This window comes from Methylobacter sp. BlB1, assembly GCF_015476545.1.
Lineage (GTDB): Bacteria > Pseudomonadota > Gammaproteobacteria > Methylococcales > Methylomonadaceae > Methylobacter.
In genome coordinates, this window is sequence record NZ_JADMKV010000012.1 from 1 (window position 1) to 57,671 (window position 57,671).

55 protein-coding genes and 3 tRNA genes (1 of these 58 running past the window's edge) are annotated in these 57,671 nt (G+C 50.2%); 34 read left to right on the top strand and 24 right to left on the bottom strand.

The genetic code is table 11. The annotated features are described in order from the left end of the window. Positions 1–287 precede the first annotated feature (287 nt). The 10 genes from accA to IT781_RS06620 all read left to right on the top strand — a co-directional run bounded on the left by accA (position 288) and on the right by IT781_RS06620 (position 10,015). On the top strand, positions 288–1,256 hold the full coding sequence (gene accA / locus IT781_RS06575) for an acetyl-CoA carboxylase carboxyl transferase subunit alpha (protein ID WP_194969346.1): 969 nt from the start codon (positions 288–290) through the stop codon (positions 1,254–1,256). Between the two features lie 68 nt (positions 1,257–1,324). After that, entirely contained in the window at positions 1,325–2,644 is a 1,320-nt protein-coding gene (tilS, locus tag IT781_RS06580; RefSeq protein WP_194969347.1) for a tRNA lysidine(34) synthetase TilS, read from the top strand. A gap of 136 nt (positions 2,645–2,780) precedes the next feature. Then, positions 2,781–4,412 (top strand): CTP synthase, encoded by a 1,632-nt coding sequence (locus tag IT781_RS06585; protein WP_194969348.1) that lies wholly within the window; start codon positions 2,781–2,783, stop codon positions 4,410–4,412. Next, on the top strand, positions 4,412–5,245 hold the full coding sequence (kdsA, locus tag IT781_RS06590; protein WP_194969349.1) for a 3-deoxy-8-phosphooctulonate synthase: 834 nt from the start codon (positions 4,412–4,414) through the stop codon (positions 5,243–5,245). The genes IT781_RS06585 and kdsA overlap by 1 nt, the downstream gene beginning before the upstream one ends. Before the next feature lie 19 nt (positions 5,246–5,264). Then, a complete protein-coding gene (gene eno / locus IT781_RS06595) occupies positions 5,265–6,545 on the top strand; it encodes a phosphopyruvate hydratase (RefSeq protein WP_194969350.1) in 1,281 nt (426 codons plus the stop codon). Positions 6,546–6,613: 68 nt separating this feature from the next. Beyond that, positions 6,614–6,883 carry a cell division protein FtsB gene (ftsB, locus tag IT781_RS06600; protein WP_194969420.1) on the top strand — a complete coding sequence of 90 codons (270 nt, stop codon included), beginning with the start codon at positions 6,614–6,616 and terminating at the stop codon, positions 6,881–6,883. A gap of 71 nt (positions 6,884–6,954) precedes the next feature. Then, a complete protein-coding gene (gene ispD / locus IT781_RS06605) occupies positions 6,955–7,647 on the top strand; it encodes a 2-C-methyl-D-erythritol 4-phosphate cytidylyltransferase (protein WP_194969351.1) in 693 nt (230 codons plus the stop codon). Further along, a complete protein-coding gene (gene ispF, locus IT781_RS06610; protein WP_194969352.1) occupies positions 7,644–8,117 on the top strand; it encodes a 2-C-methyl-D-erythritol 2,4-cyclodiphosphate synthase in 474 nt (157 codons plus the stop codon). The genes ispD and ispF overlap by 4 nt, the downstream gene beginning before the upstream one ends. 27 nt (positions 8,118–8,144) lie before the next feature. Further along, the gene (gene truD / locus IT781_RS06615; RefSeq protein ID WP_194969353.1) at positions 8,145–9,173 is read left to right on the top strand and encodes a tRNA pseudouridine(13) synthase TruD; all 1,029 of its coding nucleotides are present in this window, start codon (positions 8,145–8,147) and stop codon (positions 9,171–9,173) included. A gap of 14 nt (positions 9,174–9,187) precedes the next feature. Continuing rightward, positions 9,188–10,015: an undecaprenyl-diphosphate phosphatase gene (locus tag IT781_RS06620; RefSeq protein WP_194969354.1), complete on the top strand. Its 828-nt coding sequence runs from the start codon at positions 9,188–9,190 to the stop codon at positions 10,013–10,015. Here IT781_RS06620 and IT781_RS06625 read toward each other — a convergent pair. Continuing rightward, positions 10,012–10,578: a Smr/MutS family protein gene (locus IT781_RS06625; protein WP_194969355.1), complete on the bottom strand. Its 567-nt coding sequence runs from the start codon at positions 10,576–10,578 to the stop codon at positions 10,012–10,014. The genes IT781_RS06620 and IT781_RS06625 overlap by 4 nt on opposite strands. 74 nt (positions 10,579–10,652) lie before the next feature. Between IT781_RS06625 and surE the strand changes: the two genes are divergently transcribed. Together surE and IT781_RS06635 are read left to right on the top strand one after the other, a co-directional pair. Next, a complete protein-coding gene (surE, locus tag IT781_RS06630; RefSeq protein ID WP_194969356.1) occupies positions 10,653–11,408 on the top strand; it encodes a 5'/3'-nucleotidase SurE in 756 nt (251 codons plus the stop codon). Next, positions 11,405–12,067 carry a protein-L-isoaspartate(D-aspartate) O-methyltransferase gene (locus tag IT781_RS06635; protein ID WP_194969357.1) on the top strand — a complete coding sequence of 221 codons (663 nt, stop codon included), beginning with the start codon at positions 11,405–11,407 and terminating at the stop codon, positions 12,065–12,067. Before surE ends, IT781_RS06635 begins: the two co-directional genes overlap by 4 nt. A 35-nt stretch (positions 12,068–12,102) precedes the next feature. Here IT781_RS06635 and IT781_RS06640 read toward each other — a convergent pair whose 3' ends face one another. The 4 genes from IT781_RS06640 to IT781_RS06655 all read right to left on the bottom strand — a co-directional run bounded on the left by IT781_RS06640 (position 12,103) and on the right by IT781_RS06655 (position 18,127). Continuing rightward, positions 12,103–12,243: a hypothetical protein gene (locus tag IT781_RS06640; RefSeq protein ID WP_194969358.1), complete on the bottom strand. Its 141-nt coding sequence runs from the start codon at positions 12,241–12,243 to the stop codon at positions 12,103–12,105. 105 nt (positions 12,244–12,348) lie between these two features. Next, positions 12,349–15,471 carry an efflux RND transporter permease subunit gene (locus IT781_RS06645; RefSeq protein WP_194969359.1) on the bottom strand — a complete coding sequence of 1,041 codons (3,123 nt, stop codon included), beginning with the start codon at positions 15,469–15,471 and terminating at the stop codon, positions 12,349–12,351. Next, complete coding sequence (locus IT781_RS06650; protein ID WP_194969360.1) at positions 15,468–16,583, bottom strand: efflux RND transporter periplasmic adaptor subunit; 1,116 nt, start codon at positions 16,581–16,583, stop codon at positions 15,468–15,470. Before IT781_RS06650 ends, IT781_RS06645 begins: the two co-directional genes overlap by 4 nt. A 68-nt stretch (positions 16,584–16,651) precedes the next feature. Continuing rightward, on the bottom strand, positions 16,652–18,127 hold the full coding sequence (locus tag IT781_RS06655) for a TolC family protein (RefSeq protein ID WP_194969361.1): 1,476 nt from the start codon (positions 18,125–18,127) through the stop codon (positions 16,652–16,654). Between the two features lie 400 nt (positions 18,128–18,527). Between IT781_RS06655 and IT781_RS06660 the strand changes: the two genes are divergently transcribed. Together IT781_RS06660 and IT781_RS06665 are read left to right on the top strand one after the other, a co-directional pair. After that, the gene (locus IT781_RS06660) at positions 18,528–18,839 is read left to right on the top strand and encodes a hypothetical protein (RefSeq protein ID WP_194969362.1); all 312 of its coding nucleotides are present in this window, start codon (positions 18,528–18,530) and stop codon (positions 18,837–18,839) included. Positions 18,840–19,196: 357 nt separating this feature from the next. After that, positions 19,197–19,496 carry a hypothetical protein gene (locus IT781_RS06665; RefSeq protein WP_194969363.1) on the top strand — a complete coding sequence of 100 codons (300 nt, stop codon included), beginning with the start codon at positions 19,197–19,199 and terminating at the stop codon, positions 19,494–19,496. Positions 19,497–19,773: 277 nt separating this feature from the next. On the opposite strand, the gene IT781_RS06670 is transcribed toward IT781_RS06665, so the two are convergent. The 3 genes from IT781_RS06670 to glgB are packed head-to-tail and all read right to left on the bottom strand — an operon-like array spanning position 19,774 to position 24,279. Further along, the gene (locus IT781_RS06670) at positions 19,774–20,583 is read right to left on the bottom strand and encodes a hypothetical protein (RefSeq protein ID WP_228778978.1); all 810 of its coding nucleotides are present in this window, start codon (positions 20,581–20,583) and stop codon (positions 19,774–19,776) included. Positions 20,584–20,636: 53 nt separating this feature from the next. Next, positions 20,637–22,082 (bottom strand): glycogen synthase GlgA, encoded by a 1,446-nt coding sequence (gene glgA / locus IT781_RS06675; RefSeq protein ID WP_194969365.1) that lies wholly within the window; start codon positions 22,080–22,082, stop codon positions 20,637–20,639. Positions 22,083–22,101: 19 nt separating this feature from the next. Beyond that, positions 22,102–24,279, bottom strand: coding sequence for a 1,4-alpha-glucan branching protein GlgB (gene glgB / locus IT781_RS06680; protein ID WP_194969366.1), 2,178 nt, complete (start codon positions 24,277–24,279; stop codon positions 22,102–22,104). A 107-nt stretch (positions 24,280–24,386) separates the two neighbouring features. Between glgB and glgC the strand changes: the two genes are divergently transcribed. From glgC to malQ, 3 genes are all read left to right on the top strand, one after another. Then, positions 24,387–25,667 carry a glucose-1-phosphate adenylyltransferase gene (gene glgC, locus IT781_RS06685; protein WP_194969367.1) on the top strand — a complete coding sequence of 427 codons (1,281 nt, stop codon included), beginning with the start codon at positions 24,387–24,389 and terminating at the stop codon, positions 25,665–25,667. A gap of 96 nt (positions 25,668–25,763) precedes the next feature. Beyond that, positions 25,764–27,455 carry a glycoside hydrolase family 57 protein gene (locus IT781_RS06690; RefSeq protein ID WP_194969368.1) on the top strand — a complete coding sequence of 564 codons (1,692 nt, stop codon included), beginning with the start codon at positions 25,764–25,766 and terminating at the stop codon, positions 27,453–27,455. Positions 27,456–27,476: 21 nt separating this feature from the next. Continuing rightward, positions 27,477–28,937, top strand: a complete 1,461-nt coding sequence (gene malQ / locus IT781_RS06695) for a 4-alpha-glucanotransferase (RefSeq protein WP_194969369.1) — start codon at positions 27,477–27,479, stop codon at positions 28,935–28,937. Between the two features lie 45 nt (positions 28,938–28,982). Here malQ and IT781_RS06700 read toward each other — a convergent pair whose 3' ends face one another. From IT781_RS06700 to IT781_RS06720, 5 genes are all read right to left on the bottom strand, one after another. Continuing rightward, positions 28,983–29,852 carry a quinoprotein dehydrogenase-associated putative ABC transporter substrate-binding protein gene (locus IT781_RS06700; protein ID WP_194969370.1) on the bottom strand — a complete coding sequence of 290 codons (870 nt, stop codon included), beginning with the start codon at positions 29,850–29,852 and terminating at the stop codon, positions 28,983–28,985. 93 nt (positions 29,853–29,945) lie between these two features. Continuing rightward, entirely contained in the window at positions 29,946–30,422 is a 477-nt protein-coding gene (locus IT781_RS06705) for a hypothetical protein (RefSeq protein WP_194969371.1), read from the bottom strand. Between the two features lie 145 nt (positions 30,423–30,567). Beyond that, a complete protein-coding gene (locus IT781_RS06710) occupies positions 30,568–32,421 on the bottom strand; it encodes a methanol/ethanol family PQQ-dependent dehydrogenase (RefSeq protein ID WP_194969372.1) in 1,854 nt (617 codons plus the stop codon). A gap of 458 nt (positions 32,422–32,879) precedes the next feature. After that, on the bottom strand, positions 32,880–33,605 hold the full coding sequence (gene lpxH / locus IT781_RS06715; protein ID WP_194969373.1) for a UDP-2,3-diacylglucosamine diphosphatase: 726 nt from the start codon (positions 33,603–33,605) through the stop codon (positions 32,880–32,882). Positions 33,606–33,681: 76 nt separating this feature from the next. Beyond that, entirely contained in the window at positions 33,682–34,260 is a 579-nt protein-coding gene (locus tag IT781_RS06720; RefSeq protein WP_194969374.1) for a peptidylprolyl isomerase, read from the bottom strand. A 187-nt stretch (positions 34,261–34,447) separates the two neighbouring features. On the opposite strand from IT781_RS06720, the gene cysS reads away from it, so the two are divergent. The 5 genes from cysS (at position 34,448) to IT781_RS06745 (ending at position 37,033) form a co-directional block, all read left to right on the top strand. Then, positions 34,448–35,842: a cysteine--tRNA ligase gene (gene cysS, locus IT781_RS06725; protein WP_194969375.1), complete on the top strand. Its 1,395-nt coding sequence runs from the start codon at positions 34,448–34,450 to the stop codon at positions 35,840–35,842. Positions 35,843–35,940: 98 nt separating this feature from the next. Then, positions 35,941–36,570, top strand: coding sequence for a methenyltetrahydrofolate cyclohydrolase (gene fchA / locus IT781_RS06730; RefSeq protein ID WP_194969376.1), 630 nt, complete (start codon positions 35,941–35,943; stop codon positions 36,568–36,570). Between the two features lie 206 nt (positions 36,571–36,776). Beyond that, positions 36,777–36,853 (top strand) — tRNA-Pro (locus IT781_RS06735). Between the two features lie 4 nt (positions 36,854–36,857). Continuing rightward, a tRNA-Arg gene (locus IT781_RS06740) sits at positions 36,858–36,934 on the top strand. A 23-nt stretch (positions 36,935–36,957) separates the two neighbouring features. Then, positions 36,958–37,033, top strand: a tRNA-His gene (locus IT781_RS06745). A gap of 151 nt (positions 37,034–37,184) precedes the next feature. Here IT781_RS06745 and trxC read toward each other — a convergent pair. The 3 genes from trxC to IT781_RS06760 all read right to left on the bottom strand — a co-directional run bounded on the left by trxC (position 37,185) and on the right by IT781_RS06760 (position 39,617). Then, positions 37,185–37,616 (bottom strand): thioredoxin TrxC, encoded by a 432-nt coding sequence (trxC, locus tag IT781_RS06750; protein ID WP_194969377.1) that lies wholly within the window; start codon positions 37,614–37,616, stop codon positions 37,185–37,187. Positions 37,617–37,693: 77 nt separating this feature from the next. Continuing rightward, the gene (locus IT781_RS06755) at positions 37,694–38,194 is read right to left on the bottom strand and encodes a HugZ family protein (protein ID WP_194969378.1); all 501 of its coding nucleotides are present in this window, start codon (positions 38,192–38,194) and stop codon (positions 37,694–37,696) included. A gap of 358 nt (positions 38,195–38,552) precedes the next feature. Beyond that, positions 38,553–39,617, bottom strand: coding sequence for an NAD(P)-dependent alcohol dehydrogenase (locus tag IT781_RS06760; RefSeq protein ID WP_194969379.1), 1,065 nt, complete (start codon positions 39,615–39,617; stop codon positions 38,553–38,555). A 245-nt stretch (positions 39,618–39,862) separates the two neighbouring features. On the opposite strand from IT781_RS06760, the gene IT781_RS06765 reads away from it, so the two are divergent. Beyond that, complete coding sequence (locus IT781_RS06765; RefSeq protein WP_194969380.1) at positions 39,863–40,369, top strand: C40 family peptidase; 507 nt, start codon at positions 39,863–39,865, stop codon at positions 40,367–40,369. Further along, complete coding sequence (locus IT781_RS06770; protein ID WP_370526949.1) at positions 40,360–41,697, top strand: dicarboxylate/amino acid:cation symporter; 1,338 nt, start codon at positions 40,360–40,362, stop codon at positions 41,695–41,697. Before IT781_RS06765 ends, IT781_RS06770 begins: the two co-directional genes overlap by 10 nt. A gap of 248 nt (positions 41,698–41,945) precedes the next feature. Here the strand turns inward: IT781_RS06770 and IT781_RS06775 are convergent, their stop codons facing one another. Then, on the bottom strand, positions 41,946–43,109 hold the full coding sequence (locus tag IT781_RS06775; protein WP_194969381.1) for a sorbosone dehydrogenase family protein: 1,164 nt from the start codon (positions 43,107–43,109) through the stop codon (positions 41,946–41,948). Positions 43,110–43,247: 138 nt separating this feature from the next. On the opposite strand from IT781_RS06775, the gene IT781_RS06780 reads away from it, so the two are divergent. From IT781_RS06780 to IT781_RS06795, 4 genes are all read left to right on the top strand, one after another. Then, a complete protein-coding gene (locus tag IT781_RS06780) occupies positions 43,248–43,691 on the top strand; it encodes a bacterioferritin (protein WP_194969382.1) in 444 nt (147 codons plus the stop codon). A 67-nt stretch (positions 43,692–43,758) separates the two neighbouring features. Beyond that, positions 43,759–44,067: a ferredoxin gene (locus tag IT781_RS06785; protein ID WP_194969383.1), complete on the top strand. Its 309-nt coding sequence runs from the start codon at positions 43,759–43,761 to the stop codon at positions 44,065–44,067. A 176-nt stretch (positions 44,068–44,243) separates the two neighbouring features. Continuing rightward, positions 44,244–44,810, top strand: a complete 567-nt coding sequence (gene yeiP / locus IT781_RS06790) for an elongation factor P-like protein YeiP (protein ID WP_194969384.1) — start codon at positions 44,244–44,246, stop codon at positions 44,808–44,810. Between the two features lie 55 nt (positions 44,811–44,865). Then, positions 44,866–46,014 carry a methyltransferase gene (locus IT781_RS06795; protein ID WP_194969385.1) on the top strand — a complete coding sequence of 383 codons (1,149 nt, stop codon included), beginning with the start codon at positions 44,866–44,868 and terminating at the stop codon, positions 46,012–46,014. Between the two features lie 108 nt (positions 46,015–46,122). Here IT781_RS06795 and IT781_RS06800 read toward each other — a convergent pair whose 3' ends face one another. Together IT781_RS06800 and IT781_RS06805 are read right to left on the bottom strand one after the other, a co-directional pair. Next, a complete protein-coding gene (locus IT781_RS06800; RefSeq protein ID WP_194969386.1) occupies positions 46,123–46,275 on the bottom strand; it encodes a hypothetical protein in 153 nt (50 codons plus the stop codon). A gap of 656 nt (positions 46,276–46,931) precedes the next feature. Continuing rightward, complete coding sequence (locus IT781_RS06805; protein WP_194969387.1) at positions 46,932–47,336, bottom strand: CoA-binding protein; 405 nt, start codon at positions 47,334–47,336, stop codon at positions 46,932–46,934. A gap of 116 nt (positions 47,337–47,452) precedes the next feature. On the opposite strand from IT781_RS06805, the gene IT781_RS06810 reads away from it, so the two are divergent. Together IT781_RS06810 and IT781_RS06815 are read left to right on the top strand one after the other, a co-directional pair. Continuing rightward, the gene (locus IT781_RS06810; RefSeq protein WP_194969388.1) at positions 47,453–48,148 is read left to right on the top strand and encodes a metal-dependent hydrolase; all 696 of its coding nucleotides are present in this window, start codon (positions 47,453–47,455) and stop codon (positions 48,146–48,148) included. Positions 48,149–48,443: 295 nt separating this feature from the next. Then, complete coding sequence (locus IT781_RS06815) at positions 48,444–48,959, top strand: DUF882 domain-containing protein (protein ID WP_194969389.1); 516 nt, start codon at positions 48,444–48,446, stop codon at positions 48,957–48,959. 17 nt (positions 48,960–48,976) lie between these two features. Here the strand turns inward: IT781_RS06815 and IT781_RS06820 are convergent, their stop codons facing one another. From IT781_RS06820 to IT781_RS06830, 3 genes are all read right to left on the bottom strand, one after another. Beyond that, positions 48,977–50,716, bottom strand: a complete 1,740-nt coding sequence (locus tag IT781_RS06820) for a murein L,D-transpeptidase (protein ID WP_194969390.1) — start codon at positions 50,714–50,716, stop codon at positions 48,977–48,979. Between the two features lie 92 nt (positions 50,717–50,808). Next, the gene (locus IT781_RS06825; RefSeq protein ID WP_194969391.1) at positions 50,809–51,141 is read right to left on the bottom strand and encodes an ASCH domain-containing protein; all 333 of its coding nucleotides are present in this window, start codon (positions 51,139–51,141) and stop codon (positions 50,809–50,811) included. Between the two features lie 140 nt (positions 51,142–51,281). Further along, entirely contained in the window at positions 51,282–51,695 is a 414-nt protein-coding gene (locus IT781_RS06830) for a hypothetical protein (RefSeq protein ID WP_194969392.1), read from the bottom strand. Between the two features lie 421 nt (positions 51,696–52,116). Between IT781_RS06830 and IT781_RS06835 the strand changes: the two genes are divergently transcribed. Further along, complete coding sequence (locus IT781_RS06835; RefSeq protein ID WP_194969393.1) at positions 52,117–53,442, top strand: hypothetical protein; 1,326 nt, start codon at positions 52,117–52,119, stop codon at positions 53,440–53,442. Positions 53,443–53,565: 123 nt separating this feature from the next. Here the strand turns inward: IT781_RS06835 and IT781_RS06840 are convergent, their stop codons facing one another. After that, positions 53,566–54,300, bottom strand: coding sequence for a DUF4410 domain-containing protein (locus IT781_RS06840; protein WP_228778983.1), 735 nt, complete (start codon positions 54,298–54,300; stop codon positions 53,566–53,568). A gap of 500 nt (positions 54,301–54,800) precedes the next feature. Next, a complete protein-coding gene (locus IT781_RS06845; protein WP_194969395.1) occupies positions 54,801–55,361 on the bottom strand; it encodes an arsenate reductase ArsC in 561 nt (186 codons plus the stop codon). Between the two features lie 274 nt (positions 55,362–55,635). On the opposite strand from IT781_RS06845, the gene IT781_RS06850 reads away from it, so the two are divergent. The 3 genes from IT781_RS06850 to IT781_RS06860 all read left to right on the top strand — a co-directional run. After that, positions 55,636–56,016 carry a VOC family protein gene (locus tag IT781_RS06850; protein ID WP_194969396.1) on the top strand — a complete coding sequence of 127 codons (381 nt, stop codon included), beginning with the start codon at positions 55,636–55,638 and terminating at the stop codon, positions 56,014–56,016. 67 nt (positions 56,017–56,083) lie between these two features. Next, the gene (locus IT781_RS06855; protein ID WP_194969397.1) at positions 56,084–56,473 is read left to right on the top strand and encodes a DUF427 domain-containing protein; all 390 of its coding nucleotides are present in this window, start codon (positions 56,084–56,086) and stop codon (positions 56,471–56,473) included. Between the two features lie 250 nt (positions 56,474–56,723). After that, positions 56,724–57,671, top strand: the 5' portion of a protein-coding gene (locus IT781_RS06860) for an ethanolamine ammonia-lyase subunit EutB (RefSeq protein ID WP_194969398.1). The gene runs 435 nt beyond the window's last position; 948 of the gene's 1,383 nt are visible here — the first part of the coding sequence; it begins with the start codon at positions 56,724–56,726; its stop codon lies off the right edge, out of view.

Sequence of the window (57,671 nt, forward strand, 5' to 3'; positions counted from 1 at the left end):
CTTTTCTTTCGACTGCATGGATGCAGGAGTTAGAGCAACGCAGGAGCAGTTGCCGGGGCCGCGCAAAGAAAAGGAACTCGCCTTCGGGTGCGAGAACCCGATTAAAATAATCCGTCGCGCCAGCGACACTTTACTAAACTGATCTGAATTCAACTTACTGCGTAACATCAGCTGCTTTTATTGAATGAAAATATCAGATGTACTTAAACAAACAGGAAATTTTTTAGAATTAAAAACGGTTTTTCTATAAAATCCCTTTTTCAGCAATATTTAACAGCCAAGTCTCCATGGATCTAAAATTCCTCGATTTTGAACAACCCATCGCTGAGCTAGAAGCGAAAATTGAAGAACTCCGCAATGTGGAGTTTGATAACAATATTAATATCTCAGAAGCGATTAAGCATCTCGAAGAAAAAAGTCTCGCATTGACCGAGTCGATTTTTTCCGATCTTTCCGACTGGCAAATTTCCCAATTATCCAGACATCCCGGTCGTCCATACACGCTGGATTATATCGAGCATATGTTTACCGATTTCCACGAGTTGCACGGCGATCGCACGTATGCCGACGATCCTGCTATCGTTTGCGGCCTGGCCAGGCTGGAAGGCCAGCCGGTAATGGTTATCGGCCATCAGAAAGGCCGCGATACGAAGGAAAAGATCTATCGCAATTTCGGCATGCCGCGCCCCGAAGGTTACCGCAAGGCGCTGCGGATCATGAAGATGGCCGAGCGCTTTAAAATGCCGATTATCTGCCTGATCGACACACCGGGCGCTTATCCGGGCATCGGCGCCGAGGAGCGCGGCCAAAGCGAGGCGATCGCCAGAAACCTGTTCGAAATGGCGAAGCTGAGAACGCCCATTATCTGTACGATTATCGGCGAGGGCGGTTCCGGCGGGGCCTTGGCCATCGGCGTCGGCGATCGGTTGATCATGCTCGAGTACAGTACGTATTCTGTTATTTCGCCGGAAGGCTGCGCATCCATTCTATGGAAAAGCGCCGATAAATCGCAGTTGGCGGCGGAAGCGATGGGCATTACCTCCGATCGTATCCGCGAGCAAGGCTTGCTGGACGAAGTGGTCAGAGAGCCATTGGGCGGCGGGCACAGAAATTTCCAGGCGACTGCCTTGAATTTAAGGGAAGCGCTGATCCGCCATATGGATGAATTAAAGCAGCAATCCGTTGAGAAAATGCTGGAAAAACGTTATCAGCGGCTTATGAGCTTCGGTTCCTTTATCGTCGAGGAGGGCCGTTAAATTCCGGCTTATCGGTCCGATCTTCAGGCCGGCTTTTGCCGGCCTTTTGTTTTTTTAGGCTATACGGCATGCTGTCATCATCAGTCATAGAATCGGCGCTGGATCAGGTTAAACCGGGCGCGCATCTTTATGTAGCCTATAGCGGCGGCGTCGATTCGCATGTTTTGCTGCATCTATGCGCATCAATGCCGGGACTCGCCGGTAGAATAACGGCGGTCTATGTCCATCATGGCCTGCAGGCGGAAGCCGATGCCTGGGCTACGCATTGCAGGAATGCGGCCGGAGCGCTCGGTGTTAGTTTTAAGGCGCTCTATGTCAATGCCGTTGCCGCGCCCGGAGAAAGTCCCGAGGAAGCGGCAAGAAACGCCCGATATAGCGCGTTAAAGGCTTTGATGGATGCAGACGATGTGCTGCTGGTGGCACAGCACAGGGATGATCAGCTGGAGACGGTATTGCTTCAGCTGTTCCGCGGCAGCGGCCTGCGCGGATTGTCCGGCATGCCCGAGCACATGGTTTTTGGCCGGGGCTTGATGCTCAGGCCATTGCTAAATGTGTCCAGGCAAGCGATAAGGCACTATGCAGAGGCGCACAAGCTGAGCTGGGTGGAAGATCCCAGCAATCTGCATATCGATTACGACCGCAATTTCCTGCGCAACATCATCGTGCCGCTGATCAAACAGCGCTGGTCGGCATGCGACAAAACGGTTGCCCGTTCGGCCAGACATTGCGCCGAGGCGCAGGCGTTGATCTCGGTCATTGCCGGCGATTTGTTTCATGCCGTTTTCAATGAAGCCGACAAAACATTGTCGATCAGCAGCTTGCAGCTATTAAACAAGCCCAGACAGCAGTTGGTCATCAGGCATTGGTTCCAGACGCTGGGCTTGAAAATGCCGGCCCAGGATTTTGTTGAACGGATTCTGAGCCAGATTGTTGCGGCAAGAGTCGGGAGTGATCCTGTGCTTTCCGGCCGGGGATACGATGTGCGGCGCTACCGGGATAAGCTGTATTGCCTGAAGCAGTCGCCAAAGCAGGCGTTGCAGGACATCAGCTGGCCTGTCGGGCAAGCTTCGCTGAAAACGGCCGATGGTCAGGTTTGGCTTTGTTTGCCTTCATCGACCGGCATATTGCGCGAGCGCTGGCTGAATGCCAACGTGGTCGTCAGATTTCGACGCGGCGGCGAAAAAATTTCATTGCCGGGCCGTAAAGGTCGCCACGTCCTTAAAAATCTGTTCCAGGAGGCAGGGATTCCGCCGTGGGAACGGGAGGGCATGCCGCTGATTTATTTGGATGACAAGCTCGCGGCTGTCGGCGATAAATGGATCAGTGCCGAATTTTACGCTGAAAAAACAGATGCCTGCATCAGGCTGTGCAGGCAAGGACAGGAATAAAGCTTGAAAGACCATGACGAATTTCCCATTGTCGATTAAAATGGGCATGTTTTGCGGCTCCATGGAAGGGAGAGCGGGGCAACGGGAGCAATCGCCACAACTGCATCAGTTATCATCTGAAGTCTAAAAATTCTACATGACAAAATACATTTTCATTACCGGCGGCGTCGTATCATCTCTTGGCAAGGGTATTGCGGCTTCCTCGCTGGCGGCTATTCTTGAGGCCCGTGGCCTTAAAGTCACCATGACCAAGCTGGACCCCTATATCAATGTGGATCCGGGCACCATGAGCCCTTTTCAGCATGGCGAGGTGTTCGTTACCGAAGACGGCGCCGAAACGGACCTGGACTTGGGTCATTACGAGCGGTTTCTTAAAACCACCATGGCCAAGAAAAATAATTTCACGACCGGCCAGATCTACGAAAGCGTGCTGCGCCGGGAGCGTAAAGGCGAATACCTGGGCGCGACGGTTCAGGTCATTCCGCATATCACCGATGAAATCAAGCGCCGTGTTTATCAAAGCGCCGAAGGCATGGATGTGGCGCTGATCGAAGTCGGCGGCACGGTCGGCGATATCGAGTCGCTGCCTTTCCTGGAAGCCATCCGTCAGTTGCGCGTCGAGTTGGGCGCCGACAGATCATTGTTCATCCATTTAACGTTGGTTCCGTATATCCGTTCCGCCGGCGAAATCAAAACCAAACCTACTCAACATTCGGTCAAGGAATTGCGTACTATCGGCATACAGCCCGATATCCTGATCTGCCGTTCTGAACAGCCGGTGCCGATCAGCGAGCGGCGCAAAATCGCCTTGTTCACCAATGTCGAGGAAAAAGCGGTCATCACGGCCGTCGATGCCGACTCGATCTATCGCATTCCGCTGCTGCTGCATGATCAAGGCCTGGACGACATCGTCGTGCATAAATTGCGGCTGGATGTGCCGCCGGCCGATTTGACCGAATGGCAAAATGTGGTTGATGCGTTGACTCACCCGACCGATGAGGTCAATATCGCCATCGTCGGCAAATATGTTGATCATACCGATGCCTATAAGTCGCTGAGTGAAGCCTTGATTCATGCCGGCATCCGCACGCGCCATAAAGTCAATATCCATTACATCGATTCCGAAATCATCGAGGACGAAGGCGTATCGCGTTTGAAAAATGTCGATGCGATTCTGGTACCGGGCGGTTTCGGCGAGCGCGGCGTGGAAGGCAAAATCGCCACAGTCAGATTCGCACGTGAGAACAAGATCCCTTATCTGGGCATTTGCCTGGGCATGCAGGTTGCCGTGATCGAGTATGCGCGCGACGTAGCCGGCCTTGAAGGCGCGCACAGTACGGAGTTCCTGCCGAAATCACCGCATCCGGTCATCGGTCTGATTACCGAATGGATGGCTGAAAGCGGCCAGATCGAAACGCGCGACGAAAACTCCGATTTAGGCGGAACCATGCGTCTGGGCGGCCAGCAATGTCTGCTGCAGCCTGACTCATTGGCTTTCCAGCTTTATCAGAAAGACGTGATTACCGAAAGGCATCGCCATCGCTATGAGTTCAACAATCAGTATGTTGAAAAACTCGAGAAAGCCGGCATGCGCTTTTCAGGCAAATCCATCGACGGCCGGCTGGTGGAGGTCATTGAGATCCCGGATCACCCATGGTTCCTGGCTTGTCAGTTCCATCCTGAATTCACGTCAACGCCGAGAAAAGGTCATCCATTGTTTTCAGGATTCGTCATTGCCGCATCCAAACACAAAAAGGGAACGCTATAATGAAGCTGTGCCATTTTGAAGCCGGCCTCGACCAGCCTTTCTTTCTGATCGCCGGCACCTGCGTCATCGAGAGCGAGCAAATGGCGCTGGATACGGCGGGCTATCTCAAGGAGATCACGTCGGCATTGAACATTCCGTTCATTTACAAGTCATCCTTTGACAAGGCCAACCGCTCTTCGCATGAAAGTTACCGCGGGCCCGGCGTGGAACGGGGACTGAAAATCCTGGAAAAGGTCAAACAGCAGATCCGCGTACCGGTATTGACCGATGTGCATGAAGACACGCCGCTGGCGGAAGTGGCCTCGGTCGTCGACGTTATGCAGACGCCGGCCTTTCTATGCCGGCAGACCAATTTCATTCAGGACGTGGCTAGGCAGGGCATTCCGGTCAATATCAAGAAAGGCCAGTTTCTGGCTCCCTGGGATATGATCCATGCCGCCAATAAAGCCAAGGCGACAGGCAACCAGCAGATCATGGTCTGCGAGCGCGGCGTATCGTTCGGCTACAACAATCTGGTGTCCGACATGCGTTCACTGGCGGTCATGAGAGACACCGGCTGCCCGGTCGTTTACGACGCGACGCATTCAGTGCAGTTGCCGGGCGGACAGGGCACGTCTTCCGGCGGGCAGCGCGAATTTGTGCCGGTGCTGGCAAGAGCTGCCATGGCCGTCGGCATTGCCGGGCTGTTCATGGAGACGCATCCGAATCCGGCGGAAGCCTTGAGCGATGGCCCGAATTCCTGGCCGCTGCGCAGAATGAAGGAACTGCTGGAAACCTTAGCCACGATCGATCGGGCCGTTAAATCCACTCATCTCATAGAAACAACCCTATAACAATAAAGGAGTCATCAGCATGGCCAAAATAGTCGATATTCGCGCTAGAGAAATTCTTGATTCGCGAGGCAATCCAACTGTTGAAGCGGAGGTTGTTTTAGCTTCCGGCGTGACAGGCAGCGCCATGGTGCCTTCCGGCGCATCAACGGGTGAGCGCGAAGCAATAGAACTGCGTGACGGCGATAAAAGCCGTTATCTGGGCAAAGGCGTACTGAATGCCGTAGCCAACGTCAACGCTGAAATTCGTGCCGCGATTATCGGCATGGATGCGGACGACCAGGCCGGCATCGATCAAAAAATGCTTGCACTGGACGGCACCGACAATAAAGGCCGTTTAGGCGCTAACGCCATTTTGTCCGTCTCCATGGCGGCTGCCCATGCGGCGGCCAAGGAAGCAGGCCTGCCTTTATACCGTCATCTGAACAAGAGCGGCGAGTTCATCATGCCGGTGCCGATGATGAACATCATCAATGGCGGCTCGCATGCGGACAATAGCGTCGATCTGCAGGAATTCATGATTTTGCCGGTAGGCGCGCCTTCCTTCCGTGAAGCGATCCGTTATGGTGCAGAAGTGTTCCATAATCTGAAAAAAGTATTGACATCGAAAGGCTTGGCCACAACGGTCGGCGACGAAGGCGGATTTGCGCCGAACCTCAGCTCCAACGAAGAAGCGATTGCCGTCATTATCGAAGCGATAGAAACGGCCGGTTACAAGCCGGGCGTTGACATCTGCCTGGGCCTGGATGCGGCCAGCTCCGAATATTTCAAAAACGGCCGTTATGAATTGTCGGCGGAAGGCAAAAGCTTCGATTCAGCCCAAATGACCGACTTTTTCATGGACTGGGTCATGAAATACCCGATTATCTCGATCGAAGACGGCCTGGATCAGAATGATTGGACCGGCTGGAAGATGCTGACCGAAAAATTGGGCAACCAGATCCAGTTGGTCGGCGATGACCTGTTTGTGACTAACCCGGCCATCCTGAGAGAAGGCATCGACAAAAATATCGCCAATTCCATCCTGATCAAGCTCAATCAGATCGGCACGCTGTCCGAAACGCTGGATGCGATCAACATGGCGCAGGCCGGCGGTTATTCTGCGGTTGTTTCGCACCGTTCCGGCGAAACCGAAGACACCACGATTGCCGATTTGGCCGTGGCGACCGGTACCGGCCAGATCAAGACCGGTTCCTTGAGCCGCTCCGACCGGGTAGCCAAATATAACCGTCTGATGAAAATCGAGGATGAATTGGGCAGCTTGGCCAAATACGCTGGCCGTAGCGCATTCAAAATGCTGTAATTCAGCTGGATTCTGGAATGATGCAGGGCGGTTAACAACCGCCCGTTATCCGTTCCGAGGGTGAGCCAATCAAAAGTCTTATCGTAATTATCATCTTGCTGACCATTCATCTCCAATACCGTTTATGGTATGGCGATGGCAGCATTCGGGAAATTCACGCGTATCAGCAGCGTCTTGACGAGCTGAAGGAACAAGTGGAGGAGAAAAAAGCGCGCAACGAAACGCTTTACGCCGAGGTGCTGGACTTGAGAAAAGGGCAGGCCGCCATAGAGGAAAGAGCCCGCTATGAGTTAGGCATGATTAGAGAAGATGAGACGTTCTTCCAGGTTTTGGAATAATAATCGGATTATAGTAGCGGGCTTGAATATGGCCCGGCCTGGATAAAATCCTATCGTTTGACTAGTAATAAATGACCGAATCCACAAAATTCTGGGGCATTGTGCCTGCGGCCGGCGTCGGCAAACGCATGCAGGCCGACAGGCCCAAGCAATACCTTGAACTGGCCGGCAAAACCGTGATTGAGCAAACGCTATCGCGATTGCTGCAAGCCGATGTTTTTGAAGCTATTGCCGTTGCCATCTCCAGTGACGATCCTTATTGGCCGCAATTGCCGATAGCGCAGCATGAAAAGATTCTGACCGCGGCCGGCGGCAAGGAGCGCGCCGATTCAGTGCTTTCGGCACTGAAATCCATAAGCGGTAAAGCATCGGATAGTGATTGGGTCCTGGTGCACGATGCGGCCCGGCCTTGCATCACCGCTTCCGATATTCATCACCTGATTGCCTGCCTGATCCATGACGACGTGGGCGGCATACTGGCTTTGTCTTCGCACGATACCTTGAAAAATGTACAGGACGGCCGAATTGCCGGCACGCTGAACAGGAACCATATCTGGCGGGCGCTGACGCCGCAAATGTTCCGCTACGGCACATTAAAAACCGCCCTGGAAGAAGCCGAAGGCAATCCGGCCATTACTGATGAAGCCAGCGCGCTGGAATTGAAAGGGCTGCAGCCGAAAATCGTCGAAGGCCGCCCCGACAATATCAAGATCACACGGCCCGAAGATTTACCTTTAGCACAATTTTATTTGGAACAACAATGATCAGAGTTGGACAAGGTTATGATGTGCATCGCTTTAAAGAAGGCGAATACATCATTTTAGGCGGCGTAAAAATAGACTATGAAAAAGGCCTGGAGGCGCATTCCGACGGCGATGTCGTGCTGCATGCCTTAAGCGATGCCCTGCTGGGTGCGGCGGCGCTGGGCGATATCGGCAAGCATTTTCCCGATACCGATCCCGAGTTTAAAGGCGCCGACAGCCGTGTTTTGCTGCGCCATGTTTACCGCATTGTGCAGGAAAAAGGTTACAGCCTGGCCAATGCCGATATCACGATTATCGCTCAGGCGCCGAAAATGGCGCCCCATATCGGCGCAATGTGCCGCAATATCGCCGACGATCTGAAAGTTGACATCGATTGCGTCAATGTCAAGGCGACCACGACGGAAAAGCTCGGCTTCGAAGGCCGCAAAGAGGGCATAGCCGTTCAGGCAGTTGTCTTGATAGAAAAATAACCCGTTATCTGATAAGCCGAGCCTAATTTGACGCAATTGATTGAAATACCTGAGTGGCCCTGTGTTTACGGCGGGCCTGCCGGCCGCGGCAACATCCGCACAGTACCGGAAGATTTTATCGTCGACGAACATCTGTCCTTTGAGCCGGCAGGCGCCGGCGAGCATGTGTTTCTGCGCATAGAAAAAAAGGATGAAAACACCGACTACGTAGCTAGGCAATTGGCCCGTTTTGCCAATGTCAGGCAGCGCGATGTCAGCTATGCCGGCCTGAAAGACCGGCATGCCGTCACGACGCAGTGGTTCAGCGTCTGGCTGCCGGGCAAGGCAGATCCCGACTGGGCACAGTTTGCATCCGATAATGTCAAGGTTCTTGAATCTGTCCGCCATGCCAAAAAATTAAAACGCGGCGTTCTGTCCGGCAATAGTTTCAAAATCGTCGTGCGGGAATGGCAGGGCGATCAGGAACAAACCCTTGCCCGGCTGGAAGCCATCAAAGCGGGCGGCATCGCCAATTATTTCGGCCCCCAGCGTTTCGGCCATGAAGGCCGCAATGTCAGCAAGGCTCTGGCGTTGTTTCAGGGCATGAAAGTCAAACGCGAGCAGCGCAGCATCTATTTATCGGCGGCTCGCTCTTATCTTTTCAATCAGATTCTGGCCTACCGGATCACGCAGCAAACCTGGGATCAGGCGATTGCCGGCGATACTTATATGTTCGATCAGTCGCATAGCTGTTTCAAATCGGATCAGCCCGATCAGGACATCATCCGGCGGCTGCAGGCGAAAGAAATACATCCAACAGGTGCCTTGTGGGGCAAAGGTGAGCCGGGTGTATCGGCCGATGCTCGGGCGATTGAGCAAGCCGTTGCCGATAAATACGGAGATCTGGCTCAGGGCCTGGTCAATGCCGATGTGGAGTGCGACCGGCGCGCGCTACGGGTGAACGTCCGTAATCTGCAATGGCAATTTATCGATGACCAGGCATTGGCGCTGAGTTTTACCTTACCGGCCGGCAGTTACGCGACGGCGGTATTACGCGAAATTATCGAAGAAGTATAAACAAAGAGACAACAATGGATTTAATACTCGCTTTAAAAGCTTTCATTTTGGGTGTCGTCGAAGGACTGACCGAATTTCTGCCTATCTCCAGTACCGGACACTTGATCCTGGTCGGCGATTTGCTGAGTTTTAACGATGAAACCGGCAAGGTTTTTGAAATTGTGATTCAGACAGGCGCCATTCTGGCGATCTGCTGGGAGTACCGGGCCAAGATCGGCAGGACCATCGCTGGCTTATTGAAATGGCAGCCCGAGGCGCTCAAATTTACTGTCAATCTGGCGATTGCCTTCTTGCCGCTGGCGATTTTGGGCTTGTTATTCGGCAGCCTGATTAAAGCGCATCTGTTCAAACCGATTCCTGTCGCGTCAGCTTTCATTATCGGTGCCTTCATCATTTTCTGGGCCGAAAAAAGAGAGCATAAGATCCGCATTCATGAAGTTGAGGATTTAACCGCGATGGATGCGTTAAAGCTCGGCTTTGCGCAGGCCCTGGCACTGATACCGGGCACGTCCCGCTCCGGGTCGACGATTATTGGCGGTTTATTATTCGGCTTGTCGCGCAAGGCGTCGACCGAGTTTTCTTTCTTCCTGGCCATACCGACTTTAATTATCGCCAGCATTTACGATTTATATAAGCACCGCGAATTGCTGCACAGTACAGACTTGCCTGTATTTGCTGTCGGTTTGGTCGCGGCTTTTTTCAGCGCTTTGTTAGCCGTGCGCGCCTTGCTTCGCTATATCAGCCATCATGATTTTACCGCGTTTGCCTGGTACAGGATCGTGTTCGGCGTGCTGGTCATCGGCACGGCCTATAGCGGCTTAGTACAATGGACCGTGGATTAAAAGAACTCGTTATCGTTCCGGTATTTCTCGGCGACGTGCAATAGCACAAAAACCGCGCCGGCGCCGCCGTCTTTGGGCGGCGCCGAGCAAAAAGCCTGAACGTCCTTGTGCTGCCTGAGCCATAGGTTAAGGTTGTTTTTCAGAACAGGAAGATTATCGGGCGAGCGATAGCCCTTGCCATGTACGATATGCACACAACGGCAGCCGTCTTCTACGCACATGTGCAGAAATCTGAGCAACTGGCGCTTGGCTTCATTGCTGCTTAGTCCATGCAGGTCGATTTCGGCGTCGAGGCCAAAATAGCCGCGACGCAGTTTCTTTAAGACATTTTTTTGCAGGCCCGGCGAAAGAAAGCTCATTGTGTCTTCAAGACTCACGCTTTCAAGATCTATTTCAGCCTTATCGATTAAATAGGCCTCCATATCGACAGAGGCCGGTTTGGGAAAAGGCTTGGGTTTTTTATCTTCTGTAAACAGTACCTTATCGTCTTTTACAGTCGTTACCTTTCCGACCGTCTGGCGAAATAAATGGCTGTCTTCTGGAGTGAGATTTTTTTTTACCACGAAAGCTGATTTTGAAGAGTATTGTTGCTAAGATGTGAAATTCTATAGCTTATTTTGCTTCAGGGCGACTGATAATGCACATTTTGTTAAGTAATGATGACGGGTACTTGGCTGAAGGGCTCTGTGCGCTGGCGGATGTATTGCGCAAACATGCCGACTTATCAGTGGTTGCACCGGACAGGAACCGCAGCGCTGCAAGCAATTCTTTGACACTGGAAAGGCCTTTGCGGATGGCCGTTGCTGAAAACGGTTTCGTTCGAGTGGACGGCACGCCGACCGATTGCGTGCACTTGGCTGTCACGGGACTGTTGGAACATGAGCCCGACATGGTTTTTGCCGGCATCAACCATGGCGCAAATCTGGGCGATGATGTGCTCTATTCCGGAACCGTCGCCGCGGCAACCGAAGGCCGCTTTCTGGGGCTTCCCGCCATCGCCATCTCTCTGGCATCAAGCAATCCGACCCATTTTGATACAGCCGCGCATGTGGCAGTGACGCTGCTGCAGCAATTGATCAAGCACCCTTTGCCGCAGGATACCATCCTGAACGTCAATGTGCCCGATGTGACCATAAAGGATCTGAGGGGCTATCAGGCTACGCGCTTGGGTCAGCGGCATAAAGCCGAACCGGTGGTCAAGACTAATGACCCTCGCGGGCGCATTATTTATTGGGTAGGGCCGCCGGGAACAGAACAGGATGCCGGGCCCGGAACTGACTTTTATGCCGTTAATACAGGTTATGTGTCAGTTACGCCTTTACAAGTCGATTTAACCCGGTATGAGCGCATAAATGCTATAAAGGAATGGTTGCCTAAGGAGAACGGCTTATGATGCAACGATTGCAAGGGATCGGCATGACTTCCCGGCGTACCCGGGAGCGCATGGTCAGCCGCTTATCGCAACAGGGCATTAAAAACAATAAAATCCTCGATGCGATGTGCAATACGCCGCGGCATATTTTCATGGATGAGGCATTGTCGAGCCGGGCGTATGAAGATGTCGCTTTGCCTATCGGCTATAATCAGACTATCTCTCAACCTTATATCGTCGCCAGAATGACGGAATTGCTGCTCGAGTTCGGCCGTCTGGAAAAAGTGCTTGAGATCGGTACCGGTTGCGGTTATCAGACCGCCATTCTGGCGCAGCTGGTCGATCACGTGTATTCCATAGAGAGAATCTGGCCTTTGCAGAGAAAAGCCAAAAGCCATTTGTGGGATTTAAAACTGAAGAACGTCAGTTTTCTGCATGGCGACGGCATCCTGGGCTGGCCGAAACATGCGCCCTATGACGGCATCCTTGTGTCGGCTGCACCGTCTGAGGTTCCTAATACGCTGCTGCAGCAGATGGCGTTGGGCGGCGTCATGATCGTTCCGGTCGGCAAAGCAGGCAATCAGCGGTTGCAACGGGTTATCCGCATACAAGGCGGATTTGAAGTTGAAGAACTGGAGCCGGTAAGTTTTGTGCCTTTTTTGCCAGGAACGGAAATGTGATGTTCCAGAAATTATATGATAAGCGCTGCCATGGCCTAAACATCGGCATTAAGTTTTGCCGAATCCTCATTCTTTCCGATACCGCCTTCCATCATGCTGGCGCCGATGGCTTTGTTGCAGCCCGATAGAGCCTTTCGACTGGCGACGTTGACCACAATCGCTCCGGTTCTGGGCAATTGTCGCGTTAGTGATTGCGGGTGCCGGCATTTAAACTGTTGCAGTAGGGTTGATGTTTGCGGGAGTCAATATTTTCTGTGAGTATTGTTGGCACTACAATTTTCTTAATGAGGCGGTGCTATCGCATCCAGTTCTTGTTCTTCCGGAGTAGGCGATTTGATGCGCGGCTCGAATAACCGATAGAGAATAGGCACCAGCAGAACCGTCATAACGGTAGCGCTGAATAGCCCCCAGACAATCACGGTAGCCAAGGGGCGCTGTACATCCGAACCCAGCCCGGTAGCGAGCGATGCAGGTACCAGGCCGAGAATAGCGACTAATGATGCCACCAGAATGGGTCGGATGCAGCGCACAGAGCCTTCGGTAATGGCTTGATCCATAGGCATGCCGGCAAGGCGTAATTCAGTAATGGTTCTTATGATCAGCACGCCATTCATAAGCGAAACTCCAAAAACCGCTGCGAAGCCGACGCCTGAGGAGACGTTCAAATTCATGCCCCGAAGATAAAGGGCAGTGGCACCGCCCACGAAGGCGAAAGGAATCGCAAACAGTAGCGACAGCGATGCCCGCAACGAGCCGAATGTCACCAGCAGCAGAAGAAATATGACGCCGATGCTTGAAGGCACAAGTATTTTGAAATGCTGGGCAGCCCGTTCAAGATTCTCAAACATCCCCAGCCAGGCTATGCGATAGCCGCTGGGCGCTTCAATTTCCCGTTTGAACAACCGTTGTGCATCGGATACAAAACCGCCCTGGTCGCGTCCGACGATATCCGTCCTCACGGTCAATCGGCGTCTTCCATCTGCTCGGGCAATTAATGTCTGCCCATCGATAATATCAATATGAGCAACCTGGGCTAGCGGGATAGGTATGCCGTCAGCATTATAGACAGGCAGACGCCCGATCGCGGCCGGTGAACGTAAAACTTCTTTCGCGAATCGGGCAACAATATCAACGCGCCGTTCACCTTCAAACAGGAGGCCGATAGGCGCGCCGCCGATAGCCACGTCAATGAGCTGCGTGACATCTTCTACATTGACATTGTAGCGGGCGCACAGGGCTCGGTCGGGGCTTATGACCAACTGCGGCTGAGGGCCTTCCTGTTCGATAGCGACATCCACTGCGCCTGGAACTTTGCTGACCAGCGCTTGAGTTTTTCTCGCCAGATTCAATAAAACGCCCAAATCGGCGCCGGAAAATTCAACCGCCAGATTGGCCGAGGTGCCGTTGGCATCTTCCGTCACGCTATCTATGATCGGTTGAGTGAAATTGAAGCGGGTGGTCGGAAACTCGCTACGGAAGCGAGATCCTAAGGCGGCAAGCAGCTCCTGTTTACGTGTGAACTGGACCCATTGGTCTCGCGGCTTCGGGCTAATCAGCATTTCAACTCGACTGGGCGGAAAAGGATCGGTACCGCTATCGCTGCGGCCCGCTTGAACGACAATAAAATCTATATCCGGAAACTCAGTGATAATCTCGCGCAGCCGTTTGCCGAACTTTGATGATTGTTGTAAAGAGGTCCCTTCAGGAAAATTCGCACGCACCCAGATAACACCTTCATCCATATAGGGCAAAAACTCTGTGCCGAGACGAGGAATCACTAATGCCAGAATGCCGGCAAGCACAGCGACTGAAACTCCAATTGCCTGCCAGCGATAATGTAATAAAAACTTGAGCACGGCAGCATAACGAGGATAAAGCCAGGTTAATATCGGATTTTCCCAATCGCGATAACCTTTTTTAAACAAGATGCTGGATAGAACAGGCACCACAAACAGCGCATATAACATGGCGCCAAACAAGGCGAACAAAATAGTCAGAGCCATAGGACGAAATAACAGTCCCTCTATATGCGTCAGAGTCAGCAACGGCAAGAAAGCGCCTACTATCATCAGGATTGAGAAAAAGACAGGGCGCTCTACCTGCAAAGCCGCAAGCAATACCGTTTTCGCCGCGCTGGTATGTTCATTTTTTTGCGTCGCATCATGTAAACGATGGGCGATGTTTTCCGCCATAATGACAGAGCCGTCGACGATGATACCGAAATCAATGGCGCCGATTGAGAGTAAGCCGATCGGAATGCCGAAAGCGTTCATCATTACCAGGGCAAACAATAATGAAAAAGGAATGGTCAAGGCCACTATTAATGCCAGAGAAGGGCGTCCCAGAAAGAACAGTAATACCACAGTAACCAGTGATATCCCTAAAAGCACGCTATGGCCTACGGTGTGCAGTGTCGTGTCAACCAATTGGGTGCGATCATAGAATGGCGCCAGCTTGACGCCTTCCGGCAAATCAATCTGATTAAGATCAGCGATCACCGTCTTGACATGATCCAATGTATCCGAAGTGTTTTCTCCTCGGCGCATCAGGACAATGCCTTCAATGGATTCGTCTTTGTTATCTTTGCTCAGAATTCCGGACGGTATTTTGGCACCGACTTCCACATCGGCTACGTCATGCACATAAATTGGGGTTCCGCCGACGGATTTAACGAAAATGTTGCCAATTTCCGATATATCCTGCAAAGCGCCTTTACCCCGAATGACAAAAGACATGCTCCCTCGTGACAGCACGCTGCCGCCGGCGCTCTCATTGTTAGATTGTACGGCATCGACAATATCATTAAGAGATAGCCCAAAACGTTTTAATTGCGACGGATGCAGCAGTATTGTGTATTGTTTTTCATAACCGCCGAAGTTGGTAACATCAGCGACGCCGGCTGCGCGCAACAGATGAGGAATGACTATCCAATCATTGATTGACCGAAGCTCGATAAGGTCATAGCGACCATCCGATATCAGCTCATAGCGCAGTATTTCACCGTATGCTGTCGCCAGTGGGCCCAATTCGGCCGATGCGCCATTAGGCAGATTAATATTGGTGAGCTTTTCCTCTACGCGCTGTCTGGCCCAATAGCTCTCAACCCCTTCTTCGAAAGTCAGCTGAACCACCGACAGGCCGAAAATCGTTCGGGAACGTATATTCACCACGCGGGGGACATTGCGCATCTCAATTTCTACCGGTACGGTCACCTGGCGCTCCACTTCTTCGGGCGCTCGGCCTGGAAAGACCGTTATAACCTGAACCATCTGTGAAGATATGTCAGGATAGGCGTCGACCTGCATTCTCGAAAATGACCATAAGCCGAGAATAATCACTATGAGGGTGCCGCTTAAAATCATCAAGCGATAATGCATCGCCTTATTGAGTAATTGCGGAATCATCGTGTCACTCCTGCAGACCCTGGCGTATTCCCGGCTTCTTCGCCCTGCAGCGACTGAACCAGCATCGGTTTTAGCAAAATGGCGCCGTTGCCGATAATACGCTCGCCACCTTGCAGGCCCTTAAGAATCTCAATGCGATCATCAATACTTTCACCGACCTCTACTTTGGTGATGCGCCATAAGCCAGGCTCGGCTCCAATCAATACATAATCGGCATCCCCGCTGTGCAGGACGCCATCAACCGGAACCATAATGGCTTCCCGCGGGTCGGTGCCCAGGCCGATTTCTGCATACATGCCTGGTTTAAATTGATTAGCCTGATCATTTAATTCAAAAAACACCCGTAGTGTATGTCTTTCAGCCGATAGGGTGGGCGCCAGGCTGCGTACCTTGCCGAAAAACGCCTGATTGGGAATCCCATAAAATCGCGCTACACAGGACTGGCCTGCCGATACAAGACCAATTTTCAATTCGGGCACGTCAGCCATAATCAAAGAAACGCCGGGATTGGAGCTCTGCAATAGAAGAGGGTCCACGCCTTCCTGCAACAGCTTTCTCTCGAGCGCCGCACTATTGCGAGTGGCTACAGTGAGCGCCGTTTCAGCCTCATAGACGTCTTTCTGGCCTTCCAATTGAACCTCGAGTAAGTTGGCTTCCGCGGCGGTCAAGTCGCGAATTGCTTCCGTACCGGTGGCAACCAGCTTTCTGAGGCGCTCAACAACCAGCTTTTGGGAATTAAATTGCGTTGCGGTAAGTTCGCGAATTTTTACCAAACGTTTGGCATTGAAATCTTTTTCAGCCTGGGCTCTTAGCCAGTCGGCATAAACGCCGGATAACTCAATACTGTTAAACTGCCAGCGGTCTTCTTTAGGCGTCGAGCCGATAGGAAGGTGTGCAACAACGGCGCCGGTCACTACCAGCAAAGGCGTACTGATGCGCTTTTTTTGTACAGTCGAGATGTCGAATTTCTTTTCCAGCAAGCTTCCGGGTTTGACCTCAATCAGCCCCGGCTCAATCAGTTGAACGACTTTCGGCGCTCCCGCGGCGGTGAATTTTTTTTGATCCGACGCCGCTTCCTGCCATGATTTACCTATCAAGATAGTCAATACCATACCGGCCACCAGTATTGTTTTTGATCGGCCAGAGCGTTTGAGGCAACTGTACAAAAAAGTTGAATGGATCATCGTAATACTTCTTTGCCAATAACTGCGTTAAGTTGATTCAATGCGTGCCAATAGCTGGATCGCCCATTGATATGGACTCGATAGGTTTCCAGGTAGGCCCGCTGTGTATCCAATACTTCTATCAGGGTTTTACCGCCTAGCTCGTAGGCTTGGGTGATTTTGTCCCGCACATTTCTTGCCGCTTCCAGTTGTCCTGGATCGTCGTTGGTTAAAAATTGATACGAAGAAGCAAAAGTTTTCGCGGCCTGGTCAATTTCCGCGCGCAAGTCCACAAGCTGGGCCTGTAAATTGTACTGTGTTTGAGTTTTAATGGACTTCGCTTTGGCTATGTTGCCCTGATTGCGATCAAAAATAGGCACGGTGAGATTGATTCCGGCCATCCACGAGTTGGCGTCGGGAAAGCCGATGGCCTGCTGTTGGAATTGTCTGGTATAGCCAATGCCAGGTATTACTTGCGGATAGGCTTTTCTTTCTTCCAGCGTTATATCTGAGTCGGCTTTATCTAATTGGCGATGCAAGGCGCTTAGATCGGGCCTGTTTTCCTCGGCTAATCTAAAGGCGGTTTCAGCATCTATCGGCTTTGCCAATGTGTTGATTTTCAATGTGCCTTTTACTTTAATGGGAATATTGTCTTTGATACCCAACAGGGTACGTAACCGGTTAAACGCGGAGGCTAAATCCAGTTCTCGCGCATGAACTTCACGGTGGCTACTGAAAATAGAGAGCTTGATTCGGTCTGCTTCGATGGTGCCGACTCCTCCGAGAGCCACCCGTTTAAGAATAATCTGCTCCATTTTGATTAAATTGCGCTGGTTTTCATAGGCGAGATCCAGCATCGCCTGCATCTCCAGAACGTCATAGAATGCTGCAATAGTTGCTGCGATCCTAAGCCGGACGGTATTGGCAAAGTCAGCCGCTGACGCTTCGACCTCATATTGCCCGGACGTTATCGCAGCCGCTCTTTTTCCAAACAAAAACCAATCGACAGGCATGGCGACATTAAAATCAAATTGCGGAGGCCCGCCTTGCCGGTCGGCTGTAAATGACCGATTCAAAGGCATTAACTGTATATCGGTGTTTATCTGAGGATTGGGTATCAATCCTGCCGTAATCAGATCAGCTTCGGCCTGACTGATGTTTTCTAAGGCGGCTTTGATTCGCGGATCAGATTTCAAAGCGGTTTGCACCGCCTGGTTCAACGTGAGTTCCTTAGGCTCAACTAATGTTTCGGAGGGAACTGAAGTAGCTCTAGTTTCGGCAGAAAACGCATTTGGTGGAGGCGCGTCGGCAATAGGTGGTCCGGATTCATTCATATACAAAGGCAGAGGAGTCGGCCTGTAATCTTGAATTGAGCAGCCGTTTAACAATAAAAGAATGCACAAAGACCATCTGCATGAAATATTAATAAATGGAGAGGCTAAGTGAAAATGGCAATCATGGTGCTTAATCCATTCTTTTATTATTCTTTTCATAGACGAATGATTTAGATTCTGTTGCGTTGACCAGAACAGCATTGCTAAGCCTTATATACTGCTGCGTGTTATGGGTGCTTCGCTCAGTAGGGGTTGGGATGCAGCAGAGCGCCGGTCGTTCTGCTGCATCTGACAATCACCAACCATGCTCAAGTTCAACCGAACCATAAAAAATTCATCATATGATTGACTCTTCGCTGCTGCTTCCCTGCTGGCTGAGGCGTTAGCTGGTCCTCAGAAACCTCGTCCGTAGATTCAGTTGTCGATTCGCAGCAGGTAAGCCATGAATTGAGGCTAGGGAAGTTATCGTTTAGATAAAGGCTATAAACTGACCATTTGTTAAACGCTATAAGCCAGTTTTTTATCATGCCAACCTTGTTCAGAAGATTTACGCAGCCGTGTGGCTGAAGCCGCTGCTGCAGGCCACACCGTGCGGACCGTGGCTTTGCAATACGGGGTCAGCCTGGCCTTCGTCTGCAGGATGCACGTCTTATGGCGTGAAACTGGAGCCGTCCAGGGCGAGCCCTCCGGCGGCTGCAAATGCTCGCGGCTGGAGCCGTATGAAGCGGCTATCAAGGAACAGCTAGCACATAGTCTATCGATGACGCTGAAGGAATTGCAGAGCTGGCTGGAAGACGAACACAGCCTAAGTGTTAGGCTTGTGATAGCAACCAAATCGCCTTCACAGGCTTTAAAAATAGCTTTCTTTTAGCCCATTTCATCCCAATCTTCTCTGGGTAGGAAAAGGATAAAGAACAGGTAAGTCTTAATTTTGTTTTCGCAGTATTTTTAATTGTGGTAAAAATAAAGCGGGCTTCGTGCCTGTTTTAAAGTTCTGCCTCGAACCATATGGGAATAAATCGTCGTGGTTTTTAGATCACTTTGCCCCGGCAATTTCTCCTGAACCGTCCGAATATCACAATTGGCTTGCAATAAGTGACTGACGAAGAGAGGTCTGAACGTCACCAGGGCCGGTCTTTCGCTAAAGCTCCAATCCAGCCGGCATGACTTGAGGAAGGGGCAACAGTTAAGGTAAGGCGTGATTGCGCAAGAAAAGAGGAGTTAGGTTATGAAAATTTATACATTGGCCGCTATACTGTTTTTTTACGCTATTACATCTCACGGAATAGAACCGAATAGTGCTTCCGCTCTAAAAGCGGATGTCGCAGTGGATTTTCGCTGTTCCGGATCTCCGCCTCTTGAAGGAATAGAGGAAAATGCTGAGTCCGACCTTCAGTACGATATGCAAGATAACGATGCCATTTTCGAACTGGGGGACGGCGATTCTGCCGATGAACTCGGCGGGAATGAAGCGGTTTGCGGCGGCAGCAATGGGGACGATTTGATCAACGGCGCCGAAGGTCAATAATATCATTGACAGCGGTATCGTTCTTGATTGTGCACTTCATAGGACACGTCGAGCGCGCTTAGCTGATGCTGAGCGGCAGGCGGTATTCAATCGCTGGAGTCCTGTGTTGCTGGCCACCTTTCTGTTCGCTAACTCGCTCGAGCAGATGCGGGCAAACTCGTAGCCGCCCTGCAATCGGCTTATCTTACGGATTATTTTTAATCGATGGACCGCTTTTGTTGTAACTTAAGCCGTAGATGTCCAGATTTGATTTGGTTTTATGTTCCAGCGCTTTCTTCTAATCGGTCTTGTCGACTTTCACAAAAATGCGCAGTTTGTTTTGGCCGTTTTTTTGACTGCGGGCCAAATTTCCACCACCTCTGCTTTGGTTGTCTTCGTAGATGCCGCCCAGTTCCACCCATTCGCCCAGTTTGATCCGAATTGTGGTTTGTGCGCCTTGGGTTTCCATCTGGCCGCGCGCGTTGAGTTTGTCCGACCAGGGCGAGACGTCCAGAATGGCCTGTTCGCCTGCAAGCCTTGGCGTGACGGCAAAGCCCGTCGTCGTGTCGATAAAGTCGGTCGTGGTGGATAATGTAGGACCATAGCCCGAATCGTAGATCTGCACGTTTTCCATTGGATACGTGTCGCCGGCTTGAATGTAAGCCGTATTGCCTTCCAGGGTCCGAATAGTTTGCGTGCTTTCGCTGGCGTACTGATTCTGATTTTGAGAGTAGTGGCCATATACGCTGGCGCGGGCTTTCGATGGATCATCGATCGGACCGCTGATTCTGACTCTGGCTGTTGCGTTGAGCTCGTCGACGGTCAGCTGCCGGCTTTGAATAACGGTAATGACCAGATTGTTCAGTCGGGTGTCCAGTTCGCTGACCAGCGCCCTGATTTCAGTCAACCGTTCCGGCGTGGTTTTGATCACCAGGCTGGAGCCGTTGGCAATCACATGCTCGGTATATTCCAACAAGGGCTCGAGTAGGGGCTGTATCTCGGAGGCTGGCCGGTTAGCCAGCGGGATCACTTCAATGACGGTTTGCTCCGCCAGGGCGAGCTTGCCGGACAGCAGCATGAAGATCAATAGCAGGCGTGTTGTATCCAACTCAACCTCCACGGGCTAACAAGCGGTTAAAGGCGGCCGGGATGGTCGCCTTTTCAAGGATGGAGTGAGATGCTCCGATATAATTCCAGATACTGCTCGGCGCTGCGCTGCCAGGAAAAATCTTTTTTCATGGCATTAACCTGCAGTTTTTTCCAGATGTCGGGCATGCTGTATAAAATCAGCGCGCGCTTGATCGCTTCCATCAGAGAGCCGGCGCTGGCGTCGTTGAAAACAATGCCGGTGGCCGTGCCATTGCCGATTGTTTCAGGCACGGCATCAACGACACTATCGGCCAAGCCGCCGGTTTTGCGGACGACCGGCAAAGTGCCGTAGCGTTGGCTGTACATTTGATTCAAGCCGCAGGGCTCAAACCGCGACGGCATCAGAAAAATATCGGCGCCGGCTTCGATAAGATGGGCCAGCGATTCATCATAGCCGATAGTGATTGCGATCTTGTCGGGATATGAATGGGCAAAATTCAACAGCCGTTGTTCAAAGACCTTGTCGCCACTGCCGAGCAGTGCAAATTGCAAGGGCATGCCGGCCATTTCGGACAGACACTCCAGCAACAGATCTATGCCTTTTTGCTCAACCAACCGGCTGATCAGGCCAATGACCGGAATATGCTCGTCAACCGGCAGCGACAGTTTTCTCTGCAGGGCAAACTTGTTGAGTTGTTTGTCCTGAAGGGATTCGGCCTGATAGTGCTGCTCAATGAGGGGATCGGTTGCCGGATTCCACTGTTCGGTATCAATGCCGTTGATAATTCCGCTTAAGAACTCCTTGCGATAAGTCAAAAGCCCCTCAAGGCCGTAACCCAGCTCCGGTGTTTGAATTTCCTGGGCATAAGTCGGACTGACCGTGGTAATGCGATCGGCATAAACCAGGCCGCCTTTTATAAAGGACAACATACTATGGAATTCAAGCCCGTAAGGCTGCCATAACTGACCCGGTAAATTCAATGGGGCTGTGCTGCTGCTCGGGAATAATCCCTGATAAGCCATGTTGTGTATAGTGAACACGGTAACCGGCCGGTCGTGCTCCAAGGATAGCAATGCCGGAACCAGACCGCTCTGCCAGTCATTGCAGTGCACGAGATCGGGCTTCCAGTTCAGGTGAGCCCGATCCATGGCGATTTCTGCGGCAATGCGGCAAAACAAGGCGAAACGTTCGGCATTGTTGGGCCAGTCGTTGCCTTGCTCATCGTGATAAGGATTGCCGGGATAATCGAAAAACTCGGGATAATCGACCAGCCAGACGATAACCGGACTATCCGGCATGCGCGTTTCAAGAATGTTGACATCGCGGTTATCGACTCGCACGGAGCAAAGAAAGCGGACATCGCCATGCGTTTTGATGGCCTGATAATGGGGCATGACCAGGCGTACGTCTTGCGATAACTCGGCCAGTGCTTTGGGCAGGCTGCCTGAAACATCAGCGAGGCCTCCAGTTTTGATCAAAGGGTGGGCTTCGCTGGTGACAAAAAGTATTTTTTTCATAGCTTGTTTTTGCAATCCTTTATGGCTTTAAGATGATGGCTCCTAAAGGGGGTAAAGTAAGGCTGAGGGAATGAGGCTGATTCATCCAGGCTATAGGCTCCGAGGTAACCTGGCCATTGCCGACGTTGCCGCCGTCATAATAGGTGGAATCGGAATTGAAGATTTCAGTGTAAGTGCCGGCTTGTGGAACGCCGATCCGGTAGTGTTCCCTGACGACCGGGGTAAAGTTAAGGATGATATACAGTTCTTCATGATCGCTTTTGCGGCGGTAACTGATGATGGACTGTTGTACATCGTGGCAATCGATCCATTCAAACCCGTGATGGTCAAAATCATGCGTGTATAAAGCCGGATGATCTTTATAGAGTGTGTTCAAGTCTTTTACCAGTTTTTGCACGCCGCGATGATGCGCATAATCCAACACATACCAGTCCAGAGCCCGGTTGAAATTCCACTCCGTGCCTTGCCCGAATTCGCAGCCCATAAACAGCAGTTTTTTGCCCGGGTAGGTGTACATATAGGTATATAACAGCCGCAGATTGGCAAAGCGTTGCCATTCGTCGCCGGGCATTTTGTTGACCAGAGAGCCTTTGCCATGCACGACCTCATCATGCGAGAAGGGCAGGGTGAAGTTTTCGGTAAACGCGTAAAGCATGCCGAAGGTGAGCTGGTCATGATGATATTGGCGGTGGATAGGTTCCTGGCTCATATAGGCCAGCGTGTCGTGCATCCAGCCCATATTCCATTTCATGGAGAAGCCCAGCCCGCCGGTCCAGGTCGGCCGCGTCACCTGCGGCCAGGAAGTGGATTCCTCGGCCATGATGACGGTGCCGGGATGCTGGTCGTGCGTGACCGTATTCAGTTCTTTCAGAAAATCGATGGCTTCCAGATTCTCGTTGCCGCCATAGATGTTCGGAATCCAGTCGTCCGGGCCGCGTGAATAGTCCAGATAGAGCATCGAGGCGACGGCATCGACTCTCAGGCCGTCGAGATGGAATTCTTCCAGCCAGAAGATGGCGCTGGACAGCAAGAAGTTTTTTACCTCATTGCGGCCGTAGTTATAGATCAGCGTGCCCCAGTCGCGGTGTTCGCCTTTGCGCGGGTCTTCATGCTCATAAAGCGCGCTGCCGTCGAAGCGGGCCAAGGCAAAGTAATCCTTGGGGAAATGCGCGGGCACCCAGTCCAGGATGACGCCTATGTTGTTTTGATGGCAAGTGTCGATGAAATAGCGGAAGTCATCGGGGGTTCCGTAGCGGCTGGTCGGTGCGAAGTAGCCGGTAGTTTGATAACCCCACGACGCATCCAGAGGATGTTCGGTCACGGGCAGCAGTTCAATATGGGTGAAGCCCATTTCTTTCACATAGTCGACGAGCTGTGCCGCCAGTTCACGATAATTGAGGAAATTGCCTCGAGGATCACGTTTCCAGGAACCCAGATGGACTTCATAGATCGACATGGGTTCATGCAGCCAATCGCGGCTTGTGCTGCGCTGGTTCATCCATTGGTGGTCCTGCCAGGCATAGCCTTTTTCATTCACGACAATGGATGCCGTTTTGGGGCGGAATTCAAATTGCTGCCCATAAGGGTCGGTCTTGATCAGAACTTCATTGCTCTGCCGGTTCACTATTTCAAACTTGTATAAACAGCCGGTTGTCAGGCCCGGTATGAATAGCTCCCAGATGCCGCTGCTGCCGAGGTTCCGCATCGGGTGGCAGCGGCCGTCCCACAGATTGAAGTCGCCGATAACGCTGACCCGGCCGGCGTTGGGCGCCCAGACGGCGAATAGCACGCCCTCAATGCCGTCAGTGCTATGCAAGTGAGCGCCCAGTTTCTGATAGATGTGCCAGTGGCGGCCTTCTCCGAATAAATGCCGGTCAAACTCCGATAACTGCACAGGAAAATCATACGGATCGTAATTCTCGTGCGCATAGCCGTCCTTATCTATCCAGGAGAGCTTATAATGTTTTGGTAATTCTTCACTTTCGGCGGTATATTCAAAAAAGTCCGTACCGGTTATTCTCTGGAACGCAGGGCCATCATTATCCAAGCGCACTGATTGGGCGTAAGGCAGGTAGACTTTAATCTGAGTTGACTTGTTTTTTTGATGGCGGCCCAAAACAGAAAAAGGGTCATGATGCCTGGCTTCTATGATTTTAATAGAATCGGAGTCAAGCGTACTGGTCGACTGCTTTTTCACTTTGAATGCCCTCGGAATAGTAAGATAATGATTTCGTGATAATGAATGCGTAAATATTACCAAAAATTAAATAACAGTTGTGAGCCTATTCCACATGGAGATCAAAAATGTCAGCGACCAGTAATCAGCATCATGATCGTTTTGTCAGTCATTTAACACGTAATACCATTGCTTTAATCCTAGCCGGTGGTCGTGGTTCGCGATTGGAGAATATGACGGATTGGCGCGCCAAGCCCGCTGTTCCTTTCGGCGGCAAGTTCAGGATCATCGATTTTCCGCTGTCCAACTGTATCAATTCCGGCATCCGTAAAGTAGGCGTTCTGACCCAGTACAAAGCCGACTCCTTGATTCGCCATATTCAGCAGGGATGGGGTTTTTTACGCGGCGAGTTCGGCGAGTATGTCGACCTGATGCCGGCCCAGCAAAGGCATGAGGAAGGCTCCTGGTACGCAGGGACTGCCGATGCGATTTACCAGAATATCGATATTCTGCGTAGCCGCAGGCCTGAATTCATCCTCGTACTGGCCGGCGATCATATCTATAAAATGGACTACGGTCCCATGTTGGCCGATCATGTCGAAAAAAATGCCGATTTAACGATAGGCTGCATCGAAGTGTCGCTGCAGGATGCGACGGCTTTTGGTGTCATGGACGTCGATGTCAACCGGCGCGTTAAGTCGTTCGTAGAAAAACCGAAAAACCCGCCGATCATGCCGGGCAGAACCGATACGGCACTGGCATCGATGGGGATTTATATTTTCAACGCCGCGTTTTTGTATGAACAATTGATCAAAGATGCCGATACGCGGGGGTCAAGCCGTGATTTCGGCAAAGATATTATCCCGTCCGTCATTGATAAATATGTGGTCAATGCTTATCCGTTCCTGGATTTGCAAAGCGGTGAGCAAAGTTACTGGCGCGATGTGGGTACGATAGATGCCTACTGGGCCGCTAATATGGAGTTGATTGGCGTTAAGCCGGATCTGAATCTCTATGACAAGAGCTGGCCGATCTGGACTTACCAGGTACAGGCGCCGCCGGCCAAATTTGTTTTTGACAATGACAAGCGGCGTGGAATGGCCGTCGATTCCATGGTGTCTGGCGGATGTGTTATTTCCGGATCGACAGTCAGGCATTCCTTGCTGTTTTCTAATGTTAGGGTCAATTCCTATACCACCTTGAAAGACACGATTGTTCTGCCTGAAGTCAATATTGCCCGCCATTGCCGCATCACGAAAGCCATTATAGAAAAAGGCTGTGAAATACCGGAAGGCACCGTGATCGGCGAAAACAGGGAAGAAGATGAAAAAAGATTTTATGTCAGCCCCGGCGGGGTTGTTTTAGTGACGCCTGATATGCTGGGGCTTCGAAGACACTACGTGAGATAGGCGAAGTGTCGTGAGGGTCTCGAGAAGAAACATTTTATATTTCAGATGAGGTGATTTTGATTACGCCGGACAGTAAAGGACAAAGCGGACGACATTATGGTTAAAAAGAAATTGAAATTGGTATTGTGCTGGCACATGCATCAGCCGGAATACAGAGATTTGCAAACCGGCGAATATAAACTGCCCTGGACGTATCTGCATGTGATTAAAGACTACGTTGATATGGCGGCGCATCTGGAGGCGGCGCCCCAAGCCAAGGCCGTGGTAAATTTTGCGCCTATCCTGCTGGAACAGATAGAGGACTATGCCAAGCAAGTCAGCAGTTATTTGCACGACGGTATTTCAATTACTGACCCGCTATTGGCGGCGCTGGTTGAACCCAGCATCCCTGCCGATCCCGAAGCGCGCTTGAAATTGATCAAGGATTGCATGCGCGCCAATCGGGAGCGGCAAATCAATCGTTACCCGGCATTTAAAAAGCTGGTTGAGATGGCCGAGTGGCTTGAACACCATTATGAGTCTTTAAATTACGTCAATTCTCAATTTATTAGCGACATTCTGGTCTGGTATCACCTGGCCTGGATAGGAGAAACCGTCAAGTTAGGGGATATCAGAGTAAAGCGCTTGATAGAAAAAGGTGCCGGTTATACGCTGCATGAAAGACTGGAAATCCTGGAAATCATAGGCGAGCAGTTGGCTAACGTCATTCTGAGATATAAGGTATTGGCCAGAAAAGGCCAGATTGAGCTGTCGGTAACGCCTTATGCGCATCCGATCATGCCGCTTTTGCTGGATTTGAATTCTACGCATGAAGCCATGCCTCATGCGCCGCTGCCGGAACTGGATGCTTATCCGGGCGGAGAAGAGCGAGTCAGATGGCATCTTGAAAAAGGCGTGCAGACCTTTAAACGCTTTTTTGGCTTTAAGCCGAAAGGATGCTGGCCTTCGGAGGGCAGTATCAGCGAACAGACGTTGAGAATACTGGATGATGTCGGTTTTGACTGGGCCGCAAGCGGCGGCTCAGTGGCGCATAACAGTTTAAATCTGATTGAGGGCGCGGAAAAGCCGAGCATACATCATCCGTTTAAGCTTCAAAATACCGATATTGCCTGTTTTTTCCGTGATGACGGATTATCCGACCTGATCGGTTTTGAGTATTCCAAATGGCATGCCGATGATGCGGTCAGCGATTTGATCCATCATCTGGAAAATATTGCCAAGCATGAGCCGGGGGATACGGTCGTTTCTATCATTATGGATGGCGAAAACGCCTGGGAATATTTTCCTGCTAACGGTTACTATTTTCTCAGTGCTTTGTATAAACGATTATCCAGTCATCCGGAAATTGAATTAACTACTTTTTCGGAATGCTTGAAAAATAAAGTGGATGTGAAGCCTTTGCCCAGACTGGTGGCCGGCAGTTGGGTCTATGGCACTTTCTCGACCTGGATAGGCGATTCCGATAAAAATCGAGGCTGGGATATGCTCGGTGATGCGAAATGGGCGTTCGATAAGGTTATTTCCACAGGACGCCTGACTGACGATCAGGTGCTCAAGGCCGAGCTTCAGCTGGCTGTCTGCGAAGGCTCCGACTGGTTCTGGTGGTTTGGCGATTACAATCCCGGAGAAGCGGTCAGTAACTTTGAAAAACAGTTCCGGCTTAATTTGACCAATTTGTACAGATTATTAGGTAAGGAACCGCCGGCTTATCTGTCTATGTCATTTACACAGGGTTCAGGCGCTCCGGCTATGGGCGGCGCAATGCGACCCGGTATTGAACATATCTAAAAAATACTAAACAGGAATGACATGTTAAACAAACGCCGTGCCGGCATATTATTGCATATCTCGTCGTTACCAGGTGGCGGCATTCAGGGGGATTTGGGCCAGGAAGCGTATCATTTTGTCAATTTTCTCGCGGATGCCGGCATCACCGTATGGCAAACGCTGCCCTTGGGCATGACCCATGCGGACCGTTCACCTTATCAGTGCTTATCGGCGCATGCAGGCAATCCATTATTTATTAACATGGATTGGCTGGCCAATAAAGGCTGGCTGCCATTATCCGCGCGGGACTATCAAAACGCTTCAAATTCCGACAAAGCCTACTTGACGGGAATGGCCTTTCAAGGGTTTCTGGAGCGTGCCGATCCACAGGAGAAGGAGCAGTTTGCGCGTTTCTGCAAGACGCAGGCATTCTGGCTCGATGATTTTGCCCTATTTATCGCGCTCAGGAATGAGTTTAATCAGCTGTGCTGGATTCAGTGGCCGGAGCACTTCAAGGAAAGAGATACAAAAGCGATCAAAGAAGCCTGCCGACGCCTGAACGTGGAAATTGAGAAAACCAAATTCGAACAATACGTCTTTTTCAGGCAATGGCTGGAATTAAAGGCTTACGCTAAACAGCGCGGCGTACTGTTGTTCGGCGATATTCCCATTTTCGTCTCTTACGATAGTGCCGATGTCTGGGCTAACCGTCAGGTTTTTAAACTTGACGAGTCCGGTCAAATGTCCGTAGTGACAGGCGTGCCGCCCGATTATTTTTCTGCCAAGGGGCAGCGCTGGGGAAATCCTCATTATGATTGGGAATATCTTAAGGACACCGGATTCCGCTGGTGGGTTGAGCGTATGCATACCCAGCTTGAGCTCTTCGATATTCTACGTATAGATCACTTTCGAGGACTTGAGGCTGCCTGGGAAATACCGGCCGAGGAGGAGACGGCGATTCATGGTCAATGGGTTAAGGCGCCAGGAGAAGAACTGCTGAACGCCATAAAAGCCGAACATGGATCAATTCCGTTGGTTGCTGAGGATCTGGGCGTCATTACCCCGGAAGTCGTGGAACTGCGCGATGAATTTGGGCTGCCGGGTATGAAGATTCTGCAGTTTGCTTTCGGAAGCGGACCTGATAATCCGTATTTGCCGAACAATTACGAAAAAAATTGCGTGGTTTATACCGGTACTCACGATAATGATACGACTTTAGGCTGGTCGCAAGCATTGAGCGAGGAGGAAAAAAGATTCACTTATGAATATCTCGGCAATCCCTCAATGCCTCTGCATTGTGCTCTGATACACGCTGCGCTGGCTTCGGTCGCCAATCTGGCGATCATTCCTATGCAGGACGTTCTGGAACTGGATTCCAGTCATCGGATGAACGTTCCCGGCACTGTTGAAGGCAATTGGCAATGGCGTTTCCAGTGGGACCAGTTGTCGCATGAGCGGGCTGCCAGATTGGCTCATCTTGTTAAATTGTTCAATCGTAATTAAGACGAGGCGACCTTGAGAGGTCGCCTTTGCCTTTATCAGGATAATTTAATCATCATCTTCATGCTTCACCTGTCTCGGTATCGGCAATAAAGGGACGTTGTAGCTTTTAATGATCGCTTGAATCTTGTCCGCGTTGGCGGCAATCAGTTTATTGAGTGTTTCCTGTCTGGCCTTATCGCCAAAGCGCACGCCCATCGCCATCGAGAAGTCGAACTTCATGCCGGGGGCTGACTGCATCGGAATCATCGTATAACTGTTCTTGGGGCTTTCGGAAATGACATAGCCGGCCATCGGGCCCCAAAGAATAACCATGTCAATCTTTTTCGCGTTCAGATCTTTGAGCATCTGCATGGCTACGTTATTTTCCGCATCGCCTGACATGGATTGATAGGGAATGCCTTGGTCAAGCAGGCCGCTTTGCTGCAGCCAGGCTGTTCCTGGGCCGCGGTCAAACATGGCAATCCGCAATTTTTCCTGACGCTCCGGCGAAAGATCGGCCAACTGAGAAGCATCCTTTATGTCATCCCAGCCGCGGCCCTTGGCAATCAACAGCACATAAGTTGAATGGTAGTAGGGCACTGTCGTTAACGTGAGGTCATAGTCGGCAGGAACTCCCATAATGACATCGCACTTAAACTCTTTACTGTCTGCATCGTTTTCTTTTAATGGCGCGTTCAAGGTATTGCGAACAAAGCCGATACGTTGAGGAAGCCATGTGTATTCAAGCGTCTGTCCGAGTTCCTTGGCGAACAGTTCGGCGATTTTATTTTCAAAGCCGTCCTGACTTTTAGTCGAATAAGGCGGGTTCAGTGGATCTGCGCAGACTTTGAATTTTTCTTCTGCTGCGGCCGAAAACGTCATTGCGGTTAAAAATAACCCGGCAAGTACTCTATGAATCTGATGCGAAGCCCGCATTAAGTTCTCCTTGTGTAAATTGAACAATAAGAACAACTAGTTTACTGTATAACGAATTGTTATTTAAACAAAAAGTTAGTTCAATGCAGGTATTTAGACCTGGTCAGGTAGCATTGTATCCGGCTTAATGTTAAGTTCGGCGAAGATTTTCGTTAATAGCTTTTTTTCTTCATCAATAATTCTGTCTCTTAATCCGTAAGGATACTGGGTCGTACAGGCCGCGGCGATGTCCAGGCAGTATTCAAAAATGGTTGGATGTCTATGCGTGGGCACTGCCTTAGAGACAATTGATCTCAATTCTGTCAGCAAGCGGGACGAAGGCCGGTTATGCGCAAAGCGATCAAGAAAAGCATCGGCATCTTCAGAAGTGACTACCTGAATGCCTGCTATGCGGTCCAAGAAGGCAATATGCTCGATAAGAAAGTTATAGAGAAGTCTTAACTCTCCTGGCTGATTATCGTCATCGGCCCATATGATTTCAATCAATGGCATCAAATCCAGAAAATAAAAATCGGCAGGGCGCAGATTGAATTCGTTCATTAATTGATCGAATGCATATTGCGGTGACATAGAATTTCCTTATAAGGGATAGAAAAATCTAACTATAGCTCAGGTTTATATTATGTCTAGCTTAGGAAACGGAACAGCAAAAAAAAGCCCTGACCGGTAATCGGCCAGGGCTTTTAGGATCAATCTAAAAAATCAGATCGATTTATTAATTAGGTAATGCGAATACAGTTAATGTACCACCTAATTTAGTGAAAGAGCTCAAGCTTCTGTATGCGCCCACAGCACCTAAACCTTCAGAGTTTGAGTTTTCTTCACCGGTGTCAAGACCGGCAGCGATACCGATACCAGCCCAGCCGCCGATACCTGACAGAACGCCAACGTATTGTTTGCCGTTGTATTCCCAGGTATTAACGTTGCCGATGATGCCGGAAGGTGTTTTGAATCTGTACAATTCTTTACCGGTTTTAGCATCAACCGCTTTCAGGTAGCCTTCCAGAGTGCCGTAGAATACAACGCCGCCGGCTGTAGCAACAGAACCTGACCATACAGAGAATTGCTCTTTGTTAGACCAGGCGATTTTACCGGTTTTAGCGTCATACGCTGTAAATTGACCCAGGTTGGTTGAGTCATCAGGTTTGCCTGTTATAACGTCTGCGCCAGCAGGTTCCATGGTCAATGTGGCGCCTACATAAGGTTGGCCAGCTGTGTATGAAACTTCGAATGGCTCGTAGTTCATGCACAAGTGGTTGCCAGAGATGTAGAACAGGCCGGTGTCAGGAGAGTAAGACACAGGCTGTTGGTTTTTGCTACCTAATGCAGCAGGGCAAACGCCTTCAGTGTTTACGTCTTCACCGTTTTGTTCGGTAGAGTATTTAGAGACAACTTGAGGACGACCTGTTTTCATGTCAACGTGGGTAGCCCAGTTAACAGATTTGTCGAATTTTTCAGCAACCAGCAATTCACCAGTTTCACGATCTAACGTGTAGCCAAAACCGTTACGGTCGAAATGCACGATAGTTTTGTGCATTTTGCCTTTGACTTCCTGGTCAACCAGAACTGTTTCGTTGATGCCGTCGAAATCCCACTCGTCGTGAGGAGTCATTTGGTAAACCCATTTAACTTCCCCGGTGTCAGCATCACGAGCCCATAGAGACATGGACCATTTGTTGTCGCCAGGACGTTGTACAGGGTTCCAAGTAGATGGGTTGCCTGATCCGTAATATACCAGGTTCAATTTAGGATCGTAGCTGTACCAACCCCAGGTTGTACCGCCGCCGATTTTCCATTGGTCGCCTTCCCAAGTGCTTGTGCTTGAGTTTTCGCCAACTGGAGTAACTTTACCGTCTTTCCAGGTTGTTGTCTTTTTAGGATCGATCAGCGTATCGCCGTCTGGTCCCATGCTGTAGCCTTTCCAAGCCAGTTCGCCAGTTCTGATGTCATAAGCGGCCAAGAAACCACGAACACCGAATTCACCACCAGAAATGCCAGTGATTACTTTGTCTTTGACAACTAATGGCGCTTGCGTGTTGGTCATGCCCAGTTTAGGATCGCCGTTTTGTACGCTCCATACGCGTTTACCGGTTTTAGCATCCAAAGCTGTTAAAACGGTATCAGATTGTTGCAAGAAGATTTTGCCGTCGCCGTAAGCTAAACCGCGGTTAACAGTGTCGCAGCACATAACCGGAATAGTAACATCAGCATCTTGTGTAGGTGTGAATTCCCAAATTACAGACTGAGTTTTTTGGTCAATCGCGTAAACAGTGTTGGGGAATGGCGTGTGGATGTAAAGAATGTCATTAACTACCAGTGGGCCGCCTTCATGACCACGTAATACACCTGTAGAAAAAGACCATGCAGGTTGCAGATTTTTAACGTTGTTGACGTTGATCTGATTCAGTTTGCTGTAACGAGTACCTGCGTAGTTGCCACCCCAAGTAGCCCAGTTAGCTGGGTTTTGAGTCAATTTCTCAACTTCGGTGTTAGCAGTTGAAACCGCTGGCGCAGCTAAAATAGCAGCCACACTTGAAGCAAGCAGCCAACTTTTTAAAGGCTTCTTCATATATATTTCTCCTGATATTCTGCTAATTAGACAGAATACTGATTATGTTTTTTAAGACTAATATTAGTTTTAAAGCATTAGGGTGACTTCTTATTCTAAAAGGAATTTTTCCTGGTCACACCAGACGCCTAAATTTAATGATTTTGCCTCAAAAGTCAACTTTTAAGGTGATTATAAGATCTTTACTGTGTGCTTGTCTGAGCTAAGATTGCGGAAAGTAATCAATGTTTATTTCTTCAAAATAAAACACATATCCTATAAAAATACTGGAAATTTAATGGTTTTTTGAGTCTGTCAGTCCTGGCGTACATGGCAACTTTATCTCGATATACCGCCTGCTTTTGCGATTGGCTTGCATTGATGGGCTTGAATTTAGCGGAGCCTCACCTGACTAGGAAATCTAATAAAGGCCGATACCTAGATCTGAATGTCAGACTTTATTTAACTTAATCGTTAGGTTAAATGGTTTCTATGCGATAACCATTGCGGTTCCAGCACAACACCTCGGCCGCATCCCTTCGCCAAGCGGAAAGTACAAAGCGTTGGGCCGGCTGACCGTTTATTTCGAAGTCATGAACGCTGGGCCGGTGAGTATGTCCATGAATCAGGCGCAAGCAGTTGTGTTCCCGCATGACGGTTACTACCGTGTCTTGATTGACGTCCATGATTTCCAGAGTTTTTTTACGTTTATGAAAGTGGCTACGAAAACGGTACCAGCGAGCCATCAGTAAACGTAGGAGCAACGGTTTCGATAAGACATAGCGTTTCCATTCCGGCGTATGTGATTTGGCTCTAAAAGCCTGATAGGGCAGGTCGTCGGTGCAGAGCAAATCGCCGTGTGTGAGCAAGGTAGACATGCCATAAAGATCAATAACCGCATAATCATCAATCAAAGTCACACCGGTCTCCTGGCAGAATTTATCGCCCAGCAGGAAATCGCGGTTGCCTTGCTGTAAATAGACTTTCGCGCCCGAACCGGTCAATTGCTTCAGATGTTTCCGAATCTTGCTGTTGGGCGGAGTAGGGTCGTCATCGCCTATCCAAGCATCAAAAAGATCCCCCAGAATATAAATAGCTTCTGCCTTAGTGGCTCGCTGTTCAAGAAAGTCTAGAAATCGGCGCGTGATTTCAGGTTTATCCAGAGAGATATGGAGATCTGATATGAATAGGATGTCTTTATTCATGAAGAAATAGTGCAAAAAGCCCAAGGCAGCATTAGGTTTTGCCTTGGGCTTCTAGTCATTCCTCTTGGTTTGGCGATTATTTAATGACTTCAGCTTTTTCAATCACGATGTCGGTTTTAGGTACATCCTGATGCGGGCCGCGATTGCCTGTCGGTTGCTTGGCCATGGCGTCGACTACTTCCATGCCTTCAACCACTTCGCCAAAAACGGCATAACCCCAGCCATTAGGCGTAGGGCTGGTGTAGTTCAGGAATGAATTGTCTTTGTAGTTGATAAAAAATTGCGCAGTTGCAGAGTCAGGGTCTGGTGTACGGGCCATGGCGATAGTGCCGCGGCTGTTCGGCAGACCGTTGTTGGCTTCGTTTTTAATAGGTGCATGGGTGGCTTTTTGGTTGAAGCTGGTATCAAAGCCGCCGCCTTGTGCCATAAAGCCTGGGATGACGCGATGGAAAATAGTGCCGTTGTAAAAGCCTTCGTTAACATAGGTCAGAAAATTTGCCGATGAAGCAGGCGCTTTTTCAGAATTCAGCTGAATGACGATTTCGCCGAGTGTCGTCGTTAATTTAACTTTTGGTTGTGTGTCAGGCATTTTGTTTTCCTTAGCAAAAGAAAGTGTTGTTAGAGACAGCATCATGGAAAGAATAAGGATGCGCATGGATTTTCCTTGTGGGTGATGCAAAGGGCAGATTCTATGTGTTTTTATCTTGAAAGAGAAGTATGTGCTTGGTAAATTGTGCGGTTTTTGTTTATAAATCTACATAAATTTCATCTGGCTGGCTGTCTTGCAGAAGTTGATTACAGGCACTTAGGCGGATTCTTTAACGATATGGCATGGTAACTCAATGTTAAAAATATATAACACCCTGACTCGAAAGAAAGAATTGTTTCAGCCGCGCGAAGCCGGCAAGGTCGGCATGTATGTTTGCGGCATGACAGTTTATGACTACTGCCACATCGGCCATGCCCGCGTCATGGTTGTGTTTGATACGGTTGCACGCTATTTTCGCCACTTGGGTTATGACTTGACCTATGTGCGCAATATTACCGACATCGATGACAAGATTATTCAGCGTGCCAATGAAAACGGCGAAGAATTCGGCAAGCTGACGGAGCGTTTTATCGAGGCCATGCATGAGGATGAGCGCGCGCTGTCGGTGCTGCCGCCCGATATCGAGCCCAGAGCCACACAATCCATCGAGCAGATTATCGCCATGATTGAGACCTTGGTGGCTAAAGGACTGGCTTATGTCGGCAGCAATGGTGATGTGTTCTATTCAGTCAATAAATTCAAAGATTACGGTCAATTGTCGGGCAAGAACCTGGATGAACTGCAAGCCGGCGAGCGCGTCGATGTGGATCTGGCCAAGCAGAATCCGATGGATTTTGTATTGTGGAAAATGGCCAAGCCGAATGAGCCGGCCTGGGGATCCCCTTGGGGCCTGGGGCGTCCCGGTTGGCATATCGAGTGCTCAGCCATGTCGACCTGCTGCCTGGGAAATCATTTCGACATCCATGGCGGCGGCATGGACCTGCAGTTTCCTCATCATGAAAATGAAATCGCCCAGTCGGAAGGGGCAACCGGCGAAAAGTTTGTCAATTTATGGATGCATAACGGCTTCGTGCGCATCAATGAAGAGAAAATGTCCAAATCGCTGGGCAATTTCTTTACCGTTCGGGAAGTGCTGCAGCGCTATCGGCCGGAAATCATCCGGTTTTTTATCCTTTCCAGCCATTACCGCAGTCCATTGAATTATTCCGATGAGCATCTGGATGAGGCGGGAGCGGCTTTGACGCGGCTTTATACTGCTCTGCGCGGCGTCGAGACGGCAGAGGCGGCAATAGAAGCCGATTACAAAGCACGGTTTGAACAGGCTATGGATGATGATTTCAATACGCCTGTCGCGCTATCGGTATTATTCGATTTGGCAAGAGAACTGAACAAGGTCAAGGAAAACAACCGGGAAAAGGCGGTACAGTTGGCGGCTACGTTAAGATATTTGGGCGGACTGTTGGGAATACTGCAAGATGATCCCGATACTTTTCTAAAAGGCGGGGCAATAGCCGGTTCAAGCACTTTGAGCTTATCGAATGAGCAGATAGAACAGCAAATCCAGGCTCGCCTTGAGGCTAAAAAGAATAAAGACTGGTCAACCGCTGACCGTATCCGTGATGAATTAAAAGAACAGGGTATTATTCTGGAAGATGTGCCGGGCGGTACGAACTGGCGTCGGGAATAATATAGCAAAAGTATTTAGGCTCACGGTAAAGCCGAAATATCATCTCAGGACACATGGCTTGTCCCTGAAACAGAGTTAATGATTAAAGAAGGATAGTAATGAGTGAAATAAAAGATAAATCAGTCCAGACATTCCTTGATGAATTGGCCAGTAAAGCGCCTACGCCCGGCGGCGGCAGTGCCGCCGCCGTGATGGGAGCGCAGTCGGCCGCTCTGACCAGCATGGTGTGCAATCTGACTATCGGCAAGCCCAAATACGCCGAGGTTGAAGCTGAAATGCAGGCGCTACTGTTGAAATCGGAAGCGCTGCGGGAAAAACTGATCACCATGATTAAAGCCGATGTGGATGTCTTTGATCGTTTAATGGCCACTTACGGCTTGCCGAAAGAAACGGAAGAGGAAAAGGCAGCGCGCAGCGTGGCCATTCAGTCCGTATTGAAAGAAGCGACTGAAGTGCCTTTGGCTTGCGCCCGCGCTTGTAGAGAGGCGATCGAATTAAGCCGTATTGCCGCGGAAAAGGGTAATCTGGGCGTGATCAGTGATGCCGGCGTGGCTGTCATGGCCGGTTACGGCGCCTTAAAAAGTGCGGCTCTGAATGTCTACATCAACGCGGGAAGTCTTAAGGACAGAGACTTTGCCGAGGCAAAGCTGGCGGAATTGGAACAGATCATGAAAGACGCTGATGTAGCTGCTGAAGAGATTTATCAGCTTGTTAAAGCCAAATTGTAATCATCAAATTCGGCCGTCGTGCAGGCGGCCGGGCTTGATTTAAATGCGATAATGAAGTTTTGTAATTTCAATGAGTTATGTTTTATTTGAAAAATAACTATAAAAATAATCAAAAAATGGTTGACGAGATAGGGAATCCCTCTTATCATAGTCATCTCTTCAAGGGTGGTTGAGAAGTTTAGCAAGCCATTAACAAAGAAGGTCGTCGGGGTATAGCGCAGTTTGGTAGCGCGCCTGCTTTGGGAGCAGGATGTCGGGGGTTCGAATCCCTCTACCCCGACCAATTTGCGCTTGTAGCTCAACCGGATAGAGCACCGGCCTTCTAAGCCGGGGGTCGCAGGTTCGAGTCCTGCCAAGCGCGCCATTTCTTGAGAAGTCCACATTATGGTGAGCGTAGCTCAGTTGGTAGAGCCCCGGATTGTGATTCCGGTTGTCGTGGGTTCGAGCCCCATCGTTCACCCCATCTCCTAATTTATCTTTCAGTTTTACCTTCATTATTCTCTGCTCACACTCTTAGGTCTCATGCTGAATCTAGAGTTCAGGCTGTGCGCGGCACAATTATTTCTGCAATCAATCACATTTCCATATCCTATTCCAGTAGGCCAGTAATGAGTTTAAGCATGGCTGCTGATCCAGCGCACAATATCTGTTGTTCCCATAGCACCTGATTGACGGGCAATTTCACGGCCGGCTTTAAACAATATCATCGTGGGAATGCTGCGAATGTTGAATTGAGCGGCAATGCCCTGTTCCTGTTCAGTATTGAGCTTGGCCAGACGTACCCGAGGTTCAAGTTGAGCCGAAGCCTGGGCGAAAGCCGGGGCCATCATCTTGCAAGGCCCGCACCAGGGCGCCCAGAAATCAACAACGACAGCAATATCATTGCGCGAAATATGGCGTTGGAAATTATTGCCGTTTAATTCCAGCGGCTGTCCCGCGAATAAAATTTGTTTACATTTGCCACAATGAGGATGATGATCCAGGCGTTCGGAAGGAATTCGATTTATGGTATGGCAAAAAGGGCAGACAATATGCAGAGAGCTCATGCTGAAGATCTTCTTTAAAGTTTAGACAGGCCTGATATAAGGCCATCACGTCTGAAAATCAATATGCGCTGCTATAGTTATGTTTTTGAGTTGACGGGACGGACGCTTCCATCGTCCATATCGATAATATAAGCGCGGCCAAAACCGATCACGTATCGTCCATTTTCAGGGCGCAAAGCAAATAGATGAAAATCGGATAGTGAGCGTAACAAGTTGACGACTTCGCCGAATTTGGTGCTCAGGGCTTGCAACTGGACAGCGTAGATTTCATCATCATGCGGTATTTCCTCGGCCTTGCATCCAAATACAGCCCTCTCGCGCGCAAATAGATTATGAGATTCGGATTCCGGACGGATAAACATCACAGATGCCTGCGGATTTTGCAGCAAATTGGCGGTATGGCTGGCCAGTTCGCTGACAAAGACATAAAAGCATCCCGCCTGATCTTGTACAAAAGGCGCATAACTAATGTCGGGAGCGCCGTTCGCTGTAGCGGTCGATAGCAATAATGTCTGCTGAGACGCAATCAGTTTGTGACAATCAAGGGCTATGTCGTCAAGATTTTCGGATTCGTTCATGTCAGGCATGTCCTATGTTTGTATTCGCCATTGTCGGATATTTTTTTTACATCCAATTTTTATGGTCTTTTGAGCAGTATTGAGTCAGACTGATTTAACTGCAGAATTACGCCCGTTGTTGTATTTCATCTGTATTGTTTACTATTGAGCAGGCTCGGCGGCGAATATCAATCTGTTAACTGGATGATCAAAAGTTTTTCTTCTTCGAACTTTACCAAAAATATCGGTTTCAAAAATAAGCGAAACTTAAGTTTTTTTGATTGGGGGAATAAATATATTCAAGACAATCCTCAGCTATATCCGTTTCGAAAGCATGTATTTCTAGTCCAGTCATTTGCTTTTTGTTGAAAAAAGAAGGCTAACCGCTTTCTGCATCGCGCTTCAAACTGGCCAGGTCGATAACGAAACGGTACTTCACATCGCTTTTCAGCATGCGCTCATAGGCTTGATTAATTTGCTGGATCGGAATGATTTCGATGTCGGCCGTAATGTGGTGCTGGGCGCAGAAATCGAGCATTTCCTGCGTTTCCTTCAAGCCGCCGATGAGAGAGCCGGCAATGCGGCGGCGCTTGAAGATCAGATTGGCCGCGCTCGGGGAAGGATGCGCGTGATCGGGCACGCCCACCAGGCATAAAGTGCCATCCCTCTTGAGCAATGCCGTGTAGTCATCCAGATTATGCGAGGCGGCCACAGTATTCAGGATGAAATCAAAGCTGGCGCGCTGCTTGCCCATCGCCTCGGAATCTTTCGATACGACTACTTCATGCGCGCCTAAACGCTTGGCATCTTCTATTTTGCTTGCTGAGGTCGTGAACAACACGACGTGAGCCCCAAACGCACGCGCGAATTTTACCGCCATGTGGCCGAGTCCGCCCAGGCCTACAATGCCGACTTTGTCGTTCGGCCCTATCTGCCAGTGCCGTAACGGGGAATAAGTGGTAATGCCCGCGCATAACAAGGGCGCTGCCGCTGCCGGATCAAGGCTATCCGAGATATGCAGTACAAAACGCTGATCGACAACGATCCGGTTGGAATAGCCGCCATAAGTCATACGGCCAGTATGCGGATCAGGGGTGTTATAAGTGAAGGTAGCCGCATCGCAGAACTGCTCCTGATGATCATGGCAATCGGGACAGGTTCCGCATGAATCGACCAGACAGCCGACGCCGACCAGTTCCCCGAGCTTAAAATCCGTTACGGCGCTACCGATAGCGGCCACTCTGCCAACGATTTCATGGCCCGGCACGATCGGGAAAACCGAACCGCCCCATTCATTACGAACCTGATGAAGATCGGAATGACAGACGCCGCAGAATAAAATCTCGATCTGGACATCAGTCGGCATGGGATCGCGCCGCTCAAAGCGGAATGGTACGAGCGGAGAATGGTGATCATGGGCAGCATAGCCGATAGTTTTCTGCATAATAATGCTCCTGTTTAGCGATTTTCGTGTAAGTCGGCCGGTATCGAGCGGCGCACTGCCGCACACATTTGCAATTCACAATAAAGCAATTCAAAGAATTGGGACAGTTTAGGCTCTTAAAATCATCAAAAGATTTTTCAAGAGGACTATATGCGCTCATGATTGGATTCAGCTATGATAGCGTAATCATTTAGTTATAAATGGTTTCTGTTAATAATCTTTAACTGTTTCTAGCATAATAGCCATTGAAAAATTCCGCGGGGTTAAACAATCTGTATTTTTCCATCCGGCTTGCCTTGGTGCTGGTGGCTGTTTTGTTTGCCGGTTGCGCCCATGAGCCTAAGGTCGCTCCCGCAAGGCCCATGCAGTCGCAACTGCCGCCGGTTGTGGATTATGCCCTAAGCCTGCAAGGCGTGCCTTATCGCTACGGCAAGGACTCGCCGCAGGAAGGCTTTGACTGCAGCGGCTTCATCAAACACGTTTATGAACGGCAGGGTCTTTCTTTGCCGCGTACGACACGCGAGATGGCTCGGTCGCTGCCTTCAATTTCAATACATGATCTCAGCTCAGGCGATCTGGTCTTTTTCAACACCAATGGCCGCCCGTTCTCCCATGTCGGCCTGTATATCAGCGATAATAATTTCATCCATGCACCCAGTCAACGTACCGGCAGAGTGTTGGTATCCAGTCTGAATAATCAATACTGGCGCCAGCATTTGATTGGCGCACGCCGTCCCATACAATGGCGCTAAACTGGAATTTTTATCCTGAGAAAAAGTTATTCATGCAGGCGCAAAACCGAAAGAAACCTTATCAGCAGCTTTATTTTCAAGTATTGACGGCTATTGCTCTGGCCATTTTGCTTGGCCATTTCTATCCTGAAACCGGCATCGCCATGAAACCGCTGGGCGACGGCTTCATCAAGCTGATCAAGATGATCATCACGCCGATCATCTTCTGTACTGTCGTTTCCGGTATCGCCGGCATGCGGGACATGAACAAGGTTGGACGCGTCGGCATCAAGGCGCTGGTTTATTTTGAGGCCGTCAGTTCGTTGGCGCTGGTCATCGGATTGATCGTGGTCCATGCCATCAAGCCCGGCGCGGGCATGAATATTGATGTCGCCACGTTCGATACCAAAAGCCTGACGGCCTATACTACGGCGGCGAAATCGCAAAACGTGGCGGATTTTCTGCTCAATATCATTCCCGCCAGTGTTGTCGATGCCTTCGCCAAGGGAGACATTCTGCAGGTGCTGCTGATTGCGTTGTTGTTCGGTTTCTCGCTGGCTGCGCTGGGACAGCTCGGCGAAGACGTAAAGCTGTTCATCGACAAGCTCTCGCAAGTACTCTTCGGCATTGTAGCAACTATCATGAAGCTGGCGCCGATCGGTGCTTTCGGTGCCATGGCTTTTACTATCGGCAAATACGGCATCGCATCGCTCGCGCCCTTGGCGAAATTGATGGGCAGCTTTTATCTGGCCTGCCTGCTGTTTATTTTTATCGTGCTGGGCCTGATCGCACGATTGACGGGCTTCAGTATTCTGAAATTCATACGCTATATCAAGGATGAATTGCTCATCGTGCTGGGCACGTCTTCTTCAGAATCGGTATTGCCGCGCATCATGCTGAAAATGGAGAAACTGGGCTGTTCGAAACCGGTCGTGGGATTAGTGATTCCGACCGGCTATTCATTCAATCTGGACGGCACATCGATTTACCTGACCATGGCCGCGATTTTTGTCGCACAGGCCACCAATACGCCGCTAACGCTGACCCAGGAATTGACGATTCTGGGCGTCTTGCTGCTGACCTCGAAAGGCGCATCGGGCGTTACCGGCAGCGGCTTTGTTACCCTGGCCGCGACGCTGTCGGCCATTCCGACCATTCCGTTGGCGGGACTGGCATTGATTCTCGGCATAGACCGCTTTATGTCCGAGGCGCGCGCGTTGACCAATCTCATCGGCAACGGCGTTGCGACCGTGGTTGCCTCTAAATGGGAAAATGAACTGGACGGGAAGCAGCTTGATGCAGAGCTTAACGGTATAGGCGAAGCGGTCGAGCAGCAGTCTCCTGAATAATTCCTCTCTCATGTCACGTAATGGCCATGGATTTTTACCGCGAAGAACACGAAGGCCACGAAGTTTTATATTATTCATAACCTAGCCGGACAGGGCATGTTGCCCTGTCCGAAACGTTTGATATTGGTTAGTGCAGTCCCTTAGCTCAGACATTGCAGAAACGTTAAGAACGGGGTTGCAACCCCCATTCCGCTTGAAGCTGCTTTTCCAATGATTTCATGGCCCGGCACGAAGCTGATCGTGACAAATTATTGATGCTGATAAATCCGGTAAATACTGCCGGTAAAGTCATCCGAAATATAGATAGCGCCGTCCGGCCCTTCGGCAACATCAACTGGTCGGCCTATGACATCGCCTTGCTGCTCAAAACCTGTGACAAAGTCGCGTTCCTTGATCGCACCATTGGGTTCGAAATGCAGCGATACAACTTTATAGCCGATTTTTTGGGTGCGGTTCCAGGAACCATGCAGAGCCACTAACGCTGAGTTTTTAAACTTTGACGGCAAGTTTTTACTGCGAAGAAAAGTGATGCCAAGAGGCGAGGCATGGGCGGCAAATTCATGAATTGGGGCCTCGCTGCCGCGTATTCTTTCTTCATTGCCGGTACCAAAATCGGGATCGGGGGCTTTATTGCCATTGGCATAAGGCCATCCGTAAAATTTGTCTTGTTCAATCCGGTTAAGTTCGCAGGGAGGGAAGTCATCGCTTAGAAAATCACGGCCATTATCGACGCCGAACAGTTCATGAGTGACCGGGTGCCAGTCAAAGCCGACCGTATTGCGCAGCCCTGTTGCGAATAGCGTTTCATGCCCGCCGTTCGGGTCATAGCGCAGCATGGCTGCCCGTTTCGGAGTCTTTTCCAGGCAGGCATTGCAGCTCGATCCGATCGATACATACATCAGGCCATCCGGGCCGAACCGCACCGTGCGGCTCCAGTGATTGCCGCCGCCCGGAATATCGGTGACGATACGCTCGTATTCGCCTTGTGTCGCGCGTGATCGGGCATCGAAGCGTACGCGCCCGATTGCATCGGTTTCGGCAACATACAAACGTCCCTGATAGAAATCCAGGCCGTGCGGCCGTTTCAGCCCGGTCAGCAGATCCCGTCTGCCATCCGGCGCGCCGTCATGATTGTCATCCCGCTCAAGCAAGACGACCCGGTCGTCAGAGGGCAGGCTTACCAGCAGATCGCCCGCTTCAGTAAAACGCAGCATGCGGGCACCCGGTAGATTCTTTGCATAGATTGAAATCGAAAAGCCCGGCGGCAGGCGTAAGCGCGTACTCAGCTGTTCTTCAGCCGGCGGATTTTTCTTCAGAACAGGCGTATTGATGCCGAACAAGCGGGAAACCAGGAACCCTAGAATGGCTCCTATGATAATGATGCGCGCCAGTGTCCAAAGAGATTTATGCATAAGAAATGTCCATCCGATTATCAAAATTCTTTTCGAGGCTGTGTTAAATCGCATTTTTGTCATTTGAACGGGCACCAATCAGGAAGTTTCTTTATCAAATGAGTACGACGTTCATGAACATTTTTCTTGGAGATTACTATGGCTGAAACCGGAATCGATAATGACGCAGTGGTGGCCGTGCTGAATAAAATCCTGGAAACCGAACTGGCCGGTGTTGTTTGTTATTCGCATTACGCATTGATGATATATGGCTATAACCGTATCCCCATCATTTCGTGGCTGCGAAGTCATGCAACTGAATCTTTGGGTCATGCCAATCAAGCAGGCGAGTTGATCACCGGTTTGGGCGGGCATCCTTCCCTCGGCATCGGCCCATTGCTGGAGTCGCACCGGCATGACATCGGCGACATCCTGAGAGAATCGCTGGAGCATGAAATGCTGGCTTTATCGGCTTATTATGAATTGCTGGAGTTGGTGAAGGACCGCAACGTGATGCTGGAGGAGTATGCCAGGCGCCTGATCGCACAGGAGGAAACGCATCAGAGCGAAGTACGCAAAATGCTCAGAAAACCCGGCCAGTAAAGAAATCTGTGTAAATTTTCAGGCCGCGATAAAATAGGCGGCTGACAAGACTATGATGTGAGTTGCCATGAGCTATTATAAATACCACGTATTCTTCTGTACCCACCAGCGCGAGAATGGCAGTGCTTGCTGCGCGAACCGCGGCGCATCGATTGTGCGCGATTATGCCAAGGATCAGGTTAAAAAATTGAAACTGAACGGCCCGGGCAAGTGCCGTGTCAATAATGCCGGTTGCATGGATCGCTGTGCTGAAGGTCCCGTGCTGGTGGTTTATCCGGAAGGGGTATGGTACACCTATCACGATAAGGCCGATATCGATGAGATTATTGAAGAGCATCTGCAGCATGGACGGATCGTCGAGCGCTTGAAGATTTAGGCGAACAAACCCGTCCAGCCTACTGGTTGTCTTTGACGAACTGCGTCAAGCCGCGCTTCTGCGATATAATGTCTGCCCCAATATAAAAATTGCCGCTATCGGTTTGAGCGGCCTTCATTGATTATTAATCTATAACCTTGTTGTACGGCGGCAGGGGTTATCGTAAGGAGAATTTTGTGGCAAAGGCCAGTGATTTAAAGAAAGGTATGGTTGTCGAAATCAACGGCGTCCCGCACGTTGTCAAGCAAGTCGAAGTCAGAAGCCCTTCGTCCCGCGGCGCAACGACGTTGTATAAAGTCCGCTTTAACAATCTCAAGACGGGCCAGAAGCTGGACGAGTCTTTAAAGGGCGATGATTTCTTTAAGGACGCCGACTGCATACGCGCCAAAGTGCAGTTTTCTTATATCGATGGCGACAACTATATCTTCATGAATATGGAAGATTATACCCAGTACAGCCTCAGTGCCGAAGATCTGGAGGGGCAGAAGGAATACCTGACCGAAGGTCTCGAAGGCATAGTGGCTCTGCTGATAGATGACGCCTTGCTGGCTATCGAATTGCCCGGATCGGTTGCGCTCAGGATCGTGGAGACGGCGCCCGGCATTAAAGGCGCGACGATGACAGGCCGCACCAAGCCGGCGCGCCTGACAACCGGCCTGGAAGTCCAGGTGCCGGAATACCTGGAAAATGAAGAGCTGATCAGAATCAATACCCTGACCGGCAAATTCATGTCGCGTGCTTAATATTTAATACTATTGAACTGGGCAATCCCGCGGTTGCCCCTATGACAGACCTCGTGTGGACAATCTCTTAACCGTACCTCAGGGCGAATTTAAACTGAATCGCCTGCCGTTGCGTGCGCGCGAATTGCTGCGCGCCTGGGACGCAGGCGATGAATACCTGCTCGATTATCTGGCCGAAGACGGGAAACTGCCGGCCGATGCCCGGATTTTAATTCTCAACGACACATTCGGCGCGCTGGCCGTGGCGTTGAGCCGTTTTGGACCGCAGGCGATTTCCGATTCCTATCTGTCGCAGCAGGCGACACGCATGAATCTGGCCGAGAATGGCCTGGCCGAAGACAGCGTCAGGCTGCTGAGCAGCCTGGACGCACCGGACGGCGTTTTCGATCGGGTTCTGATCAAAGTGCCCAAGACGCTGGCTTTGCTGGAGGATGAACTGATACGCCTGCAGCCGCATTTGACCTCATCGACGCAGATCATCGTGGGCGGCATGATAAAGGCATTGCCGGCTTCGGTCTGGAAAATACTGGAACGTCTGGTCGGGCCGACGGCAACGTCTCTAGCCCACAAAAAGGCGCGATTGATTTTCGCTTCGCCGGACCCGAAGCGGATGGTGCCGGCTAATCCTTATCCGGTTCGCTATCGGCTCGAAGGCACCGATTATCTGATTGCTAATCATGCCAACGTGTTTTCGCGCGACAGCCTCGACATCGGTACGCGCTTTTTTCTGCAGCATCTGCCGGTCAAGCCCGAAGCGCGCGATATTGTTGATCTGGGCTGCGGCAATGGCATAGTCGGCCTGATGGTGGCTGTACGCAATCCGCAGGCGACCGTTCACTTTGTTGATGAGTCCTTTATGGCCGTGGCTTCCGCCGAAGAAAATTTCCGTCGCGCTTTGGGAGCGAAGCGGCAGGCGATATTTTGCGCCGGCGATGGACTGACAGATTTTGAGCCGAATTCGGCCGACTTGATTCTTTGCAATCCGCCTTTTCACCAGCAGCATACCGTAGGCGATCAGATCGCTTCGAGCATGTTCAAGCATTCGCGCAGGATATTGCAGCCAAACGGCGAGTTATGGGTGATCGGCAATCGTCATCTGGATTATCACGTCGCGCTTAAACGACTTTTCGGCACCTGTTCGGTTGTCGCAGCCAATGCGAAATTTGTGATTTTGCGGGCCCGTATCAGCAATCAGCAGCTTTAGGGCAAAAAAAACTCCCAATGCCGAAAAGAGCATTGGGAGTATGAGAGGTCAAACAGGACAATCAATCGTCACTATCTGGAGTGCAATACCAGGAGATGGTAAAAAATCTTAGCTGTGCAGCTTGCGATTGAAGAATATGTTGCTAAAAATAGCCGATGCTGCGAACAGAACGGTAGAAACAATGAATTCGCCGGAAATAAAACCGAAAACACCGGTGATGAACATCAGGCCAATTAAAACATCTCTTTGAAAATCAGTCATTTTGAAGATCCGTTAGTATGTTGAGAATAGGAAATAAGTGAATTGAGGCATACTATACAGACGCACTTATTAGTTGACAATATGGCTAGTTATTAATTAATAATTTCCTATTTTGAAATAATTATGGAGCTGATTGTCCTGATTCGGCATGAATCCCATCATCAAGCCAAGCAAAGCTCCTTTTTTCAGCTAGAAATTCGAATCAGTTGATATGACGTTTAATGGTGGACAAGTTCTGCCATTCATTATCCGCTGCCCTCTGTGCGGTACAATTGTTATCTCAATGACTCTGTTGCACCAGCGCAACGTCAGAAGCAGACTTAATTAGGAGAGTAAATTGTATATTGCTCTCGTTCAGGTACAAAAAAGCAGATCAAGGCTGATAAAGTTATCCACATTTTCTGTGGATAACTTTGTGAGTAACTTGAAAATAAATTCGCTAACTAGCCACTTTTAAAGTCTTTTTATCAGATTGTTCAGCTTTTGAACAATTATCCCGAATTTGAATCATTATTCTTATTTATCAATGAGATAAAAATGTCAATACTGTCATTTGATATGATTTTGCCAGTTAAATAGTGATTGACAAGTCAAATAATTGGACGCAAAAAATCGCTACCCTCAGCTGTGGGAAAAATAACTTTGACAACATTCTGTCAAGTTTTATTTCTTGAAATAAATCGGGTTTCTACCATGATGCACGCCGCCAGATAGTGAAACCGGTTTTGTTGTAAAAAATCCATGACTGCCGGGTTGGCTGTACCCGGTTGCAGCCAGACATTCATCAGGCCCAGATCAAGGCATTGTTTTAACACAGCCAGGGTGGCTTCTGGCGGGACCACAAAGTCGACGATTGTCGGTTTCTCGGGAATTTTGGCTAGTGACGGATAAACCAAATCCCGCTCTACCACTTGCTTGTTAGGATTGACCGGAAACAATCGGAAGCCCTTACGCTTCAGATCTTTATAAATGATATTGCCGAATTTGGCGGGATTATCGGTGGCGCCAACAATGGCGATTGTCGTATCGGGATGTTCCAGGAGTGAAATCAGATCCGGCATAAGCGCTCCGAAAAAGTCAGGGTTACGAATAATTGTTGAGCCAAGTTGCCATATACACAGATATATGATGTCATACGCGCCTTTTTGTTCTGATAATCAGGAGATCATTACTTAGTATGGCGGATTTTAAAGCCCATGTATTCATCGCCGCTGCTGCCAGCAGTGGCGTCGCCCTGGTTGCTGCTAATGTGCGGCTGATTGATGGCGCCGATGCGCCCTGGCTTATTTTTTTAGGCATAGTCGGCGGCATGCTGCCTGATATCGATGCCAGCAATTCCAAACCAGTCAAGCTGTTGTTCAATGTCTTGGCCTTATTGGGCGTGTCCGGTGTATGGATGGCATTCAAGGATAGCTATGTTCAACAGCAGTTGTTGCTGGGCGTTGTGGCCACTTATCTGGGGATACGTTATGGCTTGTTTTTTCTGTTTAACAGTTTTACCGAGCATCGCGGCGTGTTTCATTCATTATTGGCCGCCGCGTTTTTCGCCTGTTTAATGACCTGTATCAGTTTTTATTTCCTTGAGTGGGATATCTTACACGCTTGGCTGAATGGCTCGTTCATAGCTATCGGCTTTATTGTGCATCTGTTGCTGGATGAACTGTACAGTGTCGATTTATCCAATACCAGAATAAAAAAATCATTTGGCACGGCGTTGAAATTGTTCAGCTATAAAAATATTCCAGCCTCTGTGTTAATGACAGTCTGTACGATAACGCTTTACTGGCTGGCGCCGTCGCCGGCGCCTTTCCTGAAGGTTTGGCAGGCGGCGCACTGGAATCAGTATTTAACGCAAGCGAAGCTTTGCCAGTAAAATAAGAAAACGCTTCAGGTTTAATTCCGAGCCTATTGATATTTAATAGACTATACTTTTTGAAGATAAGAAAACAGTGGCTCAATTTGTGGCTTAATTGTCAGATAACTGCCAAATACAATAAAATAGCCGCTTTTTGGACGTAACTCCGGTATTTTGGTTTTTTTAAAGTATCGGTAGCGGATCAGTGTTATGTCTGTATGGTTGTTATCGATCCGCGCAAGAGGAATCAGTAAAAAATATGTCAACAATCGATAAATCTCAGAGTCAAATTAATCGGCGAAGATTTTTACAGATGTTAGCCTGCGGCTCATTAGTTGCAGGTTTTCCCAGTCTCGTTGAGGCTTCACCAAGAAAGTTCTTTCAGTCCGCCCGAAACCTCGCTTTTTTAAACACCCACACCGGCGAAAGATTAGCATTAACTTATTTTGAACAAGGCCGGTATCTTTCAGATGCCTTGCAGGAGGTGAATTATCTGCTGAGGGATCACAGAACCGATGATGTCTACGACATCGATACGGCTCTGCTGGATCAGCTTTACAATCTACGGACCATGCTGGGTATAAGCAGACCATTCCACATCATTTCCGGTTATCGCTCGCCCTATACCAATGCACTGCTGCAGGAGCGGAGCAGCGGCGTGGCCACCCACAGTCTGCATATGCAGGGCAGAGCCATCGACATTCGTATTGAAGGCTTTAATACCAAGCATTTGCGTAATGCCGCGATTGCCATGCAATCCGGCGGCGTCGGCTACTACCGGCGTTCGAACTTCGTGCATCTCGATACGGGCCGGGTCAGAACCTGGTAAATTTTAATCGACTGTTTTTATTCAATGAGGACGGCAGTATCGGCTGTTTTCTTTTGAACCGGATTGTCTAGTGCCTGAATCAACGGATTATCGAGTCCGTATATATCCTCGAAAAATAACACCTGGTCATGAGTAGCCATCGCCGTGGCATAGAAAATAATGACCGGGATGGGATTGTCTAATGGAACGTATCTGGGATTGTCCCGGCGCATGGCATTGCTGATTCTTTGACGATCCCAGCCATCCTTGGATTTCAGTACGAATTCGGCCAATGCTTCAGGGTCTTCGACCCGAACGCAGCCATGACTGAAGTCTCTTCTTGTGCGCTTGAACAACCTTTGGGTAGGCGTATCGTGCAGGTACACATTGTAATCATTCGGAAACATGAATTTCACATTGCCCAGCGCATTCGAACGGCCGGGGCGCTGTCTGACTTTTAAAGCGCCTTGACTTAAAAGATTTATCGTCTCGCCATTGACTGCCATCACGGCTGCATTCGGACCGAAGGCATTGACCAGTTCCATATTCTGGTTGGCAAGATAAGCCCAGTTCAGGCGCAGTTTAGGCAGCAATTCCTCCTTGACGATGCTTCTCGGCACGTTCCAGTAAGGTCTGAACTCAAGAAATTTCATGTTGGCCATGAATACAGGCGTCTGCTTGTTTAACGATTTGCCGACGATCACCTTCATGTTCAAAGGCGGCGCCGTTTCCATGCCGATCGATTCATAAGCCCATAACTGGAAAGCAGGAATATTGACGATAATCAGCGAACCGTCTTTCAACCTGGGCAGCCAGCGGAATCGTTCCATGGACAGTTCAATTTGCCGGACCCGGTCAGCGAGAGGCACATTGAGGGCGGCGACTGTGCTTTTGCCAATCACGCCGTCACCGCCGAGCCCGTGCCGCAATTGAAAATTCTTGACGCCATCGGCCAGGGCGGCATCATAAAGTTTGCCGCTTTTCGCGTCGAGGGGAGCCGCCGGCTCGGCCATGTCGCCCAAAGCCGTCAGCAGCTCGCGCAGAAATACCATTTGCGAATCACGTTGGCCCGGGCTTAACACCCGCGTAAACGTGAACTGATGAAAAGCATGTGTTCGAGCAAGCTGCCGGTATTTGGACAGGGCTTCTTTTAGATGCCGGTAGACAGGCATGACAGGCTCAACCTTGGCAACGAGCTCGGACGGTTTTTTCTGAACGGCGGCTTCCATAATCAAGCCGGCAAGACTGATCTGCTCCAGGATGATATCGGCGCCCAGTTTCACATTATGAGTCTTGACCTGACCGTAATGCAGATCGGAAAGATAACGCAGCAGCGCTATATTCAATGCCGTATCGTACAGCGCCAGAGCCTGTAGCGATGCATTCTGGCCGGCCTTGATCTGAAGCCATTTCTGGGCAAGATAAGCCGCATCATAATTCTGCGCATCCAGGCCGTTTTCTTCTGCATTCGCCAACAGCGCCAATACATCATCCACCTGGCTGTTTAAGGCACCGTTCTTTAACCAGACCAATTGATAGTTATTCAACTGGTACAGCGCCTGAATGTCTTCATGCTGGTCATAAATGTCATTATGCAGCAGGTAAGGGTGCCGGTTTGAAGTCATCAGGGAACTGATGACTTCAACCAGCACGGGATCGGTTGTATCTTCCGCCGAGCGGGACAAGGGGGAAAACATCAGCCCGAGAATAAACCAGACAATGACCGTCCATTTGTTGTAAGTGCTCAAATTGACTGGATGGATCATATGTAAAGACATTTATACGGCAAACTCCATAAAGATGATGCGCAGGTTTAGGCGACTCGGTTATTGCCGGAGTTGCACATAAATGTGACAAATGCCGGCATAGACTAATCGTTGCGTTTAAAAGAATGGACCCAGACCAGGCTGTCATTGTTCCAGGTCATGCCGGCGTGCATTCTCAGGATTAGATCTTTATAAGCGTCAAGATTCGGATAGCCTTCGGCTTGCGCATCCGCATCAGTCATGTCGCCCAGGCTTTGACGTTCCACCGCCGTAACGGTAAATGTCGTGCCTTCCAGTTCAAAAGTTTCCCCCGGATAAGCGTAGATGCCATCACGGCGCTGTTGGGTCTTTTGCCCGCTCAGTGCGGCGGCAACCAGTTTGGGGTGGGTTACGAGACGGTCAATATGGCAAGTTTTCTCAGGGTAATTGTTGTTCATCAGGTAATCCTTAGCTTAAAAAGAAGGATACGATACCTCAACCTGATGACAATCAGAAATAGTTAATGGCAACTGCTCAGAAATCTGAGGCAATGACGAGGGCTTGATTGCCAGGCGGCTGATGCCAGCCGCCTGATAACTTATTGTTTGGTTTTGGGTTCCGGCTGCATCATTTTTTGATGTTCTTGCCGCAATTGCTGACGATGTTCCATCATCTGATTATGATGGGCTTTTATCAGATCAAACTGTTGTTTTTTCAATTGTTCTTTTTTGGCGGGATCCTTTTCTTTCAAAATTTGATCGGAGAGTTCATGCATCTGCAGCATATGCTCCTGCATAGAACGGATATGCTGATCTCTTTGTTCTTCGGTCATGCCGCCCATTCCTCCGCCCATGCCTCCACCCATCATACCGCCCATGCCTCCACCCATTCCGCCCATGCCCCTTCCCATGCCTTGAGACTCGGGTTTGTTCGTGGGTTCGACGGCGGAACTCATCATGCTGTAGGAAACTAACAGTAAAAAAGCAGCCATCAATTGATTGATATGTTTCATTGGTAGTCACCTTGTAGTGGTTTGGTTTTAAGCAAAAAAACATACTCAAAAAATTAGAAACACTGCCAGAACCAAAAGTTCCTTTTGAAGAAGGCCGCAGGAACTTTATCTCATGCTTCTTTTTTCATGAGCAGAGCCGTGTTAGCGGCCACGTTGGCGTATCAAAAGTATCTGGCAGGACAAGATGCCGGTTGCCGTATATGCCGCATTACAGTTCCAGAAGTATTGGACTAAAAGACAAAGCGCCCGCTTATGATGTGCAATAAATAAGCATCATGCAGAGCCTCTTACGTACGCTAACGTACAGACAGAGTTCTGCTCTTAAGAGTAAACCTAGCATTCAGATTGATGGAGTAGAGGATAGTATTCTTTTATCTGATGTTTATATCCCAATTTCTCAACTAAGAAATGGAGATTATTCATGAAACAATATTGGAAATATATGTTAGTAATTCCCGTATTGACCGTTTCCGTATTAGCCGGTACGGCCTTTTCCGATGACAATCATCGCAGGCTTACAAAACTCGATAAACAAATTAATAAACAAGCGCAGCAAATGCTGGATGACGGCAGGGAAATTTTTCGTCGCGATACATTCGGCGACGAGGCCTTCTGGGGCGATACGCTGAAATTGCATCGGGCAATCAAGGGCGCCAGATTCGGCGGCGTAGGCCCGGGCGTGAGTCCGAAGGCGGCGCTGGGGGTTGGCCTCAAGGTTGATGTGGATGCGCTTCCGGCCAGTATCCTATCCAGCCTGAAAAGCGGCCGCGTAAACCTCGATGATCCGGCAGGTACGCTTGAATTGCTGCGCCTCAATGCCGTCGTCGGCGTCAAGGGCTTCTTTACCGGAAATGACCTGAGCTCAATCGGCATACAATGCGCGCTCTGTCATTCCACAGTGGATAATTCACTGGCGCCCGGGATTGGTCATCGGCTCGACGGCTGGGCCAATCGCGATCTCAATGTCGGCGCGATAATCAGTCTGGCTCCTGACCTCAGCGCGTTTACGACGTTGCTCGAAGTCGACGAGGATACGGTGCGCAAGGTGCTGGCGTCCTGGGGGCCTGGAAAGTTTGATGCCGAGCTTGTCCTCGACGGCAAAGCCTTCCGTCCGGATGGCAAGTCGGCCGCTACGCTCATTCCGCCCGCATTTGGTCTGGCAGGCGTTAATCTGCACACCTGGACCGGCTGGGGTTCCGTGCCGCACTGGAATGCCTTCGTCGCCGTGCTGGAAATGCACGGAAAAGGCACCTTCTTCGATCCGCGCCTGAAAGATGCCTCACAATTCCCGATCGCGGCCAAAGCCGGTTTCGACGATGTGCGCAATGAACCTGATCTCGTCAGTTCAAAACTGCCGGCGCTGCATTTTTATCAACTGGCGATTCCCGCGCCAAAGGCGCCGCAAGGCAGTTTCAATCCATCCGCTGCAGCCAGCGGCAAACAGATTTTCGAAGACAAAGGCCAATGCGCAACCTGTCATGTGCCGCCGACTTATAGCGAGCCGGGATGGAACATGCATACTGCTGAAGAGATCGGCATTGACGATTTTCAAGCCAACCGGTCGCCGGATATGCGTTATCGCACTTCGCCCTTGAAAGGCCTGTGGACCCACACCAAAGGCGGCTTTTACCATGACGGGCGCTTCGCCTCGCTGCTTGACGTGGTGAATCACTATAACGATCATTTAAAACTGGGGTTAACCGATCAGGAGAAAGCAGACTTGGTCGAGTATTTGAAATCGCTTTAATTCTGATCCTGCAATAAGCCTTGGCCTGCCCGGGCTTATTGCAGCCTTCACGGGCTGAGCTTGTGCTTTCGGAAATGTATAAAATGCTCTGCCGATAAACAGCGATCAACTGATAATTTGATTCTATTGGCGTGCCTGTTCTTTGAATTTTTGTGTATGCTTCAGAATCTCGTTGACAATCTGCTCGGCGGTTTTTTCAATATCCTTTTCCGTCGCGTTTTTCTCCATGACAAATCTGGCAGCGGCCACATAAGGGTTCGCGGTGACGGCAGCGCCGGGCACTTTTTTGGGATCTTTGATGGTGCCGAATAGGATAAAAGGCGTTTGCGGCTGCGCGCTGGCCAGATTGCTGACGCCGACCTGAACGTTCATGCGGGTCGCGCCGCGGCCAAACCCGATTACGGCTCGTTTGATGCGATTGCCCTCATCGACTTCGGTAAATATGCCCTGCAACAGCCAGCCGTCGCGCGGCAGCGTTGCCTGCGTGCCGGACAGGCGTTGAGTGGTGAAGCCTTTATTCCTGAGATTCCTGATCAGGCTCTGGCTCATATCATTAACGATTTCCCTGGCCCGCGCTTGAGGATCCGAGACTGCCATCGGGTGCGGCAATCGCTGTCCGATCTGACCTAAACGCCCACCGGGCAGAACGCCCTTGACGCCCTGATCGCCTTCGATGCGCTGTGCATCAAGGATAAAGTCGCTGACATAAACTGTTTTGGGCAGCTTGGCCGGCCATTGTCCTTTAATTTGTTCATCGCGGATTTCAACAGCGCCCAGCACATTGCGGGAATCGGTATCGCGGTGCATCTGACAGCCGGTACTCAAGGCCATCCAGCCTATCAGGCCCACAAAGTACATACTCAAATTGCGGCTTACCATAGCATTGTCTCGCTAATTAGATAATGGATCGGACTGTCTTTATAGCATTATATCGATCCGTTTAAAAATCCACGGGGCCGAGAGCGAGCCAGGGCATTCGCAAGCTTTAAGCCTCTATCCATAAACTGCGATTGAAACGCGATTTAGAGCAGATGAAAAATTGTCCCGCTCAGATTGAATAAAGTAAGGCAAACGGAGCCGATAAAAGCGCTAACTCATTATTAAGAAGTGTGCAGTGCCCCGCATACCTTATCAATAAGTATCAATGCCTATATGTTGAAGGCTCTCAGCCAGTTCAGTGCGGCGTTCGACTATCAGCCCCGGAATGAGTAAACTGCCGATGTCGAATGGTTAAAAAGAAATTTTACTTATATTGTTTGGATCAAACCTGACGCTGATAGTCTTAGTTCGGCCACAAAAATTCCCATTCATAGGCGAAGCAAAGCCAAGTGTGTCGGGCTTGCTTGGCGCGGCATAGCTCATTGATCGCTTTGCATTGACTTCGACCGTGACGCAACTGATTTTATTTTGTGAAAGATAGTGTCCCTTCCGCGAAGGATATCTTCCATTTCTCGTTTGAAAGCCAGTTTATTAAAATTGGCGCGTGACATTTCTGATAATATTCGCACGCGATTCATGAGGTAAAGAAACACCTTTTCAAATGCCAGGCGCTTTTCTTCATCGCTGCCTTGCACGGCTGCAGGATCTTCAAATACCCAGCACATGGTAATTGAATCGCCTGGCCAGACCGGCCAAACTTCATGTGCCATGTCATCGCATATTGCGATAACGAAATCCATTTTTGGCGCATCAGGCGCCGAGAATTCATTCCAGCTCTTACTGCGCAGTTCATCGGTTGGGTAATTCATTTTCCGGATTTGTTCGATGGCAAACGGATTCACTTGGCCGGCTGGCTGACTGCCGGCGCTATAAGCATTGAAGCGGCCTTTGCCAAGCTTATTGAACAGCGCTTCTGCCATGATGCTGCGCCCCGAATTGCTGACAGATAAAATCAGAACGTTATAAATTTTATCGCCCATAACTAATCCCCAAGGTTAGCAATCATCGTGTCGCCTTATCAGCGGCATTTTTACTGATAGTGTTTGTCTCTACAGGAACATTAACAGGCAAGTATTTCATTATGATTTAGACAGTCAATGCCTGAAGTAAGTGAGACTAATTTCAGTGACTGTCAGTCAAGTCCAGAGTTTCACGATCCATGCCGACGCTTGATAGCGCCATTCTATCGGGTTGAACTGCCCGGCATTCGCCGCGGTCACTGAATTAACAAACCCGATGTCAGAGAGCATCCCTATGAGCATACAACTCAATCACACCATCGTTTCTTGCCGCGATCAGCAACGTTCGGCAACATTTCTGACAGAGCTCCTTGGGCTGCCGGCTCCGAAACCCTTCGGACCGTTTCTGGTCGTTGAACTCAGTAACGGCGTTTCGCTCGACTTCTACGAGAAAGACGGCAAGATCACGCCGCAGCATTACGCTTTTCTGATCAGTGAAGACGATTTCGATCGAATCTTCGGCCGCATCCGCGAGCGAGGGCTTGAATACTGGGCTGATCCCGGCCAGCATCAGGCAGGCGAGATTAATCACCGTGACGGCGGCCGCGGGGTGTATTTCGAAGACCCCGATGGCCATCTCCTCGAAATCATCACCCACCCTTACGGCGGGGGCTAGGCAGGCGAACCGCAAACGCGATTCTTTCAGCTGCATCAATACGAACAGCATCACTCAGGAGGTCAGTATGAGCAAATCACCCGGCCACCAGAAATGGCCTGATCATAAAGTCCAGGAAAAGCGTCTTGATCAACCCGTTCAGGTTTCGATCAACGGCGAGGTGATCGCTGATTCGAGCAATGTCATTCAAGTCGACGAAGACCAGCATCCGCCTCGCTATTATTTTCCCCGTTCTGATATCAGCATGGACAAACTGGAGCGGTCAGATACCGTGACTAAATGCCCGTTCAAAGGCACCGCGCATTATTACCATCTCAAGCTTGGCGGTCAGGTATTGGAGGATGCGGTCTGGACCTATGAGGAGCCTTATGAAGAGCATCACGCATTGAAGGATCGGCTCGCTTTTGATGACGACAAGTTTCCAGAAATTCATATTGCGCTGGAGCCTAAAGCGTAGCCGCTCGAATATCGTCCGTGCTGGCTCACATTAGCTTCAGATACGCCCAAAAGACCGTCAGGCAGAATCGGCAAAATTGTCACATTTGCATCATATACTTGTCATATACTTGAAAGATTATTAAATGACAGAGCGGTAGGCTGGGTTGATAAACCCAGCATTTCGGCCGCCCATGCTGGGCTTCCGCTAAGCTCCAACCCAGCCTACACAGGCTAAATGACAAAGCGAATATGGGAAATCGAGCCAAAACATGAACTATGCCGCGACCGTACAGGGCAGGAATTTTAATTTCCGCAATTTAAAAACCTTGATGGCCAAGGCCTCGCCTCGGCGAGCGGCCGATGAACTGGCAGGCCTGGCGGCGGACTCCGAAGTCGAGCGGGCTATTGCTCAACGGGTATTGGCTGAAGTGCCGTTAAAGGCATTCATCGAGGAACCCTTGATTGCGCCGGAACACGATGAAGTCTCCCGGTTGATCCTGGAGCGGCACGATGCTGCAGCCTTTGCGCCTGTCGCGGCGCTGACCGTCGGGGAATTCCGCGATTGGCTGCTGGCCGATTCCAGCGATTTATCGGCGCTCGCGGCCGGGCTGGCGCCGGAGATGGCCGCTGCCGTCAGCAAGATCATGCGAAATCAGGACCTGATCGCCGTAGCTCGTCGCTGCCGGGTTGTCACCCGCTTTCGCGACACCATCGGCTTGCCGGGGCGCCTTTCCACCCGTCTGCAGCCGAATCATCCCACGGACGATCCCCGCGGCATCGCCGCCAGCATTCTGGACGGCCTGCTTTACGGCAGTGGCGATGCCGTTATCGGCATCAATCCTGCGACTGACAATCTCGATAACGTCCTCATCCTGCTGAACCAGCTCGACGAGATCATCAGCCGCCACGAAATACCGACGCAGTCCTGCGTACTGTCCCACGTCACGACCAGCATGGAGCTGATGCGGCGCGGTGCCCCGGTGGATCTGGTCTTTCAGTCCATTGCCGGCACCGAGGCGGCCAACCGCAGTTTCGGCATCGATCTGGCCCTGCTGCGGGAAGCCAAGGCCATGGCCGAATCACTGGGGCGCGGCGGTAACCATCTCATGTATTTTGAAACCGGCCAGGGCAGCGCACTGTCTGCAAATGCCCATTACGGCGTCGATGCCCAGACCTGCGAAGCGCGCGCCTATGCCGTCGCCAGGGAGTTTTCGCCG

Bases quoted from the DNA above. Each gene is read 5' to 3' on its own strand.
- accA (WP_194969346.1), top strand. From the start codon at position 288: ATGGATCTAAAATTCCTCGATTTTGAACAACCCATCGCTGAGCTAGAA.
- IT781_RS06835 (WP_194969393.1), top strand. From the start codon at position 52,117: ATGAAACAATATTGGAAATATATGTTAGTAATTCCCGTATTGACCGTT.
- IT781_RS06650 (WP_194969360.1), bottom strand. From the start codon at position 16,583: ATGGTATTGACTATCTTGATAGGTAAATCATGGCAGGAAGCGGCGTCG.
- IT781_RS06805 (WP_194969387.1), bottom strand. From the start codon at position 47,336: ATGCCGGATCTGATTTCACTCCTGGAACATCCCGATACGACAATCGCC.
- IT781_RS06720 (WP_194969374.1), bottom strand. From the start codon at position 34,260: ATGCGCATCCTTATTCTTTCCATGATGCTGTCTCTAACAACACTTTCT.
- IT781_RS06665 (WP_194969363.1), top strand. From the start codon at position 19,197: ATGAAAATTTATACATTGGCCGCTATACTGTTTTTTTACGCTATTACA.
- IT781_RS06830 (WP_194969392.1), bottom strand. From the start codon at position 51,695: ATGAAACATATCAATCAATTGATGGCTGCTTTTTTACTGTTAGTTTCC.
- malQ (WP_194969369.1), top strand. From the start codon at position 27,477: ATGTTAAACAAACGCCGTGCCGGCATATTATTGCATATCTCGTCGTTA.
- IT781_RS06820 (WP_194969390.1), bottom strand. From the start codon at position 50,716: ATGTCTTTACATATGATCCATCCAGTCAATTTGAGCACTTACAACAAA.
- IT781_RS06755 (WP_194969378.1), bottom strand. From the start codon at position 38,194: ATGAACGAATCCGAAAATCTTGACGACATAGCCCTTGATTGTCACAAA.
- ispF (WP_194969352.1), top strand. From the start codon at position 7,644: ATGATCAGAGTTGGACAAGGTTATGATGTGCATCGCTTTAAAGAAGGC.
- cysS (WP_194969375.1), top strand. From the start codon at position 34,448: ATGTTAAAAATATATAACACCCTGACTCGAAAGAAAGAATTGTTTCAG.
- IT781_RS06655 (WP_194969361.1), bottom strand. From the start codon at position 18,127: ATGAAAAGAATAATAAAAGAATGGATTAAGCACCATGATTGCCATTTT.
- fchA (WP_194969376.1), top strand. From the start codon at position 35,941: ATGAGTGAAATAAAAGATAAATCAGTCCAGACATTCCTTGATGAATTG.
- IT781_RS06705 (WP_194969371.1), bottom strand. From the start codon at position 30,422: ATGTCACCGCAATATGCATTCGATCAATTAATGAACGAATTCAATCTG.
- glgC (WP_194969367.1), top strand. From the start codon at position 24,387: ATGTCAGCGACCAGTAATCAGCATCATGATCGTTTTGTCAGTCATTTA.
- eno (WP_194969350.1), top strand. From the start codon at position 5,265: ATGGCCAAAATAGTCGATATTCGCGCTAGAGAAATTCTTGATTCGCGA.
- IT781_RS06825 (WP_194969391.1), bottom strand. From the start codon at position 51,141: ATGAACAACAATTACCCTGAGAAAACTTGCCATATTGACCGTCTCGTA.
- lpxH (WP_194969373.1), bottom strand. From the start codon at position 33,605: ATGAATAAAGACATCCTATTCATATCAGATCTCCATATCTCTCTGGAT.
- IT781_RS06840 (WP_228778983.1), bottom strand. From the start codon at position 54,300: ATGTACTTTGTGGGCCTGATAGGCTGGATGGCCTTGAGTACCGGCTGT.
- IT781_RS06690 (WP_194969368.1), top strand. From the start codon at position 25,764: ATGGTTAAAAAGAAATTGAAATTGGTATTGTGCTGGCACATGCATCAG.
- IT781_RS06845 (WP_194969395.1), bottom strand. From the start codon at position 55,361: ATGGGCGATAAAATTTATAACGTTCTGATTTTATCTGTCAGCAATTCG.
- IT781_RS06585 (WP_194969348.1), top strand. From the start codon at position 2,781: ATGACAAAATACATTTTCATTACCGGCGGCGTCGTATCATCTCTTGGC.
- IT781_RS06810 (WP_194969388.1), top strand. From the start codon at position 47,453: ATGGCGGATTTTAAAGCCCATGTATTCATCGCCGCTGCTGCCAGCAGT.
- IT781_RS06855 (WP_194969397.1), top strand. From the start codon at position 56,084: ATGAGCAAATCACCCGGCCACCAGAAATGGCCTGATCATAAAGTCCAG.
- IT781_RS06780 (WP_194969382.1), top strand. From the start codon at position 43,248: ATGGCTGAAACCGGAATCGATAATGACGCAGTGGTGGCCGTGCTGAAT.
- IT781_RS06760 (WP_194969379.1), bottom strand. From the start codon at position 39,617: ATGCAGAAAACTATCGGCTATGCTGCCCATGATCACCATTCTCCGCTC.
- IT781_RS06710 (WP_194969372.1), bottom strand. From the start codon at position 32,421: ATGAAGAAGCCTTTAAAAAGTTGGCTGCTTGCTTCAAGTGTGGCTGCT.
- IT781_RS06775 (WP_194969381.1), bottom strand. From the start codon at position 43,109: ATGCATAAATCTCTTTGGACACTGGCGCGCATCATTATCATAGGAGCC.
- IT781_RS06850 (WP_194969396.1), top strand. From the start codon at position 55,636: ATGAGCATACAACTCAATCACACCATCGTTTCTTGCCGCGATCAGCAA.
- surE (WP_194969356.1), top strand. From the start codon at position 10,653: ATGCACATTTTGTTAAGTAATGATGACGGGTACTTGGCTGAAGGGCTC.
- IT781_RS06645 (WP_194969359.1), bottom strand. From the start codon at position 15,471: ATGATTCCGCAATTACTCAATAAGGCGATGCATTATCGCTTGATGATT.
- trxC (WP_194969377.1), bottom strand. From the start codon at position 37,616: ATGAGCTCTCTGCATATTGTCTGCCCTTTTTGCCATACCATAAATCGA.
- tilS (WP_194969347.1), top strand. From the start codon at position 1,325: ATGCTGTCATCATCAGTCATAGAATCGGCGCTGGATCAGGTTAAACCG.
- IT781_RS06700 (WP_194969370.1), bottom strand. From the start codon at position 29,852: ATGCGGGCTTCGCATCAGATTCATAGAGTACTTGCCGGGTTATTTTTA.
- ispD (WP_194969351.1), top strand. From the start codon at position 6,955: ATGACCGAATCCACAAAATTCTGGGGCATTGTGCCTGCGGCCGGCGTC.
- IT781_RS06770 (WP_370526949.1), top strand. From the start codon at position 40,360: ATGGCGCTAAACTGGAATTTTTATCCTGAGAAAAAGTTATTCATGCAG.
- IT781_RS06620 (WP_194969354.1), top strand. From the start codon at position 9,188: ATGGATTTAATACTCGCTTTAAAAGCTTTCATTTTGGGTGTCGTCGAA.
- IT781_RS06815 (WP_194969389.1), top strand. From the start codon at position 48,444: ATGTTAGCCTGCGGCTCATTAGTTGCAGGTTTTCCCAGTCTCGTTGAG.
- IT781_RS06800 (WP_194969386.1), bottom strand. From the start codon at position 46,275: ATGACTGATTTTCAAAGAGATGTTTTAATTGGCCTGATGTTCATCACC.
- kdsA (WP_194969349.1), top strand. From the start codon at position 4,412: ATGAAGCTGTGCCATTTTGAAGCCGGCCTCGACCAGCCTTTCTTTCTG.
- IT781_RS06635 (WP_194969357.1), top strand. From the start codon at position 11,405: ATGATGCAACGATTGCAAGGGATCGGCATGACTTCCCGGCGTACCCGG.
- IT781_RS06785 (WP_194969383.1), top strand. From the start codon at position 43,759: ATGAGCTATTATAAATACCACGTATTCTTCTGTACCCACCAGCGCGAG.
- glgA (WP_194969365.1), bottom strand. From the start codon at position 22,082: ATGAAAAAAATACTTTTTGTCACCAGCGAAGCCCACCCTTTGATCAAA.